The sequence below is a fragment of the Alicyclobacillus sp. TC genome (genome assembly GCF_016804365.1).
GTDB lineage: Bacteria > Bacillota > Bacilli > Alicyclobacillales > Alicyclobacillaceae > Alicyclobacillus_I > Alicyclobacillus_I tolerans.
On record NZ_CP044434.1, the window covers coordinates 1,382,096 to 1,439,766 of the forward strand.

General features: G+C 44.8%; 55 protein-coding genes and 1 riboswitch (2 of these 56 running past the window's edge). Of the genes, 30 read left to right on the forward strand and 25 right to left on the reverse strand.

What is annotated here, in order from left to right; all coding sequences use genetic code 11:
- The 13 genes from FY534_RS06750 to FY534_RS06810 form a co-directional block, all read left to right on the forward strand.
- A protein-coding gene (locus FY534_RS06750) for a helicase C-terminal domain-containing protein (RefSeq protein WP_203115486.1) crosses the window boundary here: on the forward strand, window positions 1-1,061 show its 3' end. It extends 1,774 nt beyond the left edge of the window; 1,061 of the gene's 2,835 nt are visible here — the last part of the coding sequence; its start codon lies off the left edge, out of view; the stop codon is at window positions 1,059-1,061.
- Window positions 1,062-1,114: 53 nt separating this feature from the next.
- Window positions 1,115-1,909, forward strand: a complete 795-nt coding sequence (gene mtnP, locus FY534_RS06755; RefSeq protein WP_072873195.1) for an S-methyl-5'-thioadenosine phosphorylase — start codon at window positions 1,115-1,117, stop codon at window positions 1,907-1,909.
- A gap of 64 nt (window positions 1,910-1,973) precedes the next feature.
- Complete coding sequence (mtnA, locus tag FY534_RS06760) at window positions 1,974-3,041, forward strand: S-methyl-5-thioribose-1-phosphate isomerase (RefSeq protein ID WP_072873194.1); 1,068 nt, start codon at window positions 1,974-1,976, stop codon at window positions 3,039-3,041.
- Between the two features lie 15 nt (window positions 3,042-3,056).
- On the forward strand, window positions 3,057-4,355 hold the full coding sequence (locus FY534_RS06765; protein ID WP_072873193.1) for an amidohydrolase: 1,299 nt from the start codon (window positions 3,057-3,059) through the stop codon (window positions 4,353-4,355).
- 148 nt (window positions 4,356-4,503) lie between these two features.
- Window positions 4,504-5,316, forward strand: a complete 813-nt coding sequence (gene surE, locus FY534_RS06770; RefSeq protein ID WP_072873192.1) for a 5'/3'-nucleotidase SurE — start codon at window positions 4,504-4,506, stop codon at window positions 5,314-5,316.
- A gap of 1 nt (window position 5,317) precedes the next feature.
- Complete coding sequence (locus FY534_RS06775) at window positions 5,318-5,488, forward strand: YpmA family protein (RefSeq protein WP_238413735.1); 171 nt, start codon at window positions 5,318-5,320, stop codon at window positions 5,486-5,488.
- Window positions 5,485-6,003, forward strand: a complete 519-nt coding sequence (locus tag FY534_RS06780) for a hypothetical protein (protein WP_072873190.1) — start codon at window positions 5,485-5,487, stop codon at window positions 6,001-6,003. The genes FY534_RS06775 and FY534_RS06780 overlap by 4 nt, the downstream gene beginning before the upstream one ends.
- Before the next feature lie 46 nt (window positions 6,004-6,049).
- On the forward strand, window positions 6,050-6,586 hold the full coding sequence (locus FY534_RS06785) for a hypothetical protein (RefSeq protein ID WP_238413703.1): 537 nt from the start codon (window positions 6,050-6,052) through the stop codon (window positions 6,584-6,586).
- Window positions 6,586-8,121 carry an AAA family ATPase gene (locus tag FY534_RS06790; RefSeq protein WP_083574048.1) on the forward strand — a complete coding sequence of 512 codons (1,536 nt, stop codon included), beginning with the start codon at window positions 6,586-6,588 and terminating at the stop codon, window positions 8,119-8,121. Before FY534_RS06785 ends, FY534_RS06790 begins: the two co-directional genes overlap by 1 nt.
- Window positions 8,122-8,625: 504 nt before the next feature.
- Window positions 8,626-10,041 (forward strand): group II intron reverse transcriptase/maturase, encoded by a 1,416-nt coding sequence (gene ltrA / locus FY534_RS06795; RefSeq protein ID WP_203115324.1) that lies wholly within the window; start codon window positions 8,626-8,628, stop codon window positions 10,039-10,041.
- Window positions 10,042-10,183: 142 nt separating this feature from the next.
- Entirely contained in the window at window positions 10,184-11,479 is a 1,296-nt protein-coding gene (asnS, locus tag FY534_RS06800; RefSeq protein WP_203115488.1) for an asparagine--tRNA ligase, read from the forward strand.
- 86 nt (window positions 11,480-11,565) lie between these two features.
- Window positions 11,566-12,327: a DnaD domain-containing protein gene (locus FY534_RS06805; protein ID WP_072873186.1), complete on the forward strand. Its 762-nt coding sequence runs from the start codon at window positions 11,566-11,568 to the stop codon at window positions 12,325-12,327.
- Window positions 12,328-12,375: 48 nt separating this feature from the next.
- Complete coding sequence (locus tag FY534_RS06810) at window positions 12,376-13,275, forward strand: complex I NDUFA9 subunit family protein (RefSeq protein ID WP_072873185.1); 900 nt, start codon at window positions 12,376-12,378, stop codon at window positions 13,273-13,275.
- A gap of 12 nt (window positions 13,276-13,287) precedes the next feature.
- Here the strand turns inward: FY534_RS06810 and FY534_RS06815 are convergent, their stop codons facing one another.
- Window positions 13,288-14,460: a D-alanine--D-alanine ligase family protein gene (locus tag FY534_RS06815; RefSeq protein ID WP_072873184.1), complete on the reverse strand. Its 1,173-nt coding sequence runs from the start codon at window positions 14,458-14,460 to the stop codon at window positions 13,288-13,290.
- A gap of 54 nt (window positions 14,461-14,514) precedes the next feature.
- Between FY534_RS06815 and murF the strand changes: the two genes are divergently transcribed.
- The 5 genes from murF (at window position 14,515) to FY534_RS06840 (ending at window position 20,264) form a co-directional block, all read left to right on the forward strand.
- A complete protein-coding gene (murF, locus tag FY534_RS06820) occupies window positions 14,515-15,897 on the forward strand; it encodes a UDP-N-acetylmuramoyl-tripeptide--D-alanyl-D-alanine ligase (RefSeq protein WP_072873183.1) in 1,383 nt (460 codons plus the stop codon).
- Between the two features lie 147 nt (window positions 15,898-16,044).
- Entirely contained in the window at window positions 16,045-16,695 is a 651-nt protein-coding gene (locus FY534_RS06825; protein ID WP_072873182.1) for an HlyD family secretion protein, read from the forward strand.
- Between the two features lie 187 nt (window positions 16,696-16,882).
- Window positions 16,883-17,224 (forward strand): tRNA-binding protein, encoded by a 342-nt coding sequence (locus tag FY534_RS06830; RefSeq protein ID WP_072873181.1) that lies wholly within the window; start codon window positions 16,883-16,885, stop codon window positions 17,222-17,224.
- Window positions 17,225-17,877: 653 nt separating this feature from the next.
- Entirely contained in the window at window positions 17,878-19,242 is a 1,365-nt protein-coding gene (locus FY534_RS06835) for a cytochrome ubiquinol oxidase subunit I (RefSeq protein ID WP_072873169.1), read from the forward strand.
- The gene (locus FY534_RS06840; protein ID WP_072873168.1) at window positions 19,239-20,264 is read left to right on the forward strand and encodes a cytochrome d ubiquinol oxidase subunit II; all 1,026 of its coding nucleotides are present in this window, start codon (window positions 19,239-19,241) and stop codon (window positions 20,262-20,264) included. The genes FY534_RS06835 and FY534_RS06840 overlap by 4 nt, the downstream gene beginning before the upstream one ends.
- A gap of 127 nt (window positions 20,265-20,391) precedes the next feature.
- Here the strand turns inward: FY534_RS06840 and FY534_RS06845 are convergent, their stop codons facing one another.
- Window positions 20,392-20,706: a rhodanese-like domain-containing protein gene (locus FY534_RS06845; protein ID WP_072873167.1), complete on the reverse strand. Its 315-nt coding sequence runs from the start codon at window positions 20,704-20,706 to the stop codon at window positions 20,392-20,394.
- Window positions 20,707-20,885: 179 nt separating this feature from the next.
- Window positions 20,886-21,038, reverse strand: coding sequence for a hypothetical protein (locus FY534_RS06850; RefSeq protein WP_165611934.1), 153 nt, complete (start codon window positions 21,036-21,038; stop codon window positions 20,886-20,888).
- Window positions 21,039-21,164: 126 nt separating this feature from the next.
- Between FY534_RS06850 and FY534_RS06855 the strand changes: the two genes are divergently transcribed.
- From FY534_RS06855 to FY534_RS06865, 3 genes are all read left to right on the forward strand, one after another.
- Window positions 21,165-21,971: an ABC transporter ATP-binding protein gene (locus FY534_RS06855; protein ID WP_203115489.1), complete on the forward strand. Its 807-nt coding sequence runs from the start codon at window positions 21,165-21,167 to the stop codon at window positions 21,969-21,971.
- Window positions 21,968-22,831 carry an alpha/beta hydrolase family protein gene (locus FY534_RS06860; protein ID WP_203115490.1) on the forward strand — a complete coding sequence of 288 codons (864 nt, stop codon included), beginning with the start codon at window positions 21,968-21,970 and terminating at the stop codon, window positions 22,829-22,831. The genes FY534_RS06855 and FY534_RS06860 overlap by 4 nt, the downstream gene beginning before the upstream one ends.
- A gap of 89 nt (window positions 22,832-22,920) precedes the next feature.
- Complete coding sequence (locus tag FY534_RS06865) at window positions 22,921-24,060, forward strand: S1C family serine protease (RefSeq protein WP_203114100.1); 1,140 nt, start codon at window positions 22,921-22,923, stop codon at window positions 24,058-24,060.
- 15 nt (window positions 24,061-24,075) lie between these two features.
- Here FY534_RS06865 and FY534_RS06870 read toward each other — a convergent pair whose 3' ends face one another.
- The 8 genes from FY534_RS06870 to FY534_RS06905 all read right to left on the reverse strand — a co-directional run bounded on the left by FY534_RS06870 (window position 24,076) and on the right by FY534_RS06905 (window position 35,871).
- Window positions 24,076-25,452, reverse strand: coding sequence for a phenylacetate--CoA ligase family protein (locus FY534_RS06870; RefSeq protein ID WP_238413429.1), 1,377 nt, complete (start codon window positions 25,450-25,452; stop codon window positions 24,076-24,078).
- 35 nt (window positions 25,453-25,487) lie between these two features.
- The gene (locus tag FY534_RS06875) at window positions 25,488-26,663 is read right to left on the reverse strand and encodes a MalY/PatB family protein (protein ID WP_203114102.1); all 1,176 of its coding nucleotides are present in this window, start codon (window positions 26,661-26,663) and stop codon (window positions 25,488-25,490) included.
- A gap of 44 nt (window positions 26,664-26,707) precedes the next feature.
- A complete protein-coding gene (locus FY534_RS06880; RefSeq protein ID WP_072873161.1) occupies window positions 26,708-27,472 on the reverse strand; it encodes a beta-ketoacyl-ACP reductase in 765 nt (254 codons plus the stop codon).
- Between the two features lie 80 nt (window positions 27,473-27,552).
- Complete coding sequence (locus tag FY534_RS06885) at window positions 27,553-29,487, reverse strand: bifunctional homocysteine S-methyltransferase/methylenetetrahydrofolate reductase (RefSeq protein ID WP_203114103.1); 1,935 nt, start codon at window positions 29,485-29,487, stop codon at window positions 27,553-27,555.
- Between the two features lie 38 nt (window positions 29,488-29,525).
- Window positions 29,526-32,984 (reverse strand): methionine synthase, encoded by a 3,459-nt coding sequence (gene metH / locus FY534_RS06890; protein WP_203114104.1) that lies wholly within the window; start codon window positions 32,982-32,984, stop codon window positions 29,526-29,528.
- An 84-nt stretch (window positions 32,985-33,068) separates the two neighbouring features.
- Window positions 33,069-33,176, reverse strand: a riboswitch (SAM riboswitch).
- 116 nt (window positions 33,177-33,292) lie between these two features.
- Window positions 33,293-34,087, reverse strand: a complete 795-nt coding sequence (locus FY534_RS06895) for an SDR family oxidoreductase (protein WP_203114105.1) — start codon at window positions 34,085-34,087, stop codon at window positions 33,293-33,295.
- 114 nt (window positions 34,088-34,201) lie between these two features.
- Entirely contained in the window at window positions 34,202-34,390 is a 189-nt protein-coding gene (locus FY534_RS06900; protein ID WP_072873157.1) for a hypothetical protein, read from the reverse strand.
- 65 nt (window positions 34,391-34,455) lie between these two features.
- On the reverse strand, window positions 34,456-35,871 hold the full coding sequence (locus FY534_RS06905; RefSeq protein WP_203114106.1) for a glycine--tRNA ligase: 1,416 nt from the start codon (window positions 35,869-35,871) through the stop codon (window positions 34,456-34,458).
- 152 nt (window positions 35,872-36,023) lie between these two features.
- Between FY534_RS06905 and FY534_RS06910 the strand changes: the two genes are divergently transcribed.
- Entirely contained in the window at window positions 36,024-36,806 is a 783-nt protein-coding gene (locus FY534_RS06910; RefSeq protein ID WP_238413430.1) for an HAD family hydrolase, read from the forward strand.
- 120 nt (window positions 36,807-36,926) lie between these two features.
- Here FY534_RS06910 and rdgB read toward each other — a convergent pair whose 3' ends face one another.
- The 10 genes from rdgB to FY534_RS06960 all read right to left on the reverse strand — a co-directional run bounded on the left by rdgB (window position 36,927) and on the right by FY534_RS06960 (window position 46,920).
- Entirely contained in the window at window positions 36,927-37,535 is a 609-nt protein-coding gene (gene rdgB / locus FY534_RS06915) for an RdgB/HAM1 family non-canonical purine NTP pyrophosphatase (RefSeq protein WP_072873154.1), read from the reverse strand.
- Window positions 37,536-37,568: 33 nt separating this feature from the next.
- Window positions 37,569-38,402, reverse strand: a complete 834-nt coding sequence (gene murI, locus FY534_RS06920; protein ID WP_072873153.1) for a glutamate racemase — start codon at window positions 38,400-38,402, stop codon at window positions 37,569-37,571.
- 25 nt (window positions 38,403-38,427) lie between these two features.
- Window positions 38,428-38,880 carry a MarR family winged helix-turn-helix transcriptional regulator gene (locus tag FY534_RS06925; RefSeq protein WP_072873152.1) on the reverse strand — a complete coding sequence of 151 codons (453 nt, stop codon included), beginning with the start codon at window positions 38,878-38,880 and terminating at the stop codon, window positions 38,428-38,430.
- Window positions 38,881-38,994: 114 nt separating this feature from the next.
- Window positions 38,995-39,768, reverse strand: coding sequence for an enoyl-[acyl-carrier-protein] reductase FabL (gene fabL, locus FY534_RS06930; protein WP_072873151.1), 774 nt, complete (start codon window positions 39,766-39,768; stop codon window positions 38,995-38,997).
- A 43-nt stretch (window positions 39,769-39,811) separates the two neighbouring features.
- Window positions 39,812-40,834: a zinc-dependent alcohol dehydrogenase gene (locus tag FY534_RS06935; protein WP_203114108.1), complete on the reverse strand. Its 1,023-nt coding sequence runs from the start codon at window positions 40,832-40,834 to the stop codon at window positions 39,812-39,814.
- 3 nt (window positions 40,835-40,837) lie between these two features.
- On the reverse strand, window positions 40,838-42,019 hold the full coding sequence (locus FY534_RS06940; RefSeq protein ID WP_238413432.1) for an acyl-CoA dehydrogenase family protein: 1,182 nt from the start codon (window positions 42,017-42,019) through the stop codon (window positions 40,838-40,840).
- Window positions 42,020-42,095: 76 nt separating this feature from the next.
- The gene (locus FY534_RS06945; protein WP_203114109.1) at window positions 42,096-43,721 is read right to left on the reverse strand and encodes a class I adenylate-forming enzyme family protein; all 1,626 of its coding nucleotides are present in this window, start codon (window positions 43,719-43,721) and stop codon (window positions 42,096-42,098) included.
- Between the two features lie 36 nt (window positions 43,722-43,757).
- Window positions 43,758-44,024, reverse strand: coding sequence for an acyl carrier protein (gene acpP / locus FY534_RS06950; RefSeq protein ID WP_072873147.1), 267 nt, complete (start codon window positions 44,022-44,024; stop codon window positions 43,758-43,760).
- Between the two features lie 48 nt (window positions 44,025-44,072).
- Complete coding sequence (locus FY534_RS06955; protein WP_238413433.1) at window positions 44,073-44,882, reverse strand: SDR family oxidoreductase; 810 nt, start codon at window positions 44,880-44,882, stop codon at window positions 44,073-44,075.
- Window positions 44,883-44,910: 28 nt separating this feature from the next.
- The gene (locus tag FY534_RS06960) at window positions 44,911-46,920 is read right to left on the reverse strand and encodes an oxidoreductase (RefSeq protein ID WP_203114110.1); all 2,010 of its coding nucleotides are present in this window, start codon (window positions 46,918-46,920) and stop codon (window positions 44,911-44,913) included.
- 221 nt (window positions 46,921-47,141) lie between these two features.
- Between FY534_RS06960 and FY534_RS06965 the strand changes: the two genes are divergently transcribed.
- Genes FY534_RS06965 through aroF form a run of 4 tightly spaced genes read left to right on the forward strand, consistent with a single transcriptional unit; the run spans window position 47,142 to window position 50,841 of the window.
- The gene (locus tag FY534_RS06965; RefSeq protein ID WP_370541517.1) at window positions 47,142-48,320 is read left to right on the forward strand and encodes an AMP-binding protein; all 1,179 of its coding nucleotides are present in this window, start codon (window positions 47,142-47,144) and stop codon (window positions 48,318-48,320) included.
- Complete coding sequence (locus FY534_RS15000) at window positions 48,317-48,727, forward strand: AMP-binding enzyme (protein ID WP_370541518.1); 411 nt, start codon at window positions 48,317-48,319, stop codon at window positions 48,725-48,727. The genes FY534_RS06965 and FY534_RS15000 overlap by 4 nt, the downstream gene beginning before the upstream one ends.
- A 47-nt stretch (window positions 48,728-48,774) precedes the next feature.
- A complete protein-coding gene (locus FY534_RS06970) occupies window positions 48,775-49,923 on the forward strand; it encodes an acyl-CoA dehydrogenase family protein (RefSeq protein ID WP_238413434.1) in 1,149 nt (382 codons plus the stop codon).
- Between the two features lie 51 nt (window positions 49,924-49,974).
- A complete protein-coding gene (aroF, locus tag FY534_RS06975; protein WP_072873144.1) occupies window positions 49,975-50,841 on the forward strand; it encodes a 3-deoxy-7-phosphoheptulonate synthase in 867 nt (288 codons plus the stop codon).
- 7 nt (window positions 50,842-50,848) lie between these two features.
- On the opposite strand, the gene FY534_RS06980 is transcribed toward aroF, so the two are convergent.
- The 3 genes from FY534_RS06980 to FY534_RS06990 form a co-directional block, all read right to left on the reverse strand.
- Window positions 50,849-51,610, reverse strand: a complete 762-nt coding sequence (locus FY534_RS06980; protein WP_072873244.1) for an SDR family NAD(P)-dependent oxidoreductase — start codon at window positions 51,608-51,610, stop codon at window positions 50,849-50,851.
- A gap of 9 nt (window positions 51,611-51,619) precedes the next feature.
- Window positions 51,620-52,039, reverse strand: a complete 420-nt coding sequence (locus FY534_RS06985) for an acyl-CoA thioesterase (RefSeq protein WP_072873143.1) — start codon at window positions 52,037-52,039, stop codon at window positions 51,620-51,622.
- 140 nt (window positions 52,040-52,179) lie between these two features.
- Window positions 52,180-52,407, reverse strand: a complete 228-nt coding sequence (locus FY534_RS06990) for a helix-turn-helix domain-containing protein (RefSeq protein WP_072873142.1) — start codon at window positions 52,405-52,407, stop codon at window positions 52,180-52,182.
- Between the two features lie 256 nt (window positions 52,408-52,663).
- Between FY534_RS06990 and FY534_RS06995 the strand changes: the two genes are divergently transcribed.
- Entirely contained in the window at window positions 52,664-53,647 is a 984-nt protein-coding gene (locus tag FY534_RS06995) for an aldo/keto reductase (RefSeq protein WP_203114111.1), read from the forward strand.
- A gap of 153 nt (window positions 53,648-53,800) precedes the next feature.
- Here FY534_RS06995 and FY534_RS07000 read toward each other — a convergent pair whose 3' ends face one another.
- Window positions 53,801-54,574, reverse strand: a complete 774-nt coding sequence (locus tag FY534_RS07000; RefSeq protein ID WP_072873141.1) for an SDR family oxidoreductase — start codon at window positions 54,572-54,574, stop codon at window positions 53,801-53,803.
- 264 nt (window positions 54,575-54,838) lie between these two features.
- Between FY534_RS07000 and FY534_RS14920 the strand changes: the two genes are divergently transcribed.
- The 3 genes from FY534_RS14920 to FY534_RS07015 form a co-directional block, all read left to right on the forward strand.
- The gene (locus FY534_RS14920) at window positions 54,839-55,591 is read left to right on the forward strand and encodes a GntR family transcriptional regulator (protein ID WP_203114112.1); all 753 of its coding nucleotides are present in this window, start codon (window positions 54,839-54,841) and stop codon (window positions 55,589-55,591) included.
- A 70-nt stretch (window positions 55,592-55,661) separates the two neighbouring features.
- Complete coding sequence (locus FY534_RS07010; RefSeq protein ID WP_072873242.1) at window positions 55,662-57,158, forward strand: MFS transporter; 1,497 nt, start codon at window positions 55,662-55,664, stop codon at window positions 57,156-57,158.
- Window positions 57,159-57,257: 99 nt separating this feature from the next.
- Window positions 57,258-57,671, forward strand: the 5' portion of a protein-coding gene (locus FY534_RS07015; protein WP_072873139.1) for a hypothetical protein. Its footprint extends 243 nt past the window's final position; 414 of the gene's 657 nt are visible here — the first part of the coding sequence; the start codon lies at window positions 57,258-57,260; the stop codon falls past the right edge of the window.

Here is a 57,671-nt window from a genome sequence, read left to right on the forward strand (position 1 = left end):
CTTTGCAGGAAGAAAAAAATAGCTGGCAAAAGTGGGGGGAAGAAGACGAAGATACGGATCGCGGTGGCCGGATGCTGGACGCTCTAGGCTATCTTGAACAGCTCATGGCACAATGCGCTCTTCTTTTTAAATTACCTCTTCTCACTGAAACTGAAGTCTGCTGGCTAGAAAAGAATGGAACACGTGAAAAACCACTTCTTTCCTTACATTTTGCTCCTCTCGATGTATCGGATATTTTATGTCGAGAACTTTTTCAGAAGAAAGATTCCATTGTCCTGACATCAGCCACATTGACCGTCAATCAGTCGTTTGATTATGCGAAACGGCAACTGGGACTAGAAAAAGAAGAGGATTTGCTCACAGCGACACTGCCCTCTCCGTTTGATCTTGGTCAACAAGCGCGTCTTTGTGTTCCACGTAATATACCGGAGATGTCTAAACTTTCGCCGGAGGAAACTGCTCATTGGCTAGGTCAGGCATTAAGCCGTCTGGCAATGGCAAGCGGAGGGCGCATGCTTGCACTTTTTACGAGTCATGCTTTACTAAAAGCGACGGCTGCTCGTATGCGGAGTTCTTTAAAAGCGGCCAACATCAATATTTTGGCACAGGGAGTACACGGCAATCGCACTCAAGTACTGCGCGCTTTTAAAACACATCCAAGATCTGTTCTCTTAGGAGCGCAGTCTTTCTGGGAAGGGATCGATTTGCCAGGAGATGAGTTGACAACGGTGGCTATGATCCGATTGCCCTTTGCGCCGCCTAGTCATCCAATAACAGAAATGCGTCATGAGCAATTGAAGCAAGAAGGGATTAATCCCTTTTTAGAAGACAGCTTGCCGGAAGCCATTGTTCGTTTTCGCCAGGGATTCGGACGCTTAATTCGTACAAAGGACGATCGCGGTGTCGTTGTCATTTATGACAAACGTATCTTGACTGCACGCTATGGATCTTCATTTTTGCACGCTTTGCCGGGAGTTCACCCGCTCATTTCTGACGAGGAAACGATTTATCAAGAAGTACAACGTTTTTTACAACCAACTTCTGATGAAGAAACAGGTTGAATGTTCTCTCATTCCAAGTATGCGTCATATCAGGAAATTGGAGTTGAAAATGGATGCGTCCAACAGCAGACTATGCCGTGATCGGCGGAACAGGTGTTTATACAGCAGGACAGCTTGAACACTTACAAGTTTATGAAGAGATGACTGAATACGGACATGCTCAAGCTATGATTGGAGAAATCAGAGGCAAACGTGTCGCTTTCTTGCCGCGTCATGGCTTAAAGCATCAAACTCCTCCGCATCTTGTCAACTATCGGGCAAATATTAGGTTATTGCAATTGCTGGGAGTCCAAAAAGCGGTGGCCACGGCGGCTGTAGGCTCACTTCGTAAAACCCTTCGGCCAGGTCAACTCGTTTTGCTAACAGATTTTCTTGATTTTACACGCACGCGTCCAGCTACTTTTTATGAAGAGGGGCGGGTTGTACATATCGATATGAGCGATCCATACTGTCAAACAGTACGTTCTTCTCTCGATGTAACAGCCAAACAGGAGAATCTAGATGTAATACCTTCTTCCACTTATGTTTGTACAGAAGGACCCCGTTTTGAAACTCCTGCTGAAATTCGCTACTTTGCACAAATTGGCGGAGATGTTGTAGGAATGACCAGTGTACCTGAAGTGGTTTTGGCAAAAGAAGCTGGAATTTGCTATGCATCGATTGGTATTGTCACCAATTTTGCGGCAGGAATTTCTACACAACCACTGACCCATGAAGAAGTGGTCACAACCATGTCAGAAAATATCGAACGAGTTCGCAAACTTATGGAACGTTGGATAGAGGAGGATAATCTTCAACACCGTCCTTGCTCTTGTGCTCAAACTGTGCAAAGCATGAGTCATCTTTAATAAAAATAATCTCGGAAAATTTCCCCGGTGCCAAGAACAAATTTACAAAAGGAGACATAATTGAATGTCACTACGAGCTATTGAATGGGACGAGCATAAAGAAACATTGAAATTGCTCGATCAACGAGTTCTTCCGCATCAGTCGAATTGGATAGAATGTTTGAACGAAGAAGACGTTGCAGCAGCGATTGCCGCCATGGTTGTACGCGGAGCTCCAGCCATTGGACTGACTGCAGCGTACGGCATCCTTTTGGCTGCCATTCAGGCTGTCAAAAATCACGAAGCTTTATGGCCCCGACTCAAACGAGCTGAAAAAATGCTCATTGCAGCACGTCCCACAGCTGTTCATCTGCAGTTCACGCTGGAGGAAATGCTCAAAGGTGCTGAACAACTGGAGGATAGCGATAAAACGATAAGTTATTTACTCTCTAAAGTCAGGAAAATAGAACAGGAAGATTCACTCAGTAACCGAAATATCGGTGCTCATGGAGCCAATTGGTTACAGAAAAGAAGAGGAAAACAACCACTGGTTTTGTTGACTCATTGTAATACAGGCGCATTGGCAACTGCAGATTTTGGAACTGCGCTCGGCATTATCCGTACTCTGCAGGAACGAGGAAGCATATCGAACGTATTTGTAGACGAAACTCGTCCCTATCTTCAGGGTGCTCGTTTGACTGCCTATGAATTGGAAGCTGAAAACATACCCTATACGCTGATTACCGATAGTATGGCAGCTGCAGCAATGCGTTTGAAAAAAGTTGATGCAGTTATTGTTGGAGCTGACCGAATTGCCAGCAACGGTGATACAGCGAATAAAATTGGAACATACAGTCTGGCCGTTCTGGCCAAAGCTCACCAGATTCCTTTTTGCGTGGCAGCGCCACTCGCCACATTTGATTGGTCACTTCCTTCTGGTGAAAAAATTCCGATTGAGGAACGACCTGCTGAGGAAATGGTAATTTGGAATAAAACACCAATTGCTCCTCAGAATGCTCGCGTATGGAATCCAGCTTTTGATGTAACGCCTTTTGAATGGATCTCAGCAATTTTTACAGAAGAAGGAGTCATTGAATCTATAGCAGACTTGGAGCGCTTACATCAACGAAACACTCCTTCCATTACCATGTAATTTCAGGAGGACGCTATGACGAAAACCATTTTAGAAGTCGGAGCACTCGTAAAAAATGCACAGGAATGGATCTCTGGTCCTGCATACCTTGTTTTTGACGGTCAACAAATTGAGGAGATCGGTGAAGGAACCTACAAGAAACCTTTATTAGGCGCTCGTAAAATTGTACGTCCCCATTCATTGGCTATACCTGGGCTCATCAATACGCATGGACACGCTGCCATGACACTACTGCGTGGCGCAGGCGATGATATGCCTTTAATGGACTGGCTCAATCAACGTATATTCCCATTGGAAGAACAATTAACAGAGCGGGCAATCTATATTGGAACGCTGCTCGCCTGTTATGAAATGCTTAAGTCAGGTACCACGACCTTTACAGATATGTACATGATGATGCATCATGCTGCCGAGGCAGTGGCCAATTCGGGAATGCGCGCAATGCTTTCATGGGGAACTGTCGGATTCACGGATGAAAATCGTAAACGTGGAATTGAAAATACTCGCAGTTTGGCAAAAGCCTGGCACAACGCTGAAAATGGCAGACTGCAAATTTCTGTGGGACCTCACGCACCTTATACATGCCCAGCTGACTACTTGCGAGAACTGGCTAAATTGGCTGAAGAATTGCAATTGCCCATGCAGATTCACCTTAGTGAGAGCCAAACAGAAGTTGAACAGGCACTCCAAACATGGGGAAAGACGCCGATTGCTCAAGTGCGCGACTGCGGTCTATTTTCTGTACCAGTACTTGCGGCACACTGCGTACATCTAACAGATGAAGACATAAGCATATTGGCAGAGAATTCTGTTTGTGTAGCGCACAATCCTCAAAGCAACTTAAAGTTGGCTTCTGGCATTGCACCATTGCCAAAAATGCTCGATGCTGGAATTACTGTGGGCTTAGGTACCGATGGGGCAGCAAGTAACAATAATCTCGATATGTTTGAAGAAATGCGTTTGGCCGCTACTTTGCATAAAGGCATCTCCTATGAAGCAACCACCATTCCTGCCGCAACAGCGTTTGCTATGGCTACGGAATATGGAGCACGCTGTCTGTTTCAAGAAAACAAACTCGGAATACTGGAAGTGGGGAGAGCGGCAGATATTACCTTGCTCAATCTCGATAGTCCTCATTTGACTCCCATTTATGATTTGATTTCCAATCTGGTCTATGCTTGCGGGGCAGACGATGTCACCGATGTTTTTGTGGCAGGTGAGCATGTATTGGCCGATGGAAAACCGACGCGTTTTGATATAGAATCTGTTCTTCATGAAGCTCGCCAAATTGCTTCTAATCTGTCACGCAAGTGAAACGATGTCAAAACACTGTCCGTTCGATTGAAATAGAGAAGATAGGACATTAGTATTAAATTTAAATCATGCTAAAGCGGCAAGCGGACATACGAGCCACTAGACAAGTTTTAAACACCGTGTAGTCCTGAGAGAGTGAGGAGACACCATGCGCATTCTTGTTACGAATGATGACGGTATTCAAGCTGAAGGCATACAGATATTGGCTGAGCTTGCTGCAGAATTAGGAGAAGTGGTTGTGGTAGCGCCAGACAGTCAACGCAGTGCAGCTAGCCACTCCATAACAATTCGAAACAGGCTGTATCTCCAGGAGCACCATTTGCATCATTCTCAAATAACCGCCTTCTCTCTCTCCGGTACTCCAGTTGACTGTGTAAAATGGGCTGTAACTGAGATGGGATCGTTTCAACTTGCACTTTCTGGAATTAATGAAGGAGCCAATTTGGCGACAGATGTCCTGTATTCCGGAACAGTAGCAGCAGCTGGTGAAGCTGCTCTACAAGGTATTCCTTCCGTTGCATTGTCGCTTTGTGGACCGCCTTTTACATTTTCTTCAGTGGTCGATCCGGTTCGAAAACTCCTTAAACAAGTCGTTCATTTGACTTTTCCGTCGGATACTTTTCTCAACGTCAATATTCCACCTCATATCCTGCTAGACAACGATGCACCTGCTTGGCAAGTTACAGAACTAGGCGCACGTACCTTTCGCGATCAATTTTTCAAAAAAACAGATGAGCAAGGGCGCGTCTATTACCGATATGCTGGTGAAGCTGTAGAGGAACCCGAAGGAGAACGTAAAGACGTTCTGACAGTGCAAAACGGTTTAATTTCAGTAACGCCTTTGCGCTATAGATTCAGCGAATTATCATGGATGCATGATTTAATTCAGCAATTGGAAGAGTCAGACATAACTGAACTTCCGTTTAATAGAAAGGAAGTCCGTAAGACTTATGGAAAATAAAATGCCCATCATTGCAACACATGAATGTACAGCGGTAGATGATTTATATTTACTGGTAGATTTTTTGAATCGCAATCTCAAGAACAAAGACGTGATATTTGGGTTGTCAAAGTCAACTGCCAATGAAGGAAAAATGTTAATTACTCTGTATAAGGCTTCTGAGGAGTCATGAAAAGAAAAGTTTTTTTTATCAGTCTGAGCGTTTTTTTTCTTCTTTTATTGCTCGCCGCAGCTTTGACAACCTATTTTGAGCAAACTTTGCAAAGTCACTGGTCGGAAGAAACGCAAGCGGCAGAATACGTTTTGAATCACTCACCGATTGAAAAAATAGAAACATCGACAATGTTTACCGCATCAGGCTTGGAAAATGTATTTACTGGCAAGGATATTTTTGGCCAATCTTGGATTGTTTTTTATTTTCCAGACCAACAAAAACTACATGCTGTACTCGCTAAAAATATCATTAATACGACACAGATTGAGACCATTTGCCGCAAATTCTCTTTACAGCCTTCACAACTGAGTTTAGGCTGGTTGAATCAAGAGCATGCAGCAAACATGAATACCAATCCTGGACCTGTTTGGGAAGTTTACGGGAAAAAACAAGGTGAAAATACTTATTATTACTTTAATGCTGCAAACGGTGACCTGATTTGCCAATATGTGCTCCAACACCATACTTTATAGCGTGCTATACTAAATGCAGATGAATCATTGGAGGGAGCGTGATGAATTGTCACGAGTTCGCATGGTCCCCGTTCTGGTCATCGCAATTGTCACGCTTGGGATTTTGTTTGGAGCCTGGCAAGGATATCAACAATACCGTTTGATTGCTCCTCTACAGGCGGAATTAAGTAAGATACCTGGAGTAGAGTCGGTTACCATTAACCGCTCACCATCAGATACAGTCGTTATTCAATTAGGTCCCGTTCAAACGCTGGTCAATCATGATTTGCAGTCCACATACAATGAAATCCAGAATGATGTTATTGGAACGCTGGGCAGTGGGGAATCCATTATTCTCAAGGATAAAAGCGACCAAACGCTTACACTGGATTATGAGTCTTTGCAACCTATCATATTTGAAGGACTCAACCACGGAACTTACACGCAAATGATTGCCAATGTTGAAAAAGCAGCGGCCAAAGAAGGTATACAGGCACGTGTCACAATGGATTACCATAATATTTATATCCAACTGCAACAGGGAAGCCACTACTTGTACGACTTCCATGCGTATCGGCTTGGTCAAGGGGGGGCTGTGCAGTGATGAAAGAATGGCTGATAGGCATTGGTTTAGCCGTCGTCATTTTTGCAGGATTATTTCTTAACGTCAACGTTCTGCCCATTCTCTTTTTAGCTGGGCTAGCTTTCGTAGCCTGGTTCATGATGGAGAGACGTACAGCTGTTGCTGGCGCTGGTAGAGAGACTCCTGTCAAACATCAAGTATCGTTTGATCAAATTGGCGGTCAAGAGAACGCAAAACGGGAACTTCGAGAAGCGCTGGATTTCCTTAAATATCGAGAGCGTATTAAAACTTTAGGCATTCGACCTTTGAAAGGCATTTTGCTGACAGGACCACCGGGTACAGGTAAAACTCTGATGGCTAAAGCAGCGGCAACTTATACGGATTCGGTATTTTTAGCAGCTTCAGGCAGCGAGTTTGTAGAAATGTACGTGGGCGTTGGAGCGCAGAGAATCAGAGAATTATTTCGAAAAGCTCGTCAATTAGCCAAAAAGGAAAACAAAGACAGTGCGATTATCTTTATAGATGAAATTGACGTTGTAGGTGGTCGAAGAGGACAGCATAGCCACCAAGAATATGACCAGACTTTAAACCAATTGCTCACGGAAATGGATGGTATGAGTACAACTCAATCTCCACTGGTCTTGGTCATAGCTGCTACCAACCGAGTGGATATCCTGGATCCGGCATTGCTTCGTCCGGGACGTTTCGATCGTCAAATTAAAGTGGATTTGCCCGATAAAGAAGGACGTTTGCATATTTTGCAAATTCTTACGGCAGGAAAACCACTTTCAGAGAATCTTAATCTCGAACACATTGCCAGAGAAACATTTGGTTTTTCTGGCGCTCAATTAGAATCTTTAGTCAATGAGGCGGCCATTGCTGCGTTGCGTGCCGGTTCGAATCAAATTACTCAAGAAATGTTTCGTGATTCAGTGGATAAAGTACTAATGGGCGAGCGTACGGGCCGGAGACCCACGGATGATGAACTGCAACGGGTAGCCGTGCATGAACTTGGTCACGCTATTGTCAGCGAATTAATGCGGCCAGGTACAGTTTCACATATTACCATCGCTCCACGTGGCAATGCTCTTGGTTTTGTTCGCCAGATTCCAGAAGCGGATCGTTATCTGTATACTCTTGAACAATTGCAAGAACAAATTAATGTTGCGCTAGGTGGATGTTTGGCGGAAGAACATCACTACGGTAACCGCAGTACAGGTGCCCAAAATGATTTTGTGCAGGCATCCTCGCTGGCCAGAACCATTGTTACTTGTGGTTTATCCCGAATTGGCATTGTCGACGAGGAACATCTTCCAGAAAATGTTTTAGATACAGAAGTTCGCCATATTTTGGCTGAACAAGAACGTATCACAAGAGAAATTTTGCGACCTTATCGCGAAGATATTGCACAGTTTGCCTTTGATATTGTGCGCGAAGAAAGCGTTGATGGTTCTGTGTTCCGAGATTGGCTGAGCAGTATTCAGGATAAAAAAGAACAAGGTGAGATGAAATCTTCGGAAGCACATCGGACGCCAGAAACAGTATTACTGGCTTAAGTCACAAATTACCAAAACCCCATATGCCGGGAGGCATGATTGTAAGGAAAAATAAAAACTATTCAAGGGCATCTCCAATGAAGATGCCCTTTTCATTTGTGCGCCCGGCATGGGCGTTGTCTCTACGGTGAGAGTCCGGAATGGTGAAGGTAGCAGTAGCCATTAGCTTAAGCCAAGGGTGTCCACCGTGAGGTGGAATCTGAAGGAAGGCGGCGGCAAACCTCCGACCCGAGGTTCACGAACTCCAATCGAGGCTAGCGACAGTTGGGTGAGTCTGCAAAACAAGACAAAGCCCTTGCTACCGAAGGCTGTCGAGAGTAAATGGAGCGGGTAGATGGAGGGAAAGACAACGTTCTTACCCGGGGAGGTCTGTCCGGCACGCCAGCGATGCTGGTAAGCGTTTCTGAAAGGAAACGTTGAACGGACAGAAGTCAGCAGAGGTCATACTACCTGCAAGGGGACGCCCAAGCAGGGAAGGACTGAACATGATTGTGAGGGTTGTTCATGGCAAGTTCGAGAGAGAAGCAAAGACAGCCGAATATCCCACGAGGGAGCTATCCTCAGGAGGAAGTGGTGAATCCACGGGGGACTGAGGAAGCGCCGAGTTTCTCTCCGGCACGACCCAATGAACCAGCCCGCGAGGAAAGTTGTATTGACCTGATGGAACAGGTAGTAGAGCGGGAAAACCTACTCTCAGCGCTACGCCGTGTGGAGAAGAATAAGGGAGCTGCCGGTGTCGATGGAATGGAGATAAAATCCCTTCGTCCATTCCTGATGGAAAACTGGGGGCGTATCCGAAGCGAACTCCTTCATGGAACCTACCAACCATTGCCCGTACGTCGAGTCGAAATCCCGAAGCCAGACGGTGGCGGCAAAAGGATGTTGGGAATACCAGCGGTGCTAGATCGCCTGATCCAACAGGCACTTCTGCAAGTATTGACGCCCATCTTTGACCCAGAATTCTCATGGTACAGTTATGGTTTCCGCCAGGGGCGCAATGCCCACCAAGCGGTCAATCAGGCACAGATGTACATTGCCCAAGGCTACCGCTTTGTTGTGGACATGGACTTAGCTCAGTTCTTTGACCGGGTGAACCACGACATGCTTATGGCACGAGTGGCTCGCAAGGCAAGAGACAAGCGAGTTCTGAAACTGATTCGTGGATACCTAAACGCAGGTGTCATGGAACACGGCGTATGTGTCACTACCGAAGAGGGCGTTCCACAAGGCGGTCCACTCAGTCCATTACTCGCCAACATTATGTTGGATGACGTGGACAAAGAACTGACGCGACGCGGACACCGCTTCGTCAGATATGCCGATGACTGCAACGTGTACGTGAAGAGTCGCCATGCAGGAGAAAGGGTCATGGAAAGTGTGCGCAGATTTGTGGAAGAGCGACTCAAGCTTAAAGTCAATGTGGATAAGAGTGCAGTAGACCGACCGTGGAAACGCAAGTTTCTTGGGTTCTCATTCACACCTAACAAAGTGCCGCGAATTCGAATAGCACCAAAGTCACTGAAGCGATTCAAGGACAAGGTCAGACAACTTACCTCGCGAAGTCGGGGACAGTGCATGGAACAAAGACTCGATTGGCTCAACGCATATCTAAGAGGGTGGGCAGGCTACTACCGCCACGCTCAGACCCGTAGTGTGTTCGAGGACTTAGACAAGTGGATACGTCACCGATTGAGAATGTGCTTCCTTAAGCAATGGAAGAAACCTAAGACAAAGCGACGAAACCTCGTCGTCCTTGGGATTCCCGAGGAATGGGCAGTCCTGATAAGCGGTTCACGCAAGGGCTACTGGAGACTCTCAAATACCCCACAAATGAATAAAGCCCTCGGTCTTGCCTATTGGCGTGACCGAGGACTGGTTAGCTTAGTTGAGCGATACGATGTGATTCGTTCCACAACATGAACCGCCGTATACCGAACGGTACGTACGGTGGTGTGAGAGGACGGGGGTTAGTCACCCCCTCCTACTCGATTCCACTTACGAAAAAGGAGGAAAAATGTCATACTATTGTTTATAGAAACAAGCGTCCATAGGAGGAGACATTTTGCCAACCAAAACATCCATACAAAATATCGGTCAATTTCTCGGTCAGTCAGTAACCTTGCAAGGATGGCTCTATAACAAGCGTTCCAGTGGCAAAATCGTATTTTTGCAACTGCGTGACGGCACAGGTACGATTCAATGTGTAGCAGTGAAAGCTGAACTTCCAGAAGAAGTCTTTCAAATATGCCAATCTTTAAAGCAAGAAGCTTCTTTGCGTGTAACTGGTGAAGTCAAAGAGGACGAACGTGCTCAAAATGGTTATGAGCTAACGGTTCAATCCGTTGAATTGTTGCACCAATCCGATGACTATCCCATCAGTTTAAAAGAACATGGTGTGGATTTTTTGCTCGATCATCGGCATCTTTGGATTCGCACTCCCAGACAGCGTGCTATTTTAAAAATTCGTTCAGAAGTTCTTCAGGCTATGACGGTTTTTTTCTCAGAAAACGGATTTACACGAGTTGATCCGCCCATTCTTACGCCAACTTCTTGCGAAGGAACGTCTGAACTATTTCATACGCAATACTTTGATGAAGACGCCTACTTGACTCAAAGTGGCCAGATGTATATGGAAGCAGCCGCCATGGCTCTTGGAAAAGTCTATTCCATGGGACCTACTTTTCGCGCAGAAAAATCTAAAACTCGCCGTCATTTGATTGAATTCTGGATGATTGAACCTGAGATGGCATTTGTCGATCACGATGAAAATATGCGCATTCAAGAGCAATTTGTCTCTTATATTGTTCAACATGTACTCAAGCACTGCGCAATCGAGCTCAAAACGGTGGGACGAGATATCAGCATACTTCAAAACGTTCAACCACCGTTTCCACGAATGACTTATGACGAGGCTATCAAGTGGCTCAATGACAATAACTATGAAATCGCATGGGGTGAAGATTTTGGAGCACCTCACGAAACAGCTTTGGCGGCTCAATTCGATCGACCTGTTTTCATTGAACGATACCCTACAGCCATAAAAGCTTTCTATATGCAACCTGATCCGGATCGCCCTGAGGTGGCACTTTGCGCAGATTTATTAGCTCCAGAAGGATACGGAGAAATTATTGGCGGAAGTGAGCGTATTCATGATTTCGCCCTGCTTGAAAAACGTTTTGAAGAACATCAACTTCCCAAAGAAGATTACGACTGGTATCTGGATTTGCGTCGTTACGGCAGTGTCGTACATTCCGGCTTTGGCATTGGATTAGAGCGGACTGTAGCTTGGATTTGTGGTCTTGAACATGTTCGTGAGGCTGCCGCTTTCCCGCGCATGCTCTATCGATTGAAACCTTAATGGAAGTTCTGTTTCTCCTCAAAGTAAAGAAAACTGTCCTTCGCATCTGACCATGTTATACTTTGAGGAGAATAGGGGGAAACGAGATGAAGCCATCTTCTCGAACACTGCATGATGCAGATTTTTTAAGTCAACCTTTTGTTGCCGTGCCAACCTTGTTACTCTCGTCCTATTCAGAATTGGATGTAAGTGCATCTGAATTTATGGTTCTCCTTCATATCTTAGCCGCATCACAAATTGAAGGTACCACAGATATTTCTGGTGCTGAATTGGCCAATCGTTGCAAAATGACGTCCATTGAAGTGATGCGTTGTTTAGACCGCCTTGTACAAAGTAACTACTTGGCGGTGGGCGAGCGAATTGACGAACAAGGAGCACATTGTACTTATTTTGATTTGGCTCCCTTATGGCGCAAAATTCGTGGTCAAAAAGATACCCCTTATCGGGAGTGGAGAAAAGATCCAGTCACTCTTTTTGAGGAAGAATTTGGACGGCCGCTCTCTGGGCTAGAATTAGAACAGCTTAGACAGTGGCTTGAAGTTGACAAATTACCTGAATGGATGATTATTGAGGCATTGCGCGAAGCGGTTTATGCCAATAAATTCGCATTTAAATATATCGACAGGGTACTTTATCAATGGCAAAAAAACCGTATCCGCACCAGACAAGAATTAGAAAATTACAGAGAGAACTTTCGGGCTGTTCAACAACAGCCAAAGACATCTGCACCATCGTCTCGTCGGCCTACTTCAGGTATACAAAATTATGGAAAGTCAACGCAAAACGGAAGTACGTCTCAACGAGATCAGCGATATAGCGCTTTTTATGAGTTATTTCCGGACGCCTGAAGAAGTAAAGATCAATTTTGCGAACAAGCCAAAAGGAGAGCCAAACGAATGCGTGTACTTGTCACTGGAGGTACAGGTTATGTAGGATATCCCATCGTTCGCAAACTGTTGCAGGAAGGATATAAAGTTCGCGTTTTTCAACGTGGTCAGCGACCGCTAGAAACACTGAAAGACGTGGAAAATACTCAAGTAGAAGTTATAAAGGGAAATATTTTAGATGCAAAAGCGGTGGAGCAGGCAGCACAAGAATGCCAAGCCATTCTTCACTTGGTTGGAATTATCAGAGAAGATCCACGACAAAATATTCTTATGGACAATATCCATCGAGTGGGCACTCACCATATCGTAGAAGCTGCTAAACGAGCTGGAGTGACGAGAATTGTTCACATGAGCGCTCTGGGTGCCCGTCGCGATGCAATTTCTAAATATCACCAATCGAAGTGGGAAGCTGAGGAAGTTGTTCGTAACTCACAACTGGAATACACAATTTTTCGACCTTCCGTCATTTTTGGTAAAGGTGGGGAAGGTCCTAATTTCCTCCGCCAACTGGGTGATCTCGTTCAGAAATCTCCCGTTGTACCCATTCCAGGAAATGGTCTACAGCGTTTACAACCTGTCTCAATCGACACAGTAGCATCCGTTTTTTGCGCGGCTCTGAAGGAAGCAAACAGCATCGGGAAGACGTATGATCTTGCCGGATCGCAAACATTAACCTATTTAGAAATCTTGCGCGCAGTTGCCAAGACCTTGAAACGTCCTTTTTATCCTCTGTTTTTACCGTTTTCACCTCTGTTGGCCACAGCCAAAAAATTAGAGGTTTTTTCTTGGTTCCCTATTACTTCTGATCAATTACAAATGCTGAAAGAGGGAAACGTATCTCCACGTTGGAAAGAGGTGTACAGTGACTTTCATCTGACACCTCTTTCGTTCCAAGCGGAATGGTCTTGACTCTAAAGCTTTCTAGTTCTCTGCTGAGGTTGACACAGACTGACCAGGCAGCGCAAAATCAGTCAGTTTGCGTTTTTGCTCTTCAAAGCGTTCAAGCGCCAATTGAATCAAACGGTCCACCAGTTCTGCGTAACCCATTCCGGTAGCTTCCCAAAGCTTAGGATACATACTGTATTGAGTAAATCCTGGCATGGTGTTGATTTCGTTTAAATAAACTTTACCCGTGTTTTTCTCAATAAAGAAATCTATACGTGCCAGTCCTGCACAATCTGCTGCCCGATAAGCCGCAATTGCGATTTCCTGCACTTCTTGTCTCTGAGCGTCACTCATAGGCGCAGGAATTAATAATTCCGACTCTCCGCTTATATATTTGGCGTTATAATCATAAAATTCTCCAGCGGGTATAACCTCGCCTGGTACAGAGGTTTGAGGATTATCATTGCCTAACACAGCGATTTCAATTTCACGAACTTGAAGCCCTTGTTCTATAATTAAGCGTCGATCATACCGAGCTGCCAACTGCATAGCTTCATGGAGACGGTTTCGTTCTGTTACCTTACTGATGCCAACACTCGATCCAAGATTTGCCGGTTTGACAAAACAGGGATATCCAAGTGTTTCCTCAATGCGTCGCTCTACTACTTGTGAATCGTTTTCCCATTCTGATCGCAATACAGACATATATTTGACTTGCGGAAAGCCATGAGCTGAAAAAAGCTGTTTCATAGCAATTTTATCCATACAGAGCGCAGAAGCGAGGACTCCCGAGCCTACATAAGGTATACCTAACATTTCTAACATACCTTGCATTGTCCCATCTTCACCATAGGAACCATGTAAGACAGGGATAATAACATCCACTTTCGGCGTATCATGGTTTTCCGTTGTATACTTGACATGGTGAGCAGGGGTTACGTTGGGGGACAGGTGAGACCACGCTTCTCCCATTTCTTCGCCAAGACCAGGGTGGACAGTATGACTCGGTAAAGACTCTACCAAACCGCGCTGTAAAGCAGTCTGCGCAGCTTCACCTAGTACAAATTTACCTTCTTTGCTGATTCCAATGGGAATCGCTTCGTATTTGCAGGGGTCTAATGATTGAATCATAGAGCGCCCGGACATTACAGATACTTCATGTTCGCCTGACTTTCCACCAAAGAGTACGCCAACCCGCAATCGTTTCAAATCGCTCTCTCCTTTAAATAAATCCTTTTATTATTCAAACACAGGGGGATGCTCATGCTACCAACCACAATTTCACGCTTACTCCAGGCCTATCCTTTTACACTGCTGCAAGGAAATCCTCAACAACCTGTTACCGGTATCTCCATTGATACTCGAACCTTACAACCCGGAGACGTGTTTGTAGCTTTTACCGGCACTCGGGTTGACGGCCACGAGCGGATTGAAGAGGCATTCAGTAAACAAGCTGCTGCTGTCATCATAAGCCGTCCTGAGGCACAATACGCTCTACAAAACTTCGCACATTTTCCTGTTTTGCTGGCTCAAGACACTTTACAAGCTGTTCAAGCCATTGCTCGACAAGAAAGAGATTCGTTTGATGGTCCTGTATTTGGTATTACAGGCAGCAACGGAAAAACCACCAGCAAAGAGATGCTATTAGCTTCTCTCTCAACTGTCACACAACCTCTTGGTACAAAAGGAAATTTCAACAATGAACTCGGCATGCCTCTTACTATACTACAACGTTCGCCTAAAGATGGTGCTATGGTACTGGAAATGGGGATGAGGGGAAGAGGACAAATTGCGGAACTTTGCCAAATTGCACGTCCAACCTGTGGACTCATTACCAATATTGGACACAGTCACATTGAATTGCTCGGCAGTCAAGAGGCTATAGCCGATGCAAAAACCGAATTATTTGCAGCGTTGCCAGCTGACGGCTTTGCGATTGTCAATATGGACGATCCATTTTTAAAAAAACGTATTCATCGAACGAAAGCACAGATAGTGGATGTTAGTTTGCATGACCAAACATGTTCCGTATACGCAAATGATATTCAACTTGGGGATGAAGAGACCTCTTTCACATTCGTGATGAACGGCCATCGACACTCTGTCCGTTTGTTGGCAAGTGGGTTACACAATGTGCAGAATGCATTGCTTGTGCTCGCTGCCGCATCTGCCTGTGGTTATGAAATTGAGGGCTTAATTCAAGGAATGGCCACTTATCGACCGACACAAGGAAGACTTTACCCTAGAAAAGGCGCTTATGGACGCACGATTCTTGACGATTCTTACAACGCCTCGCCTCTGTCAGCTCGAGCAAGTCTAGACGTGTTAAAAATAACTGGCGATGTCAAAAAGAAGTGGGCCATTCTTGGAGATATGTATGAACTAGGAAACTATACGGAAGAAGGACATCGCACTGTAGGTGAATATGCCGCTCACCTAGGAATTCCTGTTATATGTATTGGACAATTTGCAAAGATTATGGCTGATGCGATTGCCCAAGCTGGTGGAAAATGCGAATACTTTCCCAGCATAGAGGAAGCACTTCCACATTTACCATCTTTGCTTCCTGTGGATTCAGTCGTACTCGTCAAAGCTTCTCGAGGCATGCAATTTGAAAAGATTGTTGAGCATTTGGTGAACGGTTAAAAATTCGCCAAAAAAATCACAGTCTCACCCCGTGTCTGCCATTGACACAAAAGATGCATTTGATAAATAATACAGTGTCTAAACTAAAAGAGAGACTTGGTTATCTGAGTCAACCAAGTTCACTAAGCGAGGAGGCAACACCTCTCTATGAACGCCCGTAGATTGTTAATTATTAACGTCATTATCTTATTAGTCATCGTCATTGCCGGTTTTGTAGGGTACTACTTTTATAATCAATCTACCCTTTATCTGACAACTGATGATGCATCCGTAACTGGTAAACAAATTGTAATTGCCGCGCCTGCTTCAGGCAAAGTTGTGGATTGGAATGGAACATTTGGACGTACCTTCACAAGTGGGGATACCGTAGGGGATGTTCAAATGCAACAGGGTACTAAAACAGTGGACGTCGCTATTCCAATGCCTCAAGATGGTACCGTCGTGCAAAATGAAGCGGTAGATAACGAATTTGTAGCGGCTGGCACACCGCTTGCCTATGCCTACAATATGCAGCAACTTTATGTGACAGCCAATATTAAAGAAACTCAAATCAGTCAAATTAAGATTGGACAAAATGTGAATGTTTATGTGGACGCATTTCCAGGAATCACAATCAAAGGTACGGTAGAAGACATCGGAATGGCTACGGCTAGTACATTTTCGCTTCTTCCTACACAAAGTACCACAGCTGATTTCACAAAAGTAACGCAGGTTATTCCTGTGCGTATCGCTTTACAAGGTTACCAGGGAATCGGCTTGGTACCTGGCATGAGTGCTACAGTCAAAATCCACAAATAATCTTAGCTGGAATAAAACATACGCCATGTATCTCGTTCTATCAAGATCGGGCTAAGGCTAAGAAAAAAGTCAACTGAATTCGGACATAAGAAAGCTCTTAACTTCGTGTTGCTTAAAAAAGCACCTGTTAAGAGCTATTTTTCGTAAAATAGATAGAAAAATCTATATAAAGGATGACTGATCCACTATGAATAAGCCGAGAATCGAGGCAGAACAGTTTTTTTCGGTTGACATGCGAGTTGGGACCATATTGTCAGCAGAGAGGTTTGCAAAAGCAAAAAAACCAGCTTATCAATTAACCATCGATTTTGGACCTCTAGGTATTCGTCATTCCAGCGCTCAAATTACTCAAAGATATCAACCAAACGATTTAATTGGCCGTCAAGTAGTGGCTGTAGTCAATTTACCTCCGCGAAATATTGCAGGTTTTTCATCTGAAGTGTTGGTTTTAGGTTCGATGGGGGAAGATGGAGATGTTATTTTGTTAAGACCAGATGAAAGAGCCGAAAACGGATCGCCAATAGGATAAGCATATTTAACTGTATTTTTGTTGACCAAATTGATAGGTGGTAATTTCAGAATGGATTGTATCAGTTCGAATCTTTTTGATATTCCACCGATTCGGTTGCTGATCTAAAATCCTGGCTGGAGCAAGAACAAAAATTGATGAATGAAATTCAAGAAGCAATTTCTGGACACCGAATTGATTTTTATAGAGACACAATGAATCTTCACCAGCGTGACAAATACATGTATGACCAGTTGATAATCCAACCCATTCTGAGGGAGACTGTCTGTCGATTGGGAGGGAGTAGAAATACCGTACGCTCAAGTACGAGCTATGTTTGTTTATTGTAAAAAATCATGAATATAGCGTACAGGATTGTTACAAACTGCACGAATCTATTGAACGTTACATTGTACCGTTATGGAATCAACTGGCTAGTTTGATTCAGTCTGATTGGTGCTTTTACCGACCCTCTTCCAGCGATGAAAAATGTATTTATCTTTTCTAACTTTAACCCGTCTTTTTTTACAGCCTCCAATTTAACATAATATATATTATCGGACGTTATATTTGCGAAACGAGATCGCCATTCTCCCAAAAATACATAAATGGATTTGTGTATGGAAACTATATCCACATATTCAATATTTTCAATTTCAAAATGAGGTGTTACTTTGGATCACGTTCACCTTGCAAGAGCTCTATTTGGCATGTCTCTGGGTTTTCACATCATTTATGCAACACTCGGAGTTGGTATTCCTTTTATGGTTACAGTGGCTGAAGTAAGCTATGCGCTTACAGGCGATCACGATTATGCTGTCATGGCAAAGCGCTGGACACGCGGATTTACCGTATTATTAGCTGTCAGTATCACAACTGGTACCACTGTCGCATTACAACTGAGCCTTTTATGGCCCAAATTCATGCAGTTGGTCGGCCAGGTCATTGCATTACCATTTCTTATTGAAGTTTTTGCTTTCTTTTTAGAAGCGTTGTTTATGTCTATCTATGTGTATGCAGCCGATCGTATTCCTCGCCGCTGGCGCATTCTGAGCGTTTTATTAGTTGCCATTGGAGCAGCCGCTTCTGCGCTCTTGATTACTGATGCCAATGCATTTATGAATGCTCCCCAAGGATTCCGGTTAGTCAACGGTCGTGCTGTAGACATCCATCCTTGGCAAGCTGTATTTAATCGCGCTCTGCCAACCTCTGATTTTCACGTGATGATGACTGCTTATATGGCGGTTGGATTTGTAACGGCGGCTATTGCTGCTTATGGATTGCTTAAAAAATCTCATACTGAAAGAGAAAGGAAACATCAATACAAAGCTCTCATGCTATCGCTCGCTCTGGGCGGGCTATTTGGTCTTGTTGCTGCTATCAGCGGTGACTCTGCGGGTAAATATTTAGCCAAATATCAGCCAGAAAAATTAGCCGTAGCAGAAGGATTGTTTCAAACACAAGCACATGCGCCTCTTGTCATTGGTGGTTGGGTAAGCGGTACCCGACAGGATGTCATTGGCGGTATAAAAATTCCTGATTTTCTTAGTTGGTTAGCTACAGAGCGACTGGATGGCGTGGTATTAGGTTTAAATTCCTTCCCTCGCGACACTTGGCCGCCCCTTTTTCTGCACCTGTTTTTTGATGGTATGGTGGGTATTGGAACTTTGTTAATTTTTTTCGCCATCTTTGCCTGGTTAGTGAAAACCTTACGCAAGCAACATGAATATCCATTTCCCAATTGGATGCTGGGCGTAACTGTGTTGACCGGCCCTCTTGCCATGCTCGCTATTGAACTTGGCTGGATTTATGCTTGTATAGGACGTCAACCATGGATTATTTACCATGTCATGCGCACTGCCGACGCTGTTACCTCAGCACCGTATGTAGGATGGATGTTTGTGCTTTTTATGCTGCTTTATTTATTACTCGCCATTGGATCTATTACCGTACTTCGTTTTTATTTTTCACGTCACCCACTTTCGGACGATATAGACCCTAGCGCACCAAAACCAAGAAGGGTGGTTTGGCTTCCATGACTGCAGCCATTTGGGGAATCTCCCTCCTCTGGGCCATCGTTTTTATCTATGGTATCGCAGGTTCAATTGACTTTGGAGCCGGTTTTTGGGCGATGGTTTTCTTTAAAGAAGAACACGCCAGTGCAGCTACCATCGCCAACCGCTATCTATCTCCTCTTTGGGAAGTCACCAATGTCTTTCTCGTCCTTTTTTCTGTGTCCTTAGTAGGGCTATTCCCAACAGCTGCTTTTGTGTTTGGCAATATTCTTTTGGTACCCGGTTGCTTGATTCTCATCTTTTTAACCTTGCGAACAGTATTTATGGTCTACGCACATTCGATTGATCGATACCAACAACCTCTGCGAGTTATCTCCGGAATCACTGGCGTTATCATCCCTGCTCTACTCATGAGTGTGTTCCCAATTGCTCAAGGTAACTTTCTCATACAAAACCATGGGCGGTTGACACTTTCATTAACACAACTGTTCAGTAGTCCCACCACTTATGTGTACATCTTGTTAGGTCTAACCAGCGAGTTGTTTTTATCAGCCATGTTGTTAGCAGACTACTCGCGAATTGCAAACGATTCAACCGCTTTTTATTTATATCGCAAACAAGCAATCTGGTTAGGTCCTATAAACATGGTATGGGCTTTTATTGCTTTTTTTTGGATTGCTCAGTCAGCTCCTTGGTTGGAAAAAGACATGCTCTCCCAATGGCCTTGGTTTTTGGTCTCCGGAGGCTTCTTTGTACTCGGTTACCTCCTTACCGTATCCACCAGAGAAAATTTACATCTGCGTTTTCGCTTGGCTGTCGTTTCTCATGTTGTCCAGTACGGCTGCGCGATGATTGGCTATGGTCGGGCTCATTTACCGTATCTTATCTATCCATATGTAACCATCCAGGACAGCTTTACCAACTCAGAAATGTTTCGAGCCTTGATTGTCGTTCTTATTCTCGGAATTGCTATACTCTTTCCAGGATTTATATGGTTTTGGAGACTTTTCTTAGAGAACCGAGCTTACGTATCAAAAGAGGACTAAATAGATAAAAATCTTTCTCCTATCCGTGTTTCATGGTCAACATAAAAAAACAGACACCGGCATATCAAAATCGGTGTCTGTTTGACTTGGTATCTGTAAAGCTTATAACGAATCTTTCTAATCAAAATCATATGTTTGATTCAACGTCTCCCTGCCAGCCTAACATACCACCTGCTAAATTGTAAATTTTTTCATAACCAAGACTGGCCAATAATTCACAAGCTTTACTGCTCCTACCACCACTACGACACACGATAACAGCTTCCACATTGGGTTCAATTTCTTGGTAACGTTCATTCAATTCACCAAGAGGGATAAGTTTCGCTCCTGGAATATGACCGGATTGAAATTCTTCTGGCTGACGAACATCAATAATTTGTAAATTCTTGTTAGATTGTAAGTGCTCCAATACATCATTGGTTTGCCACTGTGTAATTTCCATAGCATAGAACCTCCTTAGCTTTGCCATATGACAGACTTTCGCATATAGGTCTCCGTATTTTACTCATATAACATAGTCAGAGACATACAAGCAGTTGCAGAAAAGAACAGATTGTTTTATTCTGAACATAACATATAGCGGAAGGGCGAGGCTGACAATTCAGCCCTTCCGCCGGGGTACTAGGAGCGAGGCTTAGCTTGGTCGGCAGCCTCGTTTTCGTCTGTTTTCCTCAGTTCTGCAGCAGTTTTGCGATACTCCATAAAAGCTTTTAAAACTCCGAGTAAAGCAACACACAGGCCGCAGAAAGCTTCCAACCAACGAAAGATGCTCATTCACCCCTCACCTCCCTCCGTCTATGACGTCAGGAGGAAAGGCGGAAGGTGCCCTTCCTAGTATCTATTCTATCAAAATCAACTCTTTACGGGTAATTCATTTTCACAAACAAAGGAGAGTCGCCCATGACTCATGTTGTGCGATTAGAACAAGTCACTGTCAAACGTCAGAATAACCTGTTAATAGACCAAATAGATTGGACGGTCGATCGCGATCAGAATTGGGCAATTGTAGGTAGAAATGGCGCGGGAAAAACAACCCTTCTTAAGCTGTTAACAGGCTATATCTGGCCAAGTAAAGGAAGTGTTACTGTACTGGGAGAAACTCTGGGCAAGGTAGAACTTAGTGAATTGCGAAAAAAAATTGGTTGGATCAGTGCTGCGCTGCTGAGCGAACTTGAACAATCCAGTGCTTCCTCGAATGTTCTTGATGTGGTTTGCAGTGGTTATTTTGCTTCGTTTGGCTTATGGAAAGAGGTACCGACTCACATCCGTATCCAAGCATTTGATTTATTAGAACAGATGGGAATTTCGTCTTTAGCTCAAAGAAATTTTTCCGTTCTTTCACAAGGTCAAAAGCAAAGTGTCATGCTTGCTCGTGCATGGCTATCGAACCCAGAACTACTTATCTTGGATGAACCATGTGCAGGGCTTGACGTGCCTGCTCGAGAGGCTTTACTTCAATCTTTATCTGCTATATCTCAACAAAAAGACGCTCCTACAATGCTTTATGTAACCCATCATATTGAAGAAATTCTCCCTTCTTTTCAGTATATAGCTCTGTTGGATCAAGGAAAATTGGTTGCACAAGGACTGCTTGCAGAGATTTTAACGGGAGCTACACTCTCAAAATTATGGCATCTATCTGTGGATGTCCTGTGGCGTGAAAACCGCCCCTTTTTAATCCCCGTGCCAACAGGTCAGAAAATATGACTATTTTTAAAATACGTTATCCATCCGACTCTTACTGTGTCATGGGTTACCTCTCCCTCCCCGCAGAATATGAATGGAACGAAATGAGACTAGAACACCATCTGTTGCAGGCATTACCAGAAAAAGATAGACCTTGTTTGAAAGTAAACAAAGTAGCAGAAAATTTTCCTAAACGCTTCCAACTAAAAGCAGATCACATGCTAGCAGATTTCTTTCCAGCAATAGTCTATTGCAGAGGCGGAATTGGACGTGTAGGTCAGGTTCGTCTGGAATGGATGCATGATTTCTCTCAATTGGGTTTTGTCGTGTTTGCTCCATGCTATCGTGGCAGTGAAGAAAGCGATGGAAACGACGAATTTGGCGGAGCAGAAACAATGGATGTATCCGTCGCTATTTCTATGCTTCAATCACTTCCCTTTGTTCAGAAGAATAGAATTTCATTATTAGGTTTCTCTCGCGGTTCTATTAACGCTGCACAAGCGGCATATTTCAATCCTTCTATACACAAACTTATTCTATGGGGTGGTATCTCCCATTTGACCAACATATACGAAGAACGAATAGATTTGAGACGAATGCTGAAGAGAGTCGTTGGCGGAACACCTAAACGTTATCCGGAGCGATATGCATCGAGATCACCCGAGATCATCGTTACAAAGTTGAATTCACCAATACTCTTGGTACATGGCACGAATGACCAACAGGTTGATTTTTCTCATGCTATACGAATGGAAAAAGTTTTGCGGGAAAAGGGTAAAAATCCAGTGACACATTTTTACTATGGACTTGGACATCATTTGCCGCGTCCGATTCATGAGGCTGCTGTAAATCGAATGTGCGATTGGCTCTGTCAGAAATAGAATGATGAAAAGATTGTATATTCTTTTCAATTCGGAAAACACTTTCTTCGTACAGAAGATGGATTCGTAGCGAAGAGGGGTTGACGAAAATGAATGAAAAGAAAATTGTACATTGGAGGAAATTTTCTAAGCTGACGTTGTGGAGTAGTGCACCGCTTTTATTGGCATGTCTACTCAGTGGCTGTGGCCATATGCGAGTTGGCGCTAGCAGTACTCCCATTCAACCCATACAACTTGGCGTCAATACCCCCTCCTCCATTACTCCAAGTGTGGGAGACGTATCGAATATTTACGCACAAGCAGTGCCGAGTATTTGCACCATTACCAGCGTTCATCAAAACCATACCAGCGATAATGAACCCACAGAAGATATAGGCACTGGTTTTATTATTGACAACCAGGGAGATATAGCCACTAACGATCATGTCATTGCAGGCAGCGAAACTGTGTTAGTAGCGATTGGCTCACAGACTTATCAAGGCAGAGTTCTTGGCACAGATAAGTTGGATGATTTAGCCATAGTACGTATTCCCACCCATATCTATCGACCACTTTCCTTAGGAACAGCCACAGATCTTCGCCCCGGACAAAACGTCATTGCTATTGGTAACCCTTTTCAATTGACAGATACGGTCACAAGCGGAATTATTAGTGGACTTCACCGTAGCATGCCCTCTATTGGCCAGCGTGAAATGAACAATTTAATACAAACGGACGCTCCCATTAATCCTGGTAATTCGGGTGGTCCTTTGCTTAATGCGAATGGTCAAGTGATTGGTATCAATACTATGATTGTTTCACCTGTCAAGGGATCCATTGGTATAGGATTTGCTATCCCTATCGATCAACTAAAAAAAGTGATGCCCGATTTGCTTTCGGGTAAGCAAGTTAAATACCCGTGGATAGGGATTACTGGCTACACCGTCACTCCCATTCTCGCTCAGCACTATCATCTACCTGCTCCGTACGGCGTTTTAGTCATACAGGTTTTGAAAAACGGTCCAGCTGCTCAAGCTGGCCTTCGTGGCATCCATAAAACGGATAGTGCCAACTTGTCCAACGCTGAACTGATAACAGCCGTCAACGGCAAGGCAGTCCACTCCGTATCTGAATTGACATCAACCATTAGTGAGTATCGGATCGGACAAAAAATTTATCTGACTGTATTCGAAAACAAACGAGCACAAAATATCCCTTTGATACTGGGAACCTTTCCAGAAGATGAATAACCTGCGAACATTTTCTCAAGATGATGATTTTAGTGAAGTAGGTAATGGAAAAGAGCGAATCGCGACTCGCATTTTTCCTGATGCGGCTGGGTGAATTTCTGCCAGCCGTTCTACGCTGATTTGTATATCGCCCATTTTATCTTTAATTTGTTGGCAGAAAGCCGAAATGTCCTGTTGATTCAGTTGCCCATTATCCTTCAGACGCAAAATCATTTGCTCAACAGACACTTGTTCAATTTGAAATTGCTGAATACTTGGCAATAGACGGGCAATATTGGTGAAGTACTGACCATTGACCAGTAAGCCATCGCCTCTAAGAAACGTATCATCTTCTCGCCCATCGACTGAACGGATTAAAGGCAGCGTTCGGCCGCAGGAACAAAATTCACTGCTCAGTTGTACCATATCGCCCAAACGGTAACGCAATCGCGGCATCACATAATTGTGCAGATCTGTCACGACCAAAAAACCTGTTTTCCCTTCTGGTAACATCTCACCTGTTTGCGGGTCGACCACTTCCATAAGAGTGTTGTCTACACTTGCGTGCATGTTACCCTGGGGACACTCATATCCCATAATGCCGCCTTCGCGAGCTCCATATTCATTGATAACTGGAGCACCAAACACTTCTTGCAGCAGTTTTCGCTGGGCATCTGTCAACACTTCAGCGGTGGATACAATACCTTTGATACGATGCAGGCGAAGCGGTTGCCCAGTAGCTTGAATACCTCTGGCCAAAATTTCCATTGATGATGGCCAACCATAAAGATAGACAGGTTGGAACGACTCAATAAGCGACCGATATTCCAGCATTCTCTCCGGTTGCAATGCAAATGCGGGAATGAGGACACGATTTTTTAGCCAACGCTCTTTCAGACGCCAAGACATCATAGCAGATTGCTTCAATTCAATTGGCGAGCCCCAAACCATCAAACACGGATCCCAGGGACGGATGCCCCACCACGACAAACCTCGCCATCTAGCAGCTTCCGAATATTCTACCGCATGACGATTCATATAAAATGTAACAGGTTCCCCTGTCGATCCTCCTGAACGATTGAGGAAAATGGAAGACGTGTCAGCCGTATCAGAAAGGAAGTCATCTCTTCTTGGACGAAAAGACTGTTTTGTAAGAAGTGGAATTTCCCGTAAAACATAAAATGGGTTATCCAATTCATTAAGCAGATATTGAAACTCTTTGTACGCTGGGACATGCGTTAAAGCATGTTTCAATAGCGACTGCAATTGCGACTTTTGCAACTCTCGCAGTTCACTGCGATTCATGGTTTCATGGTGTTGCAGTTCAGAAATTCTGTCCATTACACGGTTACCCCGCCAGCGTTTCATAGCGGGGTAAACAGCATATTGAATAAAGCGACTGGTCATATTCATAAAAATCCTCACTACTTCTTTCTTGGCGATCTCGTTTATACTGGTGGCCAAGCTTCTTTTAACTGTACTAGCGCTTCAGCTAACAGCGGACGTGGGGTACCAATATTCATACGCTGAAATCCAGCACCACCAGTACCAAACATGCTACCAGCATTCAACCCCACTCTTGCCTGATCCACCAACCATTTCTGAAGCTCGTCATCGGAGAGATGCGTCTCGCGAAAATCAACCCAAGTCAAATAAGTACCTTCAAGCGGGGATATTTTTAAACTTGGCAATTCTCGTTGGAAAAACCCTTCCATGAAACGATAGTTCTCCTGCAAATAAATCAGCAATTCATCAAGCCAACTGGCGCCATGACGATATGCAGCTTCGCAGGCAATCGGTCCAAAAATATCTGCATCTTGCACAAACGCTTCTTCGAGAACTATCGAATATCGTTGTCGCAAATTCTCGTCAGGAATTACGATAAACGCCGTATACATCCCTGCAAGATTAAACGTTTTACTAGGCGCGATACAGATGGCTAAACGATGAATGAAAGGTTCATATACATTCAGCATAGGCAGATGTTGATGAGGTTTATACACAAAATCACAATGAATCTCATCTGCAAGTACATGAACGTCGTATTCATCACAAAGCTTGGCAAGTGTCAACAATTCATCTTTCGACCAAACACGACCTACTGGATTATGTGGATTACACAAAATCAGCCACTTAGGACGCTCTTTGGAGAACAAGCTTCGCAAATGGTCGAAATCCATGGTGTATTTGCCTTGATGCTCTATCAAAGGATTTTCCAACAATTTGCGCCCCTGCCGCTCGATCACAAACTGAAACGGATAGTAAACAGGTGGCTGAATAACAATTCCATCCCCAGGTTCGGTCCAGGCCCGAATGCCCATGGCCAAACCATGGACAACGCCTCGTGAAGGAAGAATCCAATCTTGTTGATAGTGAACCTGATGCCTTTTGGCAAACCAATTTTGAATGCTCTCATAGAGCGAATCTGGACGAATGGCATATCCATAAACCCCGTGCTTCACTCGTTCCATGAGCGCCTGCTGCACTTCTGGAGGTGATAAAAAATCCATATCCGCTACCCACAGGGGCAGGATATCATCCCTGCCAAACCTTTTTTGCAACGTATCCCATTTGGAAGACGCAGTATGCCGGCGAGGGATGATTTCGTCAAATGAGTAAGTCATATTTGCTATTCCTCTCCTGCTGCGGCTCTTTCAAGGAAGACCATTTACGCCTGCCGTCCGCCACCATGTACATAAATGACCTGTCCACTCACGTAACTGGCGTCATCACTGGCTAAAAACGCGGTGACATTGGCTACATCCTCTGGGCGGCCCACACGGCGCAAAGGGATAATTTCTGCCGCACGACGTTGATTTTCTTCAAAGTCAATGCCGATTCTATCTGCCGTTTGTTTGGTCATATCTGTCACAATAAAACCAGGTGCTACAGCGTTAACATTGATGTTGAAGGGACCAAGTTCAATAGCCAATGTTTTAGTAAATCCTTGTAAGCCTGCCTTTGCTGCTGCATAGTTGGCTTGACCCCGATTTCCAAGCGCAGAAGTAGAACTGGTATTGATAATTTTTCCGTAACGTTGGGCAACCATCAGTTTTTGGGCCTCCTGGCTGCATAAAAAACTGCCGCGCAAATGCACATTCATGACCGTATCCCAGTCTTCTTCTGTCATCTTGAATAATAGGTTGTCACGAATGACTCCCGCATTGTTGACAAGAATATGTACCGTTCCAAAACGATCAACAACTTTTTGAAACGCCTGCTCAACGCTTTGCTTATCAGAAACCTGACAGCTAACAGCCAATGCCTCGCCACCAGCTTCTTGGATTTTTTGAACAGTTTCTGAGCAAAACTCCTCTTTCAAATCAAACACTGCCACTTTGGCTCCGTCTCGCGCTAAAACCATGGCTGTGGCTTGCCCAATACCTCGAGCCGCTCCTGTTACAACTGCAACTTTGCCCGTAAATCGACCCATTTGCATCCTCTCCTTGCAGCAAATATCAGACTATAATTCTATGCAAGTACTCCTCTATCTCCTTTTGATTCTATCGTGTTTCAAACGGAAATGCTACGATGATTCAGGGATTTTGCGTAACGCGTCAATTCCGCTGTGAGAGAATAGCGAAGGAAGGGAGTCACTAAATAAATTCCACGAAAATGTTCTAATACTGAATTCACTAATTCACGCGCTATATCCATTCCGACGTGCAACGCTTGGCTTGGTTCAGCTTCGTCCATCAAGCGTAAAATAGTCTCAGGAATTTGTATACCTGGAACTTGATGATGCAAATATTGAGCGTTGCGCGCGCTGACTAAAGGCATAACTCCTACAAACATCGGTACGGTTAAATCTTTGGCTACTTCTGCCAACCTTTTGATCAATTTCACATCGTATACAGGCTGGGTCATAATGTAATCCGCGCCTGCCTCGATTTTTCGTCGCAATCTTTCTACCGCCTTGTCAAAATTGCGTACATGCGGATTAAACGATGTACCGATGACAAAGCGACTTGCAGGTTCAAGCGACATTCCTGAAAAACCAATACCGCCATTAAGGCGCTTGACCATACGCGTCAATTCTGTCGATGAAACATCAAAGACAGAGGTTGCGCCCGGCAAGTCGCCGAAACGAGACGGATCGCCCGTAACCAACAAAATATGATGAATATCTAATACGTATAGCCCCATTAAATGCGACTGTTGTCCAATCAGATTTCTATCCCGACATGCTATATGCACCAGAGGTTCAATTCCTCGTTGCTTGAGCAGGGCTGCTAAGGCAAGATTGGAGACACGAATTGAACCTAGTGAATTATCGGCAAGAGTGAGAAAATCGGCACCTGATTCGGCCAGAATCGACGCACCGCGAAAAAACTTAGAGCAATCCAGCGTTTTAGGTGGATCGAGTTCGACAATGACGGTTCGTTTTTGAGCGACTTTTTCAACGAGAGATTGATTTCTATTGGAAAGCAATTCTATTTTCGCTTCAATCTTGGGTGTTTCGGATAAATCAGATACGCTAGTCTCACCAGATTTTTCCCCTTTGCCAGCAGACAGAACGGATTGTGTTGAAGATTCGTTGAAAACGGTCTCCTCCAATACTTTCCGCAAACGCTGAATATGTTCAGGAGTTGTTCCACAACAACCGCCTAGAATCCGTACCCCATGCTGCGCTAAATCAAGCATAGTTTTGGAAAAATATTCCGCGTTGCCCGTATAGGCGTACTTACCCTCTTCAAAATGCAGCAAACCAGCATTGGGAATAGCTGCGTACATACCATTTTTTTCTAAATGAAGAGATTCGTAAGAGCGTAAAATACCATACGGTCCTAACCGACAATTCAGTCCAACCGCATCGGCACCAGCTTGCTGAAGCCACTGAAAGGCATGCCCAATTTCCATACCATCGCGGGTTACCCCTATTTCATCTGGCGAAAGATTAACAATGATGGGTAAATTTGTTAAAGATCGTACTGTTGAAAGAGCCCAATAAGCCCACTCACTCTCCGCAAACGTTTCTAAAACAAATCCATCCACTCCAGCTTGCAAAAGCGCTTCCGCTTGCTCTGCAATTTGACGGCGATATTCACGCTCCATGCGCTCCGGTGACAATGCGTTCTCGTGAATAAATTCAACAGGTAGTGCGCCAATACTACCAAAAACAGCCGCTTGTGATGCAGCCGCCTGTCTAGCAGAATTCACTGCTGACAAGTGAATTTGAAAGAATTGGTTTTCTATGCCGACGCGGGAAAGTGCAAAGCGACTTGCTGAAAAAGTATTGGTTTGAATCAAAGTAGCACCTGCGTTGACATAAGCTTCATGGACAGAACGAACCTGTTCAGGATTTTCCAAATTTAACTGCTCTGGCAAAACGCCAAGTGGTAGACCAATTTGATGCAAAAAGGTGCTCATGGCACCATCCGTCACAATAAACGCCTGTCCGTCTTTGCCTATGACGTTAGGAACCGCCTTCCAAACGTTGCTCTCCATGTTGATCTCCCCTCACCCAGCTTTTATTCTCTCTGGATTTATTCTGCATCTGCATTAAAATATCTCGCTTCCGGATGTGAGAAAACGAGCGCAGTGACACTAGCTTCCGGCTCCATCATGTAACCGTCTGTCAATTGAATGCCTATCCGTTGCGGTTTGAGCAGCGCAAATAGAGTTTCCTGCTGCTCCAAATCCGGACAGGCAGGATAACCAAACGATACACGAATGCCTTGATAACGAGCTATAAAGCGTTCTCTCATCGTCATTTCCAATGGATCGGGAAAACCCCATATATCGCGGATCATATGGTGCACCCGCTCAGCAAAAGCTTCCGCAAGTTCCAGGGCAGATGCTGCTAGTGCGTGAGAACGCAGATAGTCTCCTTTTTCTTTTAGCCGATCCGCTTTTTCACGTATACCCGCCCCAGTTGTGACGGCAAACATTGCGATATAATCAATGCTTCCCGAACCTTTTTCGCGCAAAAAATCTGCCAAGCAAAGATGAGAACCTCCACGTTGACGAGGAAATTGCAGCACATGAAGAACATCAGCAGAAGAATGCGGCGCGGAAAGAATGGAAATCTCCCCTGTTAAACGATTACCTACGGCTGGGAAAAATTGATATACGGCATGAGCTTGCAAGCTTCCATCTGCAATCGACTCACGAATCACATCTTCTACGAGTTCTTTCAGTTGCGTAGCCTTTTCATCACCATCGGCGAGCCGTTTTTCTACATTCCCCGACAAGCCAAGATGCTTACCCAGCAACATTTGCCAGTTAAGATAAGGCATAATTTGTTCTATCGGATAATGCCGCAAAAGATGATCTCTCAAGTCAGGAGGCTGAAATACTGGCGCCTCGCTGGATATATCGGATAAACGTATGGAATCCGCTGGTTCCTCTTTAGGTACTGGATGGGATTGACTGCGAAACATTTCCTGTTCTTTCGATAACTGTTCCGTCAACGTTTCTCGAGTTCCCTCATCTTGCCATGCATTCGCCAAAGCCAATCCATCCATGGCATCTTTGGCATACATGACGGTTCCACTATAGGCGGGCGCGATTTTGGTCATTGTGAATTTTTTGGTCAGTGCCGCACCACCTACAAGCAGCGGAATCGTAATGCCTGCTCGCGATAATTCCTCAGCTGTAATCACCATCTGTTGGGCAGATTTCACAAGTAAACCAGAGAGGCCAATAAAATCAGGATGATATTCGCGAGCTGCAGCGATTAGAGTCTCCGGAAGAACTTTAATACCCAAATTGTGTACATAGTAACCATTGTTGGAAAGAATAATTTCTACCAAGTTTTTTCCAATATCGTGAACATCACCTTTGACAGTGGCTAAAATCACCGTCCCTTTGTTAGCTGAATCCAACTTGTCCATTCTCGGTTCCAGAAAAGCCACTGCTGCCTTCATCACTTCCGCGCTTTGTAAAACTTCCGCTACAATCAATTCATTATTGTTAAAAAGTCTTCCTACTTCGTTCATCCCATCCATCAGTGGTCCATTAATAATTTCCAGTGGCGTCATTGTCTGCAATGCCTCTTCTAAATCAGGCAGTAATCCATCTTTACTGCCCTCTACCACATAATGAGCAATACGTTCCAGAAGCGACAATTGAGAACGTTCTACAGCCACATGCTGTTTTTTTTCTCGATAAAAAGCGGTAAACTCCGCTACCACTGCATCAGACGTTTCAAATAACAATTTTTCTGCAAGTTGACGCTCCTCGTCCGAGAGGCTTGAAAAACGTTGTAGACTTTGTGTATTGACAATGGCGTAACCCAGTCCCGCCTTCGTACAGTGATAGAGGAAGACAGAGTTGAGTACTTCTCGTCCAGCTGGAGGTAAACCAAAAGAAACATTGCTGATACCAAGAATTTGCGGACACTCTGGAAGCTCTTGATGAATGAGTCGAATCCCCTCAATCGTCTCTTTAGCCGATCCGATATATTTCTCATCACCTGTACCCACCGGAAAAGTGAGTGGATCGATTAAAATGTCTTCGGCAGCAAGTCCGTAATTTTCGGTTAAAATTTGCACTGAACGTTTCGCAATAGCCAACTTGCGCTCCCGGCTGACAGCCATTCCTTCTTCATCAATCGTTCCTACTACAAGTGCTGCCCCATAACGTTTGGCTAGTTCAGCAAACTTCGCCAGACGTGGTTCTCCATCTTCCAAATTGGTAGAGTTGATAATCGCCTTGCCTTGAACATGTTGCAACGCTAATTCCACTACTGCCGCATCGGTGGAATCAATCATCAACGGTACTCGAACTTTACGCACCACTTTAGGCAAGAAAGCCTCCATATCAGCCAGTTCGTCACGATCGGGATCGGCCAGGCAAACGTCAATAATTTGTGCTCCAGCCCGCACCTGTGCGCGAGCAATATCAGAAGCAACGTCCATTTCGCCTTCAGCAATCAATTTGCGAAACTTTCGCGAACCAATGACATTCGTTCGCTCGCCAACAAGAATGGGTCGATTTTCTGGTTCCAGAAGAACAGATTCGAGACCCGCCACCGCATGAGGATGGTGCTTAGGAACACGTCGGGGAGCATAGCCTGCAATGCGTGAAGCTAAAGCCCGAATATGATCGGGAGTGGTTCCACAGCAACCGCCCGCTATATTCAGCCAACCCTCTTTTGCAAAATCCTCCATCTTGCGTGAGAAACTCTCTGGTGTTTCATGATAATGACCCGATTCATCAGGTAAACCCGCGTTTGGGTAGCAGGAAATAGAACAGGTGGCCAGTTCTGCCAATGTACGAACGTGATCGCGCATAAATTCTGGACCGGTCGCACAATTGAGTCCTACCGCCAACGGTTTCAGGTGTTCGACTGAGAGATAAAATGCGTCAATGGTTTGTCCACCCAGTGTGGTTCCCATCGCTTCAATCGTTCCGCTAATGACTACAGGCACACGCCTGCCAAATTTTTTCCATGCTGACTGAATAGCCAAGCCTGCTGCTTTCACGTTCAGCATATCCTGAGAAGTTTCCAGCAACAGTAAATCGACACCACCCTCAAGCAAGGCCAGTGCTTGTTCTTCATAAGCAGCCAATAATTCGGCAAAAGTGGCACCACCTGTCAAAGACAAACTTTTCGTGGTAGGTCCCATAGAGCCCGCTACATATCTTGGCTGTTGAGGTGATGAAAAATGATGGGCAGCTTCTCGGGCAAGCTTGGCCGAACACAAATTTAATTCCCGGGCATACGCTGATAGTCCATACTCGGCAAGGACGATAGACGTGGAGCCAAATGTATTGGTAGAGACAATGTCTGCTCCTGCTGCTAAATATTCCTCATGAATCGAACGAATAAGATCGGGACGTGTTTTCGACAGCCACTCGTTGCAACCTTCATACGCTTCTCCACCAAACGCTTCGGCTGTCAGATTTTTTTGCTGGATCATGGTTCCCATGGCCCCATCCAAAATAAGGATCCGCTGTTCAAGAAGTTCCTGCAAAGAAGCAGTATGGACTAGATTCATGTAATTTCTGCACCACTCTTTCTCTATCTTCCATGACTATCAAAAAACACTCCCGAAAACGGGAGCGTTGATACATGCTGCGAACCTTTATCTTTCGAGTCCGCACCCGCGACTCGCTGGAATTAGCACCTTGCACTGCTGCGCGGTTGCCGGGCTTCATTGGGCCAGTCCCTCTGCCACTCTTGATAAAGGTGTGATGTATGTAATTTTAGCGTCTTTTTTCAGTTGACTGCGACGCTAACTGCTGCTTGGAGATCAATAGACAACACAATTTTCTAAAAGCATAGCATAAAGCTTACGGATTGTCATTAGAGAGACGTTACCAGTCCGCCATCAATCAACAAAGATTGTCCAGTGGTATATCCATTGGCGTTCGAAACCAAGAAAGCGACTACTGCAGCAAATTCTTCTGGCGTTCCATAGCGACCGAAAGGAATCTTCGCCTGTGCTTCTTTTTGATAGGTTTCCATAGATTGGCCTAAACGTTGAGCCGCGATTTGATCGAGATAGTCAATACGGGCGGTATGAATTCTCCCTGGTCCAACAGCATTGATTAAAATGTGTTCAGGAGCTAAATCCGCAGCCAGTGTCTTACAAAGACTCACCACTCCTGTCCGAAAGACATTGGATAGTACAAGATTGGAAATGGGCTGTTTGACACTGGACGATGTAATAGCAACAATTCTTCCCCACTGTTTACGTTTCATATGAGGCAACGCCAGTCGAACGGATCGGACAAAGCTCATAAGCGTTAATTCGAATGCTTTTTCCCAGAGCGAATCTTCTGTCATCGATTGAAAATCACCCGCTGGTGGGCCGCCAGCATTTTGTACCAAAATATCTGCTCCGCCAGTTTTCTCTTGTACAAACGCAAACAACTGCTGCAAGGATTCAGCTCGAGAAACGTCGCAAGCGAAAGTAAGAATCTCGGCGCCGGAAAATTCATTGCGAATGTTTGCAGCAGCGGACTCAATTTTTTCTGACGATCGCGATGTCATGACAACACGCGCACCTTCCGCAACCAGTTGCCTTGCCACTGCATAACCCAGACCTTCACTTGAAGCCATAACAAGCGCCGTTTTTTCCTGTATACCAAGATCCATTTCATAACCTCCTTGAATGTCTCATTTGAATCATTCAGTAGTGGCGATAGAATCAGTTTGAAGAAAAGGCCATTCAGGGAGGACAACTCCCCGAATGGCACTCATGGGCAGGGCTCAGGTAGAACGACGTGCCAGATGACGCAAATTGGCGCGATGAATCGCTTTCCAGGGAATAGGCGTCACTTGGGCGTTATCCATTTCCTGATTGCTGTGGCTAACCACATTCTCGAACCGATGATTCATTCGCAAAGCCCCTGGCATTGAGAATGCTTGATTATGGTTCTCGGTGTGTTGATTGGCCATGACTACACCCCCCAAATGTAAGTTAACCACGGTTAACAAAAGCTATCCGAAAAAGTCTATGAGTCTTAGACCCCAGGCAGATTTTTTTGTTCATTAAGCACAGGAAAGCGTACACGTTCATTCAACCATTTTGCCACATGCCCAATTTCGATTCGCTCCTGATTCATGGTATCTCTATTGCGAATAGTCACTTTACCGTCTTCCTCAGTTTGAAAATCGACAGTAATACAATAAGGTGTACCGATTTCGTCATGCCTTCGATATCTTTTGCCAATAGAACCTGAATCGTCAAAATCGCAAGAGAAATCATTTCTCAATTCATGAAAAATGGTCTCTGCCTGACTGGAAAGTTTCTTTGATAAGGGAAGTACCGCACATTGAAATGGTGCAATGGCAGGATGAAGATGGAGAACAACCCGTGTATCATTTTCCGCGACTTGTTCTTCTTCATAGCTATCAGCAAAAATGGCCAAAAACAACCGATCTACTCCTAATGAAGGTTCAATACAATAAGGAATATACGGCTCTTCACCTTCTTCTTTCACTAAAAAATCTTCGTGAGAATATTCGGCGTGTTGACGCAAGTCGTAGTTGGTACGGTCGGCAATCCCCATCAGTTCTCCCCAACCAAATGGAAATTGATATTCAATATCCGTTGTTGCAGCGCTATAGTGGGACAACTGTTCCTTTGCGTGGTTACGAAGACGCAAATTGTCTTTTTGTAAACCTACAGCAATCAACCATTCATAACAAAAATCTCGCCAATATTCAAACCAACTTAAATCCGTTCCTGGTTTGCAAAAAAATTCTATCTCCATTTGCTCAAATTCTCTGGTTCTAAAAGTGAAATTGCCGGGAGTAATTTCATTTCGAAAACTCTTTCCTATCTGGCCAATGCCAAAGGGAATTTTTTTCCTCATAGTTCTTTGGACATTCATAAAATTCACGAAGATACCCTGCGCTGTTTCTGGTCTTAAAAAAATTTCATTGGAACTTTCTTCTGTCACACCTTGAAATGTTTTGAACATCATATTAAACTGCCGCACGGGCGTAAAATCTTGCGCTCCACAATCAGGGCATTTTACATTCCATTCTTGAATGAGTCGCTCCATTTCTTGAAACGGCAAACCATCTGCCGATATTTCTTGACCTTGTGCTTCAGCTGCTGATTCAATCAACTTATCCGCTCGATGACGTGATTTGCACTGTTTACAGTCAATCATGGGGTCGTTAAAGTTGCCCACATGTCCGGAAGCAACCCAAACTTGTCGATTCATGAGAATAGCCGAATCCAGTCCAACATTATAGGTGTGATTCTGAATAAACGTTTTCCACCATACTTGCTTAATACGATTTTTCATTTCGACTCCAAGCGGCCCGTAATCCCAGGTATTCGCTAAACCACCATAAATTTCTGAGCCAGGGAAAATAAAACCTCTACGTTTGGCAAGAGAGACTAACTGTTCCATGGTAACGGGCATGCTGGTTTCCTCCAATTTCTCTGCTTTCTTTATTGTGGATATGATACAGAAGAGTAGCAACTCGTGCAATTCAATACCAGTAAAAAGTTTAGAATAAAGAACATTCAATGTATAATAGAGCCCGATCGCGTCTAAAGGAGTCGATGAAGGTTTTGGATATTCGCATGGTATTTCTCGACATTGATGGAACTTTGTACACTGAGGGACAGTTAATTGATAGTGCTGTTCAAGCTGTACAGCAATTACACAGAAAAAACATCCCTGTTTCACTCTGCACCGGGCGTTCCTATATTCATGCGAAAAACATCCAATCTGCTTTACAGATTCAAAACGGTGTATATTTTAATGGCAGTTTGGCTATAGCCCAGCAAAAAACCGTCTACTCGACGCCTTTTTCCACTGAAACGACCCAATCGCTGATCGACCTGTTACAACAGTACGGCCATCCTTTTATCATGCATACAGACTCTCGCGTGCTTTCTTTTAATCAAAATTATCTTCCGTACAAAGAGATTTTAGATGCGTTCCATTTTCCCGAAATCGAAATTTTATTAGAAGATCAATGGGATATTCATTCATATCCGATTTATCAGTTTAACGGATTTTTTGAAAAAGATTGGGATTCACTGATTGAACAATCCGCCACTGACTGTTTCGTCTACCGTTGGGATAATCAGGCTGTAGATTTGCAAATTCTCCATAGTGACAAACATTTAGGTGCTCTTAGTATTCTGCATGAATATAAGATTGATCCACAGCATGCCCTGCACATTGGTGATGGTGGAAATGATATTGGTATGTTTCATGCACTTGGATATTCAGTAGCTATGGGAAATGCCTCCGTGGACATACAAAATGAAGCAAAAATGGTCACTCTTCCCGCTGAAGAAGATGGTGTCTATCATGCGCTGCGCAACTTGAAACTCATTGAGTAAATCCATTCGTCACAAGTTTATAAAGCTATTTTTTCTTCCATTCCTCGTCTACAGCAAAAATCTGCTCAATCATTGGCTCTTGCTGTAATGAAAATTTCACAGGATGAACCTAAAATTTTTTCAAAGGGAAGCTGAACTCTCTTTCAATTGGCGCAAAATTTCACGTAAGGCAACCGTACGATGAGAATGTTGATTTTTGAATTCTGGAGGCAACTCAGCAAATGTGTGATGCAAAGGAGGGTAATAAAAAAGCGAATCGTACCCGAATCCTCCATTACCTTGCTCTTTGCGAAGAATCATACCTTGCACCTTCCCCTCACTTGCAGCCATCACATTGCCATTTGCATCGACTACAACAAGTGCAGCCACAAAATAGGCTTGACGCCTTTCATCTGGAATAGCTTCCATCTCCATGAGAAGCTTTTGACGATTAGCCGCATCATCGCCATGTTTCCCTGCAAAACGGGCAGAATAGATACCCGGTTTGCCTCCAAGTGCTGGTACCACCAATCCTGAATCATCCGCCAACACAGCCATCTGGGTATGTAAAGCATAGAAACGCGCTTTTTGAAGAGCAATTTCCTGGAACGAATGACCTGTTTCCGGCGCCTCCTCCACATGTACCGGAAGTGGTAACAAGTCATATGAGTTACCCATCATAGCTTGGAATTCTTCGAATTTGTGCTTATTTTTTGTAGCCACGCAAATTTGCAGAAAAAAAACCTCCATGTAGATATTTGAATTTTATAAAATACCACAAGATTAAAGGTTAGAAATGGATTGTAAGGATTCGTGAATATCTAGATGAGCCACAGTTGCTCCACTCAAACCAAACCACGATTGTAATACCGTATTCATAAAAGATTCCTGACCTGTCGTATAAAACATATGCCGAGACTCAGAAGTTCCGTTGGCGAGCATCTCTCTTTCACTCAGAAACGAATGGACTAACTGAGTGACAGAACGCGCAGAGGAAATAGTTTGGATGCTAGGACCGATTACTTTTTGAATACTTTTTTCTAATAAAGGGTAATGCGTGCATCCTAAAATGAGCGTATCAATTTTTTTTTCCAAAAGAGGTTCAAGTGATTGACGAACTATAGATTCTACTTCTGCTCCATCCCACTTCCCCGCTTCCACCAGCGGAACGAAAGCAGGACAAGCTTGAGAATGGACAATCGCTTCTGGCAACAGTTGGTGCACAGCCTGTGTGTAAATACATGATTCTATAGTTAACGGCGTACCAATGACGCCTATTCTCTTCGAAATGGAATGGGATACAGCCGCTTCAGCACCCGGTTTGACAACACCTAATACAGGGATGGGGAGATGCATTTGCAAATAACGCAACGCAACCGCAGTGGCAGTATTACAAGCAATAACAATTAACTTAACACCTAAAGCACAAAAATAATTACAGATTTCAACGGCATAGCGCCGAACTTCATCAGCGTGTTTTTCACCGTAAGGACAACGAGCGTGATCGCCCACATAGATGATAGATTCATTCGGCAGAGCACGAATGATTTCTGTAGCCACAGTGAGACCGCCAATGCCAGAATCGAACACTCCGATAGGCGCGTTGCTGTTCAACATATTTTCCTCATTTCTCTTGTGGATGTTATCCTTTAAACTGCACCTCTTCCGACATGCGCCTGTTCAGGAGTTCGAGGACTTCCAATATGCGAGATTTTTCCTCTGCAGAGACAGCTTGCAAAACAGATCCAAGGTAAGCCCTCCGAGCATCGAGGACGCGCTCAATTAATTCTGCACCGTGAGCCTTCAATTGAACTCGTACTACCCGGCGATCTTCCGAATCGCGCATACGAACAACAAAATCTGCTCTCTCCAAGCGATCAACAAGGTCAGTTGTTGTACTGTATGCTAAATAAAGACGATTGCTCAAATCACCAATCGTCAATTCGCCGTCTCGATTTAGAATCACCAACGCATCGAATTGCGGAGGCGTAATGCCATACTGTTCTAAAAGAGACCGCCCGCGCCGTTTGACAATGCTATAAATCTGACGCAGGCAAAATTCTATTTCTACCACGTCATCCGGAAAGTTAGGCATGGGGTTCTAGCACCTCAATTTCATTCTTGACAGGGTGACAGATTGAAGTGAATTGTATCATCTGCGCTTGACGAGATCAACGAAACACCACCTCTGCCCGCCTCAATATTCCCTCTAAGGAACAAGCAGTGTAATGCCTCCATCCATGCGAATGGTTTGACCTCGTATCATTTCTGCTTCTTTTGATGTCAAAAACAGTGCCAAATGAGCCACATCTTCGGAAGTGACCATCCGATGATATGGAAGTCGCTCTTTCACTTGCTCCCAAGTACGTTCAATTTCCGGAAAATGTTCCAAAGCGCCTGTTTCTACCGCTCCTGCCGAAATTGCATTCGCGTTAATGCGCTGCGGCGCCAATTCGATGGCCAGATAGCGAATCAGAGATTCAATGGCTGCCTTTGAAGCTCCAACAGATGTATAAAAGGGAAAAACGTGATCGGACCCAAACGAAGATATGGCCAATAAACTACTTCCTTCAGCCATCAAGGGCACTGCACGCTGTGCAGCTATGAGCAGTGAACGAGCATTGACATTTTGCGTCCAATCCCAACCTTTGACATCCACGTCTAACGCCTTACGATTTCGTCCAGAAGCCGCATTATGCACATAGACATCCAATTTGCCGTAATATTTTTCAATCTCGTCAAACATGGAATGAATTTTATGTTCTTCAGCAAGGTTAGCTTTGACCATCAGCGCCCGTCTGCCCATTTTCTCCACTTCAGCTACCACTTCGCGTGCTGCTTCGCCGTTGCGAAAGTAGTGAATGACTACGTCAGCACCTTCCTGTGCATAAGCAAGTGCCAGCTGTTTCCCAATCCCTCTTGAACTCCCGCTCACGCAGACTACCTTATCTTTATACCGCCGTTGTTGGCTATGGCTGCTCATGCCAATCGTTTCCCCCTCGCTTTGTAAGCCGCGCATGCACAACTCATTCAGTGGGTTTTACCACTATTCTGCCGGCACTACGGGTGTCTGTTTCAAACACCTGTGGCAATTCATGAAGTGTTGTTACACGCTCAATCATTGCGTGACTATTGAGAATCCCTTGTTCCGCCATAGAAATGAGTTCTACAATTTCAACCTTTTCTGAAGCATAACTGCCCGTAACCGTAATTCCTTTGCGAACAAACTGTTGCATCTGAGCAATCTGGACGTCCCCATCGTGCATGCCCAGAACCATCACTGAACCGCCAGGACGAACAAAATCAAGCGCTATTTGTAACGAGCGAGAATTTCCGTAGGTATCCAACACCACATCAACTCCACCGCCCGACCAACGTCGAATCTGTCTACCCAGTGCGCGCGCATCCGTTTCCAGACTTTCCACCTGTTCGGCTCCAGCCCGTTCAAACAAAGCTAAACCTTCTGTGCGACTCGAAAGTCCCATGGCCCGCACACCCAGTACGTGCAAAAGCATCACAGCCGCTACACCCAGTCCTCCGGCACCAAGCACTAACGCCGTCATGCCCGCTTCAAGATGAGATTGACGAATTGCGTGATAGGGTGTTGCAAAAGCATCCACCAATAGAGCAGCAACTTCTGGAGTCAATCGGACACCATCATAAGGAATCAATTGTGATTTCGGCACTTTGACCAATTCAGCATAGCCGCCCCACATCTGATAACCAATGACCTTTTGCTGAAGACAGAGATGATGGTATCCTGTTTGACAAAGTCGACATTGCCCACAAGGTACAAATGGGTAGACCAGCACGGATGAATGGACTGAAGAAGCGTTAGCGTCGCAAATCCTGCCCGCAATCTCATGACCTAACACTGCCGGAACAGGAGAACCAAATGGTAAGGGCATCCGACCCTCAACCACTTGACGATCGGATCCACAAACTCCACACGCTTCAACTTGAACAAGCACTTCCTCGGAAGTTAAAACCGGATCGTCCACCGTATCCACATACAGACCCTTTTCTTGAGAAAAAAGGACAGCCAGCATGGTTTAAGACTCCCGTTTTTGCCGATCACGTTGACGAGCGGCAGTCAACATAGATTCGACAATGGTCATTTTCTGCATCTCAGCCGTGCCCTCTTCAAACCAGAGTGAACGAGCATCGCGATAAAGTCGTTCTACCGGACTGCCTACCATATACCCTACGCCGCCATAGAGAGCAAGTGCCGCGTCAGTAACTTCGCCTACCATTTTAATGGCGTGCGCCTTGGCCATGGAAGCTTCAACAGAAATCGTTTCACCGCGATCGTACTTATGAGCCGCATCCAAACAAAGCAGTCGTCCAGCCTGAATGGAGATGGCCATCTCGGCCAGGCGCATCTGTACCGCTTGACGGCTAGCCAAAGCTTTGCCAAATGTGGTTCTGCGTCGAACGTGCAAGAGCGCTTGCTGCAACGATTCTTCTGCTACCCCAACTGCACTCTGGGCAATACAGGCACGGCTCTGATCGAGAAAACCACGCAACGCCAAGTCAAATCCTTGTCCAATTTCACCCAATACATTTTCCTCAGGAATTCGACAGTTGCTAAAAGTTAGAATGCCGTGCGTGCTGCCTTTGTCACCCATCATTTGTGGTTGCATTTCTATATGTAAACCGACCTGATGCCGCGGCACAATAAACGCTGTTAATCCCTGACGGCCAGCATTGGCATCTGTTTTAGCAATCACGACAAAAATAGTCGCTTCGTCAGCAAAGGTGATTAAATGCTTGCGGCCATTCAAAACAAACTCGCCGTTTTCGTAAGTTGCAGTGGTGCGTAAATCAATCCCTGTGCCGTTGTCTGGCTCAGTTAACGCAAACGCCACCAAACATTGTCCGGATGCTACTTGTGGCACCCATTCTTTTTGCTGTTCTGGGCGACCGTTACCAACAGTTCTCCAGATACTGTTGTAGGCATGCACCACCATGCGAATGGAACCGTGACAGCGAGCTACCTCTTCTAAAATCGGAAAATACATGGCCAGAGGCAAACCTTCTCCTCCAGCCCACGTCGGTTGTGTCAAACGGTGAAAACCAAGCTGGCGAATACGCTGCCACAACTCTGGAGGAATTTTCTCATCACGCTCAATCTGCTTAGCCCATTCCACAGCCTCTTCAGTACGAAACTGAATAACTCGTTGACGGATAGCTTCCGCTCTCTCCTGAAGCAAAGTGCTTGTCTCCTCAACCAAAATGGATTCTCCTCTCCATCAACATTCTCACTTAACGATGCTAGATTTCTTTTACTTAAGTAGACTTGGCTATTTATTAAAGAGCTAACATCTGGCGCAACTCTTTCTTTTTGATTTTTCCGGAATGCGTCATCGGCAATTGTTCCATAATTTTTAATCGATCTGGAAGTTCAAACTTGGCTAATCCAGCCTCAGATAAAAACTGGCGTAACTCGTCCAATTGCAGAGTGGTTCCTTCATGAAGAACTACACAAGCTACTGTATGTTGGCCCAGCGTTTCGTCAGGCGCACCAACTATAGCCACTGTTTGAATGGAGGGATGGGCGGCGCACACATCCTCTACACTCTTTGGATCAATCTTTGTACCGCCACGATTGATAATATCGTCAGCACGTCCCATAAATATATAGCGGCCTTTTTCATCTTGGCGAAACAAATCCCCAGAGTGAAACCAACCTTCACTATCCCATTGGCGCGCCGAAGCCTCAGGATTATCGTAGTAACCTGCACTGAAATTAGGTCCTCTTGCCCACATCTCCCCAGGTTCTCCTGGTTGAACAGGCTGGTATTCTTCGTCCATTAGCACAATCTCGATACCGGGTACCGCTTGACCAACGGTTTTACTGATGGCTTCAATACCATCATCAGGCCGCGTGCAACAAGCCACAAAACCTTCTGTCCAACCAAACATGCCGCCGACTACAATGCCAGTTTCCTCTTGCAACCGTTGCAAAATGGCACTTGGTACAGGTGCGCCAGCATAAATGAAAAGTTTTACAGACGAAGTATCAGCATCCCGCAATTTAGGCGCACTGGCTACATGAATCAGATGGGGCGGCGCACCACAAAGAAAAGTGGGCTTTTCTTTGGCAATCCATTGCAGAACTCGACTCACGGCAAAACGCTCCATCAATACCATTCGCCCACAGGTGGCAATAGGCATCATCACGCCAACCAACATCCCTGTTTGGTGACAAATCGGCGCCATATTCAGCGTGGCTAAACCCCTTTGAAAACCATAAATTTGCGCATAAGCCCGACAAGACCATAAGTAATTGGCGTGTAACTGCACAACTCCTTTCGGCGATCCGGTTGTGCCCGATGTAAACACCATGACAAACGGATCGAGCGGATCTGGACGAAATTCATCAAGTAAGGAACGATTTTCCGGCGTAGCGCTGCAAAGTTGTTCAAAAGAACGAACCGGCAAGGATGGGGAGGATTGTGAACCTTGGAGAATGACGTGCTCTAAGCTAGGCAACTGTTCTTTGACAGCGAGCGCTGTTTCAATCAACGACTCGCCGCGGAAACTTTCTGCCACAATCCAAATCTTAGCTGCTGACTTACGCAAGCTATACACTAATGCCTCGCGACCTAAATCGGTTTGCAAAAGAACCGCAACGGCTCCAATTCGAGCGGCGCCAAAAAGAGCTACAACATAGTCCAAACTGTTTGGCATCTGAATAGCTACCGCATCACCTTTACGAACTCCAAGTTGGAGGAGAGAGGAAGCAACAGATTCCACCTCCCGCCATAACTCAGCATAAGTCAATTGCCTTTTTTCATCACGATGCAAAAGGTCAGGCGCAAGTCGGGCATTTTGTTCTAAAACATCAACAAATGATTCTTTGGACCATATATTCTGCTGCAGATAATGTTCTGCCCGTTCTTCTGTCAAGACCATGCCTGGAAATCGCTTCATAGCCCTGTCTCCTTTTTATTTCGCAATAACCTGCCATCAATGATCAGATATGGACAGTCTCCCTTTGAGGTACTCCACTACACCAGACACCGTGCTCAAATGATTGAAATCCGAATCAGGGATTTCCAAATCAAATTCATCTTCAAAAGCGATGGCCAACTCGGTTAAATCCAAAGAATCCGCGCCGAGATCGTCCACATAATGATTTTCTGGGCGAATGGACTCCACATCCACCTGTAATTGATTCGCTGTTACCTGCTTGACACGACGAGTGATTTCTTCCACTGTCCACTGTTCTGCCATATTGAAAACATCCTTTCCTTGTATCAAATGAATATTTTCTGTCTATCTTCAAAAACTTTCAAATCCGCCAGTGAGAAGCGTCAAACCGCCGTCAATGCGGATAGTTTGTCCAGTGATAAAACGAGATGCGTCACTCGCCAAAAAAACGGCTGCATCGGCTACATCCCTTGGATTGGCCAACCTTCCGAGTGGAGTGTGACGAATCACATCTTTACGATACGCTTCGTAATGATTGCCGCCATAATAACGAGCTGAATCTGTGTCCACAACGCCCGGATTCAAAGCGTTGCAAGTAATGTTTTGCGATCCATACTCAGCAGCAATATATCGAACAAGCGATTCCAGCGCAGCTTTGGCACTTCCTAAAACTGCGTAACGCGGTAAGGTAAAGTCACTGCCCATACTGGACATGGCAATGATTCTGCCATATGAGCCTGTCATGAGCGGCACAGCCTGCTGCACGCAGATGACTAAACTATGTAACACCATTTTATAGGTGCGCTCCAAATGATAATCCTTTAATTCTGCAATGGATTTAAAGGCACTGGCGGCTGCGTTTGCTACAAACACATCCAAACGTCCCCAACGTTGGCGAATCTCTTTAAACATTTGCTCAATCTCTTCTTGCGATTCCATCTCTGCCCGCAAAACCAGACAATCTCTGCCCATTTGACGAATTTCTTCAGCAGTCTCATGAGCGGCAGCTTCATCACGACGATAATGCACTGCCACGTCTGCTCCAGCCATTGCCATAGCTAAAGCTGTCGATCTGCCAATTCCCCGGCCGCTACCCGTGATAAGAACTTTTTTCCCGGATAGTCCAAAAGTTTGCATATACTTTTCTGACCCTGGATTCATGAAAAGTCCCACCCTTCCTACTCTTGATTTACAAAGCGTACGCCGCTTCAAAAGCTTCACGCATCGCTCGAACTGCATTCAATTGACTGGCGTCCTTGGCACCACCCACTCGAAAAATGGGTATGCGTTTAGCTAATACTTCGACATCGAAAGAAGATGTTTCCTGGCCTGTGCAGAGAATAATTTGATCGGCTTCGAGAAGTTTTTCTCCTTCAGGAGTCTGACCCCATAAACCTGTTTCGCGAATTTCTAGCGGTTGAAATTGCTTAACCAACTTGACTTCTGGACGATTTAATTCTCTGCGCACAATCCAGCGTGTCGTTTTGCCAATGCCTGTTGCCCATTTGTCCGATCGCGACACAAGCGTAATGGTTCTTTGTACAGGAACACTTACTTCCGTTACGTCATACTGCTTTGCAAAGCGACTCACTTCGGCAGGAGGTGCGGCGGTTTCCAGTAAATACTTGGTTACATCACAACCGATTCCTCCCGTTCCTAGCACCAAAAGACGCTTGCCAAGGATGACTTGTCCAGTCAAAACTTCAGGATAAGTGACCACGTGCGGCAATTCAACCCCTGGAATGGAAGGAATGCGCGGATGGACTCCTGTAGCCACAATCACTGCATCAAACGAGGTCAATTCGCTCGCATGGACATTGTGCGACAAACGCACTTCCACATGCAATTGCTGCAACACATGCTCAAAATAACGCAGTGTTTCATAAAACTCCTCTTTGCCAGGGACACGTGCCGCTAAGCGGAACTGTCCACCAAGTTGCGCTTGACGTTCAAAAAGCACCACCTGATGTCCACGAGAAGCAGCGGCTCTTGCAGCTTCTAAACCAGCAGGACCTCCGCCTATCACGGCAATCTTTTTCTTTTTTTGAGCAAAAATAATTGGATAAAGACTCTCTGCGCCAGTACGCGGATTCACCATGCAACTGACTGGCTGTGGAGGTTGAGCCATTGTGTGATCCAGGCATGCTTGATTACAAGCCACACAGACGTTTAAAAGCTGCCGTTGCTGTGACAATGCTTTGTTAGCAAATTCTGCATCAGCAAGCCAGGGTCTAGCTGGTGCAATAAAATCTGCCCAACCTTGAGAAAGAATGTGTTCAGCTACTTCTGGTGTATTCACGCGATTCGCAACAAGAATTGGGATATTCACCACTTCTTTTATACTTGCTGCTACCGTTGAAAATGCTGCTCGAGGCACTACAGCAGCCACCGTAGGAACCTGAGATTCATGCCAACCTATGCCAATATTCAAAGCATCTACGCCAGCCATTTCTAAACATTTGGCAAATTCCAAAGTTTCATCAGGGTTCGTGCTTCCCGGCATACAATCTAGGCCAGACATTCGAAAAATCAGCGGAAAATTTTCTCCCACCTGTTCACGAATGGCTCTCACAACCTCCAAGCTGATACGCATTCTGCCAGCTAACGAACCGCCATATTCGTCCTTACGGTGGTTTGTCAACGGAGAAAGAAATTCGTTCAGCAAATATCCTTCAGACCCCATCACTTCAATGGCGTCATAACCCCACTTTTTCGCTTTCAGAGCTCCACTAGCAAATGCCTGGATGGTTCGTTGAATATCATCGATTGACATTTCCACAGGTGTCTCACGTGTCCAATTGGATGCTATAGCGCTTGGGGCATAGGACGGCATACCTGTCTCTTTAGAAAAAGCATAGCGTCCAGAATGAAATAGTTGCATGGCTACTTTGCCGCCAACTTGATGGATTCGTTGAACCAATTCAGCAAGAAAAAAATCGTGTTCCGAATCGGTGAGACAAAACATATGGTCCCCACCGCCTTCAGGCAACACAGCGACTCCGCCAGTGATCATCAATGCAGCGCCTCCCTTGGCGCGCTCTTCGTAAAAAGCAACGAGACGTTGAAAGACTTCAGGCTCTGCCTCTAACCCTAGATGCATAGAACCCATCAATACACGATGTGGCAAATGAAGTGTGCCAATCTTCCCAGGATTTTTCAAATTTGAAAACTCATTGATCTGCTCTGCAGAATATGACATGGTGGCCCTCCTGCAATTGAAAATAGCAAATATAGGGTGTAAGATATTTTTCGATTTACAAAATATCTGATTCTCAATCTCGACGATCCTCTCTATGAAAAGGACTATACTATATTTTGGCGTAATTTTATAATCAGGTCATAAATTTTTGCCCAAAAATTATCATCAGGTACTAAAAATCTGTGGTTATTCATAGGAGTAGAACAAGGGGGATAGGTCAGATGATGGAAAACCTCTTCCACCATTCCGGATTTCTTGAATCTATAAAGCAGCACGTGAGAAAATTCCCTACCAAAACTGCTGTAGTGGATATCAGCAACCCTCAATCGATAACTATGAGTTATCAAGAATTGCAAGAGACTGCTGAAACGATTGCTGCTAATCTGCTGGCCAAAGGTCTGAAAAAAGGCGAAGCGGTTGCCTACCAATTGCCAAGCGGATGGCAATTTATCGTGATCACCATGGGAATTTGGTATGCTGGCGGCGTGCCATGCCCACTTTTGCCCTCACTTCGCGAACGTGAGGTTCGGTTTATTCTGGAGCGTTCCCAAGCTCGCTTTTACATTTACCCGGATACATACAGAAACTTTGATTACAGCCAATTGGCGCATTCCTTAGAGGACAAATTTGCAGATCTGCAATTCTTCTGCATTCCTCAGTCAGAACAAATTCCTGCGCTCTCTTCACTAGCTGGACTCGCTGATCCACTTGATCACGAGTACCATTTGCAACCACACGCCCCTACCCTGGACTCTATTGCTCAATTGTTATTTACATCGGGTACAACAGGAGAACCCAAGGGAGCTTTGCATACTTTTTCCACATTGTCTTATGCTTTGTTTCGCCATACGCAAACTTTACGCCTTTCTCACCAAGACGTTATTTGGGTTCCTTCGCCGCTGGCTCATCAAACCGGTTTTCTCTACGGCATGATGCTTTCACTCTTCCTTGGCGCCACTGGCGTGTATCACGCTGCATGGCATGTGGAGAAAGCCAAACAGGCCATTGAGAAGGAAGGAGCCACATTTGTACAAGCGGCCATGCCCTTCCTCTCGGATATCACACATATGTCAGAGCCACCACAGGGATTGCGCATTTTTGTGGCAACGGGCGCCGCTATACCAAGACAATTAGCTGATTTAGCCAAACAAAAGCTCGCTTGCAAAATTGTTGGCGCATGGGGTTCAACAGAAACCTGCTTAGTTACGGTTGGTCATCCGGACGATCCGGTTGAAAAACTCTGGGGCACGGATGGACGAGTCATGGAAGGAATGTCTATTCGCGTAGTCGACGAGAATGGACAAGTTCTCCCCCTGGTACAGAAGGTAATTTCCAAGTCAAAACACCCGCTATGTTCATTGGTTATCTGCATCGCCCCGATCTTTATGAGGCTGCTTTGACGAAAGATGGTTATTTTGACACAGGCGATTTAGCCATTGTGGATGAAGACGGATTTATCAAAATCAGTGGTAGAAAAAAAGACATCATCAATCGTGGTGGAGAAAAAATTCCGGTAGCCGAAATTGAAAATCTGCTTTATACGCACCCTTCTATCGCTGATGCAGCTTTGGTCGCCATGCCAGATCTTCGTCTTGGTGAACGTGCTTGTCTCTTTGTCGTTGGCAAAGAAGACAGCCAGCCGTTGAAACTGGAGGATATTACAGGATTCTTACAACAACAGGGTGTTGCTAAAATTTATTGGCCAGAACGTCTCGAATGGATTGCTGAGATGCCTCGCACAGCCAGTGGAAAAATCCAAAAATATTTGCTTCGTCAGCGGCTTCAAGAAAAGTCACTCGACGCATAAAAAAACTGGTTAAAAGTGGACAACGCCTTGGAAAGGATGAAATCAGATTGCAAGATGAGATCTCTTTTCAACAAAAACTCCAAGAAGTACAGGATTTTGTTGCCACACGCGGCCGCCTCTTCAGTGAACAAATTGAGGCTTCTGGACATGTTGATAAAAACGTCATTGAAGAATTGCGCCAGCGAGGCTACTTTCGCTTAACTGCTCCAGAAAATCTAGGTGGTCTGGGTTTCAGTATGCATCAATACCTCGAGATGCTCTTTTATTTTGCTCAGCTGCACGGTTCATTGCGGGTGCTTATTCACGTGACCAACAGTTTATGGCGATCACTTGCATCTAAAGCAAGCCAACAACAGTTAGAAAACTTTGTCCGACCTTTTGTCAACAGTGAAAAGTGGATTACTTTTACTCTCACGGAGCCCCATTCCGGATCGGGAGCGGACTTAAAAACAACTGCCCGGCGCGATGGAGATGACTACCTTCTGAACGGGGAAAAATGGATGATTATTTTTTCCGATTTAACAGATTACTTTTTACTTTTCTGCCGTTTGGAAGATAGCCAGGGTAGCGAAGGTACGCTTGCCTTTCTGGTCCCCCGTGACTCGCAAGGATTAACCATCGAACTGATGCAAGATGCTATGGGAGTAACTGGAACACGTCACGGACATCTATACTTACGTGACTGTCGTGTTTCTGCCAGTATGCGACTTGGAGAAGAAGGCGACGGACTAACCGTAGCTTTTCAAGGTTTTCTAGACCCTAGCCGTTTAGCGATTGGCATGACTTGTGTGGGACTTGCAGATCGAGCCTTGCAATTAGCTGTGCAGCATGCTTCAAAGCGAGTAACATTTGGCAAAACGCTTTTGGAGCGCCCCACCATTCAAATGTGGATTGCGGAAATGGCTACGGATATTGAGGCTGCTAAACAATTGGTGTTTAAAGCTGCCGCAGATTTTGAATCTGGCTTAACCATTGCTCGACAAGCCTCTATGGCCAAACTTTTTGCATCTGAAATGTTGCAACGCGTGACTGATTTGGCCCTGCAAATTCATGGTGGAATTGGGTATTTCAAAGGAGAGATGGAGCGCATCTACCGCGATGCTCGAATGTTACGCTTTGAAGAAGGTACCTCAGAAACACAGAAAATGACAATTGCTCGCAGCGTTATTCGACAGTACCGTCAAAACCAGTCATAAAACTGATTCGCCACAGTAATTCAACTTGAATGGAAGAGAGGCAGAACACATATGTCAAAAATCCCCTACCCATTAGCAAGCCGTGAGAACCATCCTGAGAATAGTGTGGTACAAGTGGGTGATATCCAGATTGGCGGAAAATCTGCAACTATTATAGCTGGTCCATGCTCTGTAGAATCTAGAGACAGCTATGTGGAAATCGCTATTGAATTGCAAAAGGCAGGCGCACAAATTTTGCGTGGAGGTGCTTACAAACCACGTACTTCTCCGTATTCTTTCCAGGGTATGGGTGAAGAAGGTCTGCGAATTATGGCCGAGGCAAGCGATATTACAGGATTACCAACCATTTCAGAAGTTATGGATGTAGAAACGCTGCCCCTCGTTGCACATTATGTTGACATACTGCAAATCGGCGCAAGAAATATGCAAAATTATCCTTTATTAAAAGCTGTCGGAAAAACCAAAAAGCCAGTCATGCTCAAACGAGGTCTAGCGAATACCATTGAAGAATGGCTAATGTCCGCAGAATATATTTTATCAGCAGGAAATCCTTCTGTGATTCTCTGTGAACGGGGAATTCGCACGTTTGAAACAGCTACTCGTTTTACATTGGACTTAAACGCCGTTCCAGTCATAAGAAAACTCTCTCACTTACCTATTTTAATCGATCCGAGTCATGGAACAGGACATTCTGGATATGTGCCTGCACTTTCTCGGGCTGCTATTGCTGTTGGCGCAGATGGCATTATGGTGGAGGTACATTCCAATCCTGCCGAAGCTCTTTCTGATGGTCCCCAGTCGCTTACAGTTGAAGAATTTCGCAGACTTGCTCCGCACATTCATCAGCTATCCGACTTTTGCCAACCCTTCTTCGAAGAGGCGAAGAATGCGCGGACTGCGAAAATCAGCGTCTCATGACGCAACATTAACGTTTAAAGGAAGCTGCTCCATCATCCACGTAAAATTCGTGACCGTTGACAAATGAGGCTTCATCGCTAGCAAGAAATGCGACAACTTGGGCAACCTGCTCCGCAGTGCCAAACTGTTGTCGCATTTGCGCTTTACGCACATAATTCCATACGCGTTCATCTTCACGCCACCTGTCAACGAGTGGCGTATCTATCATACTCGGAGCTATAGCCACTACTCGGATATTGTATTTAGCCAAATCGAGTGCAGCCGCCTTTGTCATGCCGACTACTGCCGCTTTCGTTGCGTGATATGGCAACTGTCTACGATCAGCCAAGAAAGCGTAGATAGAGGCTGTATTGATAATTACTCCGCCACGCTCCTTCATAACCGCCGCCGCCGCTCGAATGCCGTAAAAAACCCCATTTTGATTGATGGCTACTGTACGAAGATATTCTTCCAACGGCATCTCCAATAAGTCCAGTTTACCTTCCCCAAATATTCCAGCATTGTTAAACATAATATCAAGTTGCCCATAGTGTTTTACAGTGGTTTCAACTAGTAACTGAACGCTTTCATAGGAAGAGACATCTACCGGAACAAATATAGCTTTACCGCCTTTAGCAAGAATCTCATCAGCGATTTTTTTTCCTCGTTCTTCTTGAATATCTGCTACCGCAAGTGAAGCCCCTTGTTGAGCAAGCAATTTAGCACTGGCCGATCCGATTCCACCGGCAGCACCAGTGACTATGGCAACTTTCCCAGCAAATCTTTGCATATTCATGAGCTACTCCTTATCTTTAACCATATTTTCAAATAACTGAATACGCGTTCTCCATTCCTCGGGTATAGGTAGAGGTTTCTGCGTTTCCAGATCCATATGCACATAGACAGTATGAGCACGGACGAGCACATCTTGATGGCGTTTAATTTCAAAATCTACTTGCAGGCTTGTCCTTCCCATCGATACGGTGCGAACGCCAATAGCCAGTTCTTCATCGTAACGTGCAGAAGAGAAAAACTCTAATTCCGTTTTGACTATGACTGTATTGCGCATTTCTCCTTGGTGAACGGCGACTCCTCGCCTTATGTATTCTGCAAATGCTACGTCAAGATAAGTTAAATAATGCGCGTTGAAGACCACGCGCTGAGCGTCTACTTCATCCCAACGCACGCGCAATCGATGATGAAAACGATAATGATTCAAGATAGATCACTTGCCCCTGCCTGGTAAGTTTATTCCTCTGTTATCTTACACGATTCTTTGCGTTGCAACGACATGGATTTTTCGGCTGGGGGCTTTTATCAAGAATGATCCCCTACAGATGGTTGTAGGGGGTCAAGAGTTCAAATTGATAATTCTCCCATACGTACAAGTTCCACAACCGCTTGCGAACGACCCTTTACATTCAATTTTTTCATCACATTAGAAATGTGATTTCTCACTGTTTTTTCGCTCACGAATAGTTGGGACGCGATTTCTTTTGTCGTTTTGTCCTGTACTAATAATTCAAAAACTTCTCGTTCGCGATTGGTGAGCAATGACTTGGCACTCGCCTCTTTGCCCGAAGACATTTCGCTTATCCCTCCCTGCCGCATCGAGTACAAGAGCGGGATACAGTCAGGGTATAGTATGTGAGACTCGATTTCTCTGTGCATGCCCTCATCAACATAGGCGGAACTGACATATTGTATGATAAGAAGGGTTTTGTACACATGCGAGGAAATGTAATGCTCTAGAAAGTAAAATCCATTTGACTTCAGTAATACAGGACGAAGCAAGAGCTTCTATTAAACGTGTGTATAGGAATGCAAATAAGGGGGAACATGCATGACAATGCCGATTTCACGTCGGCCTTTGGGTAATTCTGATACTTTTCTGTCGGCCATTGGCCTTGGATGTTGGCAATTTAGTCTTGGCAAAGGACTGGTGGGAAAGTTTTGGGATGTTCTAGACAAAGAACGCATTCAAGAAATTGTGGATGAAAGCCTTCAGAATGGCATCAACTGGTTTGATACAGCAGAAATATACGGACGAGGAGAATCAGAACGCGCACTTTCACAAGCACTCCTAGCCAACGGGTGTCAACCGGGAGAAGTCTTTATTGCTAGCAAATGGTGGCCGATAGGTCGTCGCGCCAGCCATATTCTATCATCTATTCAAGAACGTCAAGAATGTTTGGCGCCTTATCCTATCGATTTATACCAAATTCACCAACCGTATGCTTTTTCAAGCATTCGAAGTCAAATGGATGCTATGGCTAAATTAGTCGAAAAAGGAGCCATCCGATATGTCGGCGTAAGCAATTTTAACGCCAAGCAAATGCGAATAGCTCATCAAATATTAAGTAAATATGGTATCAAGCTAGTTTCCAATCAGGTAAAATACAGCTTACTCGATAGAAGAATAGAACGTAATGGCATTATGGACGTTGCAATGGAATTGAAAATAAGCATTATTGCCTATTCGCCCCTTGAACAAGGACTCTTAACTGGAAGATTTCACGAAAATCCCAGTGCGTCAACAACGCTATCCGGTCCACGCAAATTTCAGGGCAAGTTTAAACGTCAAAATCTGTTAACCACCAAACCTCTGATTGACGTTTTACGATCACTTACTGAAAAATATCAAGCTACTGTCAGCCAGTTGGCACTCAATTGGCTCATTACGGCTCATGGAGAAACTGTACTGGCTATTCCTGGTGCTTCAAAAGTCAAGCAAGCCCGTGACAATGCTGGTAGCCTTCAGTTTCAATTAGAACCGGATGATATAGAGAAAATTGATAAAATCAGTAAATCTATCCAAAACAGATAGTGAATTTTTCTCTGTTTTTCTCTCAGGTTACAACCGTTTGAAAAGATAAGAAGCCCTTAACTTTCGAGGGCTTTTCATCTTTTCCAAATTAAGTATTCAACGCCTGCCTTCTCTACTTTTCAAACTGCGGAAAATAGGACTCTTGTATCTAATTTATCGAGCCGTTGTACCACCATCTACAGCTAGAATTTGTCCAGTGACATAATCGGAAGCTTGACTGGCTAGAAAAAGAGCTGCCCCTTGCAAATCGCGATCTGTCCCATAACGACGAAGTGGAATACCTTGCAAAATAAAATCCCCCCGATGAGCAAGCACATCTTTTGTCATTTTGGTTGGGAAAAATCCGGGTGCTATGGCATTGACATAAATTCCATAGCGAGCCCATTTGACTGCCAAATCTTTCGTCAGTGTAACAATACCACCCTTACTGGCGTTATAAGGTACTGCGTCAAGTCCTTCAGGATCCGTTCCGCGCAATCCAGCAACTGACGCAATATTGATAATTTTTCCCCTGCCCTGTTGCTTCATTTGTCGGCCCGCAAATTGTGACATCAGAAATGTACCTGTTAAATTGGTATCAATGACTTTCTTCCATGCATCCAGAGGAATATCAAGAGCGGGGGCCCCCCAAGAAGCACCAGAATTATTCACCAAAATATCTAGACGGCCAAATTTTTCAAGAGTAGCTTCGACAACTCGCTGAATGGACGCTGATTCAAGTATGTCAAGCTCCATCCCTTCAGCCTGAAATCCTTTTTCCGTAAGTTCCCGAGCAGCCTGAAGGCAATTTTCAACTCGTCGAGAGCAGAGCACAACCGTTGCTCCTGCTTCCGCATAAGCTTCTGCAATTTGCAATCCGAGTCCACGTCCACCTCCGGTGACTATGGCAACTTGACCATCCAATCGAAATAAATTCAATACGCTCATTCACGAGCCCTCCCGACCGTTAGTTAGAAATCGTTCTAAACGCTTTCATTGTGCCATAGACAACAAGCTGCTGGGAAGTCAGACAAGAACAAATTTTATTCTCCTCTTCCTAATTCATCGACAAGAGAATATAATAAAATCGCGTTTCAACTTGTAGTGATGTTATATCGTTATGATATTTCCATACATCAACAAGTCAAGAAACCAAAATGATTTGAAACGAATCTTGAAAATCTAAAAAATGACTCTTCATGAGGAGGTGAATTGGTATTGCGTGGTGGCGTACCCATGTATCAAAAAATTAAACGCCAATTGATCGAACCCATTGAACGTGGCGAATGGCCAGTGGGCCATCCTCTGCCATCAGAAGCCGAATTATCTCAACAATTTCAGGTCAGCCGAACGACGATTCGACAAGCTATTGGAGATTTGGTCTCGATGGGCTATGTCACTCGGCAGCAAGGGAGAGGCACGTTTGTCTCGCAAGCACGGCCGCATATTACGGCAACCAAACTGTATGGCTTTGCAGAAGAATTGAGACAGCGTGGTGAAGAGGTTCAAATTCAAATTCTTTTTATGCGTGCATTTCATTTCATAGACAAAAGTGAAATTGTCCTTCCTTGGACATTGGATGGTCAAACATGGGAACTACAACGGATTGCTCACATTGATGGGCAGCCTGTTTTTTGGGAAACCTCATATCTGCGGTTGCCAAATGACTTAAGCGTAGCTTCTTGGGAAGAAGACAATACTTCATTTGAAAATGTTTATGGATATTTTGAACGTTGTGGCGTTAGAATTGCTTCCGGATTGCAGACGATTCACGCCGAAACAGCCATGGAAGAGACTGCCGCCCTATTACAGGTAGCAATTGGCTCTCCCTTGCTCGTAGTAGAGCGCATCACGCAAGATGATACGGGTGATCCTGTTGAGTACTCTATTGTCAAATACCCTGCCGCTCTCTATCGATACGAAGTGAAATTGTTGCGCCAGGAGGATAACTTTTCCATATCCTGAGATATTCAGAAGCTTCTTTACAGACCCATTCGTTTATTCGTCTCTTTGACAGAAAGGAATGTGAAGGTTGATGCATACCCCGCCAAGCGTTACAACAGAACCCAATTCGCCTCACAGAAAAAGTTTTTTCGATCATTTACCGCTTCCTTCAGTCCGTAACCGTAAAGGATACCACTGGTTTGTGGTTGGAACCGTTTGTATAGGCGCTTTCATGGCTGCGCTAGATGCAAGTATTATTAATATTGCCTTGCCCACCATGCAAAAAAGTTTTCAAGTAACCATGGGCGCTGTCGAATGGGTAAGTTTGACCTATCTTTTAACGCTTGCTGCACTCATCATACCGCTCGGAAGAATGGCCGATATTTTTGGACGACGCTGGATGTATGCCATTGGTTTTAGTGTTTTTATCGTTGGTTCATTTCTTTGCGGCATTTCTCCAACGCTCGCCATCATGAACGGAGCGCGAGTTCTCCAAGCCATTGGCGCCGCTATGCTACAGGCCAATAGTGTAGCCATCATTACTGCCGCTACTCCTTTGTCCGATCGCGGTAAAGCCATCGGTATTCAGGGGAGTGCGCAAGGAATTGGTTTATCGTTAGGTCCTGCCATAGGTGGAGCCATCCTCTCCACCATTGGTTGGCGTTGGATCTTTTTTGTCAATGTACCTGTAGGTATTATTGGTACATTGTTGGGTATTTTGCTCCTGCCAAGAGATGAAGAACGCAAGGAGAAACGAGAACCTTTTGATATCTGGGGAGCTATTGTTCTCGCCCCTACCCTGGTTGGCATCATTTATTTTGTCAAAGAAGGCCAAAGCGCCGGATGGACGTCTCCAATTGAACTGGTTGCACTGATTGTTGGCGTTCTGGGACTGATTCTTTTTATTGCAATGGAATTGAAGAAAAAAACTCCTCTATTGGATTTGAAACTGTTTAAATTCCCGCAAATCACGATTGGAAATATTACTGGCGTGCTGTCTTTTGCAAGTATGTATTCCGTCACCTTGCTCGGACCTTTCTTTCTCGATCGCGTTATGCATCTTGAACCATACCAAGCTGGACTTCTGATGATGATCGTTCCGATTGGTATGACCATTTTTACACCCATATCTGGAATTTTAGCCGACCGCTATGGAGCTCGTATATTGACCGTTTCTGGAATGGCAGCAACGATGTTGGGCGGGCTAGCATTATTTTTAGCGAGTGGAACGCTCACCTATCCAATGCTGGTTGTGGGACTGTTTTTAGTCGGTTCTGGGCTCGGCCTGTTCACTCCGCCCAATAATGCGAGTGTTATGAATGCATCTCCCAGAAATCGATTAGGAGTAACTGGCGGCATTCTCAATATGGCAAGAACACTTGGCATGAGTCTTGGCGTTACACTCGGTGGTGTTTCCTATGAGGTAATGCTCTCTTTGCAAGGCATTCATAATGAATCGACAGCTACCCTGTCCGAAATGAACATTGCCTACCACCAAGCCTTTTTGATCACTGGTGCTGTGGCACTCATTGCTATGTTCTTGTCTTTCAGTAAACGAGCCGCCAAAAAAGTAGAAGAAGCGGCGTAAAGATTTCCTGAATTCCCCTTCTCCTCATGAGGATATTCGACCTGGTACATGCACATGATGAACATGTCAAGGAGATATTGAAATGGAGGAGGGGAAACGTTGAACGTCGATCCAGAATTGGTATGGTATATAGGTATATTTCTCTTCATTTTTTTACTGCTCGGTGTACTCCGAATGGTAATGACCAAATATGACTGGTGGAGCTTTACCAAAGATGAGTTTGCTGTCGCCAATGTACCGGAAGGCGGTATGGCTCATGGAAACGATGAAGCGTACCATATCGCACGTATCACTCAAAAAGCAAGCGGCCATCGTCAAGATACACCAGAGAATATGGCCATACAACTTTTTCGTTGGATGCAGCCCGTTGCCCCCTATTTACCCGCTACTTTAGCTGAACCTGATGTGGTCAATCGAGAATACGCTATTTTGCAAGCTTTTTGTTTTGTAAACGAAATGCGTCAACAAGTGAAAGATGAAAACATCCAAAAGCAAATTGAAAATAAATTCTGG

Excerpts from the sequence above, each read along its gene's own strand:
- mtnP (WP_072873195.1), top strand. The coding sequence starts at position 1,115 with ATGCGTCCAACAGCAGACTATGCCGTGATCGGCGGAACAGGTGTTTAT.
- mtnA (WP_072873194.1), top strand. The coding sequence starts at position 1,974 with ATGTCACTACGAGCTATTGAATGGGACGAGCATAAAGAAACATTGAAA.
- FY534_RS06765 (WP_072873193.1), top strand. The coding sequence starts at position 3,057 with ATGACGAAAACCATTTTAGAAGTCGGAGCACTCGTAAAAAATGCACAG.
- surE (WP_072873192.1), top strand. The coding sequence starts at position 4,504 with ATGCGCATTCTTGTTACGAATGATGACGGTATTCAAGCTGAAGGCATA.
- FY534_RS06775 (WP_238413735.1), top strand. The coding sequence starts at position 5,318 with ATGCCCATCATTGCAACACATGAATGTACAGCGGTAGATGATTTATAT.
- FY534_RS06780 (WP_072873190.1), top strand. The coding sequence starts at position 5,485 with ATGAAAAGAAAAGTTTTTTTTATCAGTCTGAGCGTTTTTTTTCTTCTT.
- FY534_RS06790 (WP_083574048.1), top strand. The coding sequence starts at position 6,586 with ATGAAAGAATGGCTGATAGGCATTGGTTTAGCCGTCGTCATTTTTGCA.
- ltrA (WP_203115324.1), top strand. The coding sequence starts at position 8,626 with ATGGCAAGTTCGAGAGAGAAGCAAAGACAGCCGAATATCCCACGAGGG.
- FY534_RS06805 (WP_072873186.1), top strand. The coding sequence starts at position 11,566 with ATGAAGCCATCTTCTCGAACACTGCATGATGCAGATTTTTTAAGTCAA.
- FY534_RS06810 (WP_072873185.1), top strand. The coding sequence starts at position 12,376 with ATGCGTGTACTTGTCACTGGAGGTACAGGTTATGTAGGATATCCCATC.
- murF (WP_072873183.1), top strand. The coding sequence starts at position 14,515 with ATGCTACCAACCACAATTTCACGCTTACTCCAGGCCTATCCTTTTACA.
- FY534_RS06825 (WP_072873182.1), top strand. The coding sequence starts at position 16,045 with ATGAACGCCCGTAGATTGTTAATTATTAACGTCATTATCTTATTAGTC.
- FY534_RS06830 (WP_072873181.1), top strand. The coding sequence starts at position 16,883 with ATGAATAAGCCGAGAATCGAGGCAGAACAGTTTTTTTCGGTTGACATG.
- FY534_RS06840 (WP_072873168.1), top strand. The coding sequence starts at position 19,239 with ATGACTGCAGCCATTTGGGGAATCTCCCTCCTCTGGGCCATCGTTTTT.
- FY534_RS06845 (WP_072873167.1), bottom strand. The coding sequence starts at position 20,706 with ATGGAAATTACACAGTGGCAAACCAATGATGTATTGGAGCACTTACAA.
- FY534_RS06850 (WP_165611934.1), bottom strand. The coding sequence starts at position 21,038 with ATGAGCATCTTTCGTTGGTTGGAAGCTTTCTGCGGCCTGTGTGTTGCT.
- FY534_RS06855 (WP_203115489.1), top strand. The coding sequence starts at position 21,165 with ATGACTCATGTTGTGCGATTAGAACAAGTCACTGTCAAACGTCAGAAT.
- FY534_RS06860 (WP_203115490.1), top strand. The coding sequence starts at position 21,968 with ATGACTATTTTTAAAATACGTTATCCATCCGACTCTTACTGTGTCATG.
- FY534_RS06865 (WP_203114100.1), top strand. The coding sequence starts at position 22,921 with ATGAATGAAAAGAAAATTGTACATTGGAGGAAATTTTCTAAGCTGACG.
- FY534_RS06870 (WP_238413429.1), bottom strand. The coding sequence starts at position 25,452 with ATGAATATGACCAGTCGCTTTATTCAATATGCTGTTTACCCCGCTATG.
- FY534_RS06875 (WP_203114102.1), bottom strand. The coding sequence starts at position 26,663 with ATGACTTACTCATTTGACGAAATCATCCCTCGCCGGCATACTGCGTCT.
- FY534_RS06880 (WP_072873161.1), bottom strand. The coding sequence starts at position 27,472 with ATGGGTCGATTTACGGGCAAAGTTGCAGTTGTAACAGGAGCGGCTCGA.
- FY534_RS06885 (WP_203114103.1), bottom strand. The coding sequence starts at position 29,487 with ATGGAGAGCAACGTTTGGAAGGCGGTTCCTAACGTCATAGGCAAAGAC.
- metH (WP_203114104.1), bottom strand. The coding sequence starts at position 32,984 with ATGAATCTAGTCCATACTGCTTCTTTGCAGGAACTTCTTGAACAGCGG.
- FY534_RS06895 (WP_203114105.1), bottom strand. The coding sequence starts at position 34,087 with ATGGATCTTGGTATACAGGAAAAAACGGCGCTTGTTATGGCTTCAAGT.
- FY534_RS06900 (WP_072873157.1), bottom strand. The coding sequence starts at position 34,390 with ATGGCCAATCAACACACCGAGAACCATAATCAAGCATTCTCAATGCCA.
- FY534_RS06905 (WP_203114106.1), bottom strand. The coding sequence starts at position 35,871 with ATGCCCGTTACCATGGAACAGTTAGTCTCTCTTGCCAAACGTAGAGGT.
- rdgB (WP_072873154.1), bottom strand. The coding sequence starts at position 37,535 with ATGGAGGTTTTTTTTCTGCAAATTTGCGTGGCTACAAAAAATAAGCAC.
- murI (WP_072873153.1), bottom strand. The coding sequence starts at position 38,402 with ATGTTGAACAGCAACGCGCCTATCGGAGTGTTCGATTCTGGCATTGGC.
- FY534_RS06925 (WP_072873152.1), bottom strand. The coding sequence starts at position 38,880 with ATGCCTAACTTTCCGGATGACGTGGTAGAAATAGAATTTTGCCTGCGT.
- fabL (WP_072873151.1), bottom strand. The coding sequence starts at position 39,768 with ATGAGCAGCCATAGCCAACAACGGCGGTATAAAGATAAGGTAGTCTGC.
- FY534_RS06935 (WP_203114108.1), bottom strand. The coding sequence starts at position 40,834 with ATGCTGGCTGTCCTTTTTTCTCAAGAAAAGGGTCTGTATGTGGATACG.
- FY534_RS06945 (WP_203114109.1), bottom strand. The coding sequence starts at position 43,721 with ATGAAGCGATTTCCAGGCATGGTCTTGACAGAAGAACGGGCAGAACAT.
- acpP (WP_072873147.1), bottom strand. The coding sequence starts at position 44,024 with ATGGCAGAACAGTGGACAGTGGAAGAAATCACTCGTCGTGTCAAGCAG.
- FY534_RS06955 (WP_238413433.1), bottom strand. The coding sequence starts at position 44,882 with ATGAATCCAGGGTCAGAAAAGTATATGCAAACTTTTGGACTATCCGGG.
- FY534_RS06960 (WP_203114110.1), bottom strand. The coding sequence starts at position 46,920 with ATGTCATATTCTGCAGAGCAGATCAATGAGTTTTCAAATTTGAAAAAT.
- FY534_RS06965 (WP_370541517.1), top strand. The coding sequence starts at position 47,142 with ATGATGGAAAACCTCTTCCACCATTCCGGATTTCTTGAATCTATAAAG.
- aroF (WP_072873144.1), top strand. The coding sequence starts at position 49,975 with ATGTCAAAAATCCCCTACCCATTAGCAAGCCGTGAGAACCATCCTGAG.
- FY534_RS06980 (WP_072873244.1), bottom strand. The coding sequence starts at position 51,610 with ATGCAAAGATTTGCTGGGAAAGTTGCCATAGTCACTGGTGCTGCCGGT.
- FY534_RS06990 (WP_072873142.1), bottom strand. The coding sequence starts at position 52,407 with ATGTCTTCGGGCAAAGAGGCGAGTGCCAAGTCATTGCTCACCAATCGC.
- FY534_RS06995 (WP_203114111.1), top strand. The coding sequence starts at position 52,664 with ATGACAATGCCGATTTCACGTCGGCCTTTGGGTAATTCTGATACTTTT.
- FY534_RS07000 (WP_072873141.1), bottom strand. The coding sequence starts at position 54,574 with ATGAGCGTATTGAATTTATTTCGATTGGATGGTCAAGTTGCCATAGTC.
- FY534_RS07010 (WP_072873242.1), top strand. The coding sequence starts at position 55,662 with ATGCATACCCCGCCAAGCGTTACAACAGAACCCAATTCGCCTCACAGA.